The 56,056-nt window shown below is 69.2% G+C and carries 51 protein-coding genes (2 of these 51 cut by a window edge); 18 read left to right on the top strand and 33 right to left on the bottom strand.

The window, feature by feature from the left end; all coding sequences use genetic code 11:
• Together GGQ59_RS10345 and GGQ59_RS10340 are read right to left on the bottom strand one after the other, a co-directional pair.
• A protein-coding gene (locus GGQ59_RS10345; protein WP_183818259.1) for a S9 family peptidase crosses the window boundary here: on the bottom strand, window positions 1-83 show its 5' end (the start). It extends 2,155 nt beyond the left edge of the window; the window shows 83 of its 2,238 coding nt (coding positions 1-83); the start codon lies at window positions 81-83; its stop codon lies off the left edge, out of view.
• A 56-nt stretch (window positions 84-139) separates the two neighbouring features.
• Window positions 140-1,081: a LysM peptidoglycan-binding domain-containing protein gene (locus tag GGQ59_RS10340; RefSeq protein WP_183818257.1), complete on the bottom strand. Its 942-nt coding sequence runs from the start codon at window positions 1,079-1,081 to the stop codon at window positions 140-142.
• A gap of 77 nt (window positions 1,082-1,158) precedes the next feature.
• Between GGQ59_RS10340 and GGQ59_RS10335 the strand changes: the two genes are divergently transcribed.
• From GGQ59_RS10335 to GGQ59_RS10325, 3 genes are read left to right on the top strand one after another with little or no spacing between them, the layout of a single operon-like run.
• Entirely contained in the window at window positions 1,159-1,722 is a 564-nt protein-coding gene (locus GGQ59_RS10335) for an LOG family protein (protein WP_183818255.1), read from the top strand.
• A 38-nt stretch (window positions 1,723-1,760) separates the two neighbouring features.
• Complete coding sequence (locus GGQ59_RS10330; RefSeq protein WP_183818253.1) at window positions 1,761-2,612, top strand: uracil-DNA glycosylase family protein; 852 nt, start codon at window positions 1,761-1,763, stop codon at window positions 2,610-2,612.
• Between the two features lie 10 nt (window positions 2,613-2,622).
• Window positions 2,623-3,060, top strand: a complete 438-nt coding sequence (locus GGQ59_RS10325; RefSeq protein WP_183818524.1) for a GFA family protein — start codon at window positions 2,623-2,625, stop codon at window positions 3,058-3,060.
• Here the strand turns inward: GGQ59_RS10325 and GGQ59_RS10320 are convergent.
• A complete protein-coding gene (locus GGQ59_RS10320; RefSeq protein WP_183818251.1) occupies window positions 3,057-3,968 on the bottom strand; it encodes a divergent polysaccharide deacetylase family protein in 912 nt (303 codons plus the stop codon). The genes GGQ59_RS10325 and GGQ59_RS10320 overlap by 4 nt on opposite strands.
• Before the next feature lie 60 nt (window positions 3,969-4,028).
• Here GGQ59_RS10320 and GGQ59_RS10315 point away from each other — a divergent pair, with 60 nt between their 5' ends.
• The 5 genes from GGQ59_RS10315 (at window position 4,029) to GGQ59_RS10295 (ending at window position 7,691) form a co-directional block, all read left to right on the top strand.
• Complete coding sequence (locus tag GGQ59_RS10315; protein ID WP_183818248.1) at window positions 4,029-4,625, top strand: anthranilate synthase component II; 597 nt, start codon at window positions 4,029-4,031, stop codon at window positions 4,623-4,625.
• A complete protein-coding gene (gene trpD / locus GGQ59_RS10310) occupies window positions 4,622-5,644 on the top strand; it encodes an anthranilate phosphoribosyltransferase (RefSeq protein WP_183818246.1) in 1,023 nt (340 codons plus the stop codon). The genes GGQ59_RS10315 and trpD overlap by 4 nt, the downstream gene beginning before the upstream one ends.
• On the top strand, window positions 5,641-6,423 hold the full coding sequence (gene trpC, locus GGQ59_RS10305; protein WP_183818244.1) for an indole-3-glycerol phosphate synthase TrpC: 783 nt from the start codon (window positions 5,641-5,643) through the stop codon (window positions 6,421-6,423). The genes trpD and trpC overlap by 4 nt, the downstream gene beginning before the upstream one ends.
• A 76-nt stretch (window positions 6,424-6,499) precedes the next feature.
• The gene (locus GGQ59_RS10300) at window positions 6,500-7,297 is read left to right on the top strand and encodes an undecaprenyl-diphosphate phosphatase (protein WP_183818243.1); all 798 of its coding nucleotides are present in this window, start codon (window positions 6,500-6,502) and stop codon (window positions 7,295-7,297) included.
• 163 nt (window positions 7,298-7,460) lie between these two features.
• Window positions 7,461-7,691: a DUF1150 family protein gene (locus GGQ59_RS10295; protein WP_183818242.1), complete on the top strand. Its 231-nt coding sequence runs from the start codon at window positions 7,461-7,463 to the stop codon at window positions 7,689-7,691.
• Window positions 7,692-7,735: 44 nt separating this feature from the next.
• Here the strand turns inward: GGQ59_RS10295 and GGQ59_RS10290 are convergent, their stop codons facing one another.
• From GGQ59_RS10290 to GGQ59_RS10250, 9 genes are all read right to left on the bottom strand, one after another.
• A complete protein-coding gene (locus tag GGQ59_RS10290; RefSeq protein ID WP_183818240.1) occupies window positions 7,736-8,203 on the bottom strand; it encodes a PTS sugar transporter subunit IIA in 468 nt (155 codons plus the stop codon).
• 186 nt (window positions 8,204-8,389) lie between these two features.
• Window positions 8,390-8,983, bottom strand: coding sequence for a ribosome hibernation-promoting factor, HPF/YfiA family (gene hpf, locus GGQ59_RS10285; RefSeq protein WP_183818238.1), 594 nt, complete (start codon window positions 8,981-8,983; stop codon window positions 8,390-8,392).
• Window positions 8,984-9,068: 85 nt separating this feature from the next.
• Window positions 9,069-10,214 carry a rod shape-determining protein RodA gene (gene rodA, locus GGQ59_RS10280; RefSeq protein WP_183818236.1) on the bottom strand — a complete coding sequence of 382 codons (1,146 nt, stop codon included), beginning with the start codon at window positions 10,212-10,214 and terminating at the stop codon, window positions 9,069-9,071.
• On the bottom strand, window positions 10,214-12,184 hold the full coding sequence (mrdA, locus tag GGQ59_RS10275) for a penicillin-binding protein 2 (protein ID WP_183818234.1): 1,971 nt from the start codon (window positions 12,182-12,184) through the stop codon (window positions 10,214-10,216). The genes rodA and mrdA overlap by 1 nt, the downstream gene beginning before the upstream one ends.
• 7 nt (window positions 12,185-12,191) lie before the next feature.
• On the bottom strand, window positions 12,192-12,716 hold the full coding sequence (locus GGQ59_RS10270) for a hypothetical protein (RefSeq protein ID WP_183818232.1): 525 nt from the start codon (window positions 12,714-12,716) through the stop codon (window positions 12,192-12,194).
• The gene (gene mreC, locus GGQ59_RS10265) at window positions 12,709-13,614 is read right to left on the bottom strand and encodes a rod shape-determining protein MreC (protein WP_183818230.1); all 906 of its coding nucleotides are present in this window, start codon (window positions 13,612-13,614) and stop codon (window positions 12,709-12,711) included. Before mreC ends, GGQ59_RS10270 begins: the two co-directional genes overlap by 8 nt.
• A gap of 103 nt (window positions 13,615-13,717) precedes the next feature.
• Window positions 13,718-14,758 carry a rod shape-determining protein gene (locus tag GGQ59_RS10260; RefSeq protein WP_183818228.1) on the bottom strand — a complete coding sequence of 347 codons (1,041 nt, stop codon included), beginning with the start codon at window positions 14,756-14,758 and terminating at the stop codon, window positions 13,718-13,720.
• Between the two features lie 99 nt (window positions 14,759-14,857).
• Entirely contained in the window at window positions 14,858-15,613 is a 756-nt protein-coding gene (locus tag GGQ59_RS10255; RefSeq protein ID WP_183818226.1) for a TVP38/TMEM64 family protein, read from the bottom strand.
• Between the two features lie 61 nt (window positions 15,614-15,674).
• A complete protein-coding gene (locus GGQ59_RS10250; RefSeq protein ID WP_183818224.1) occupies window positions 15,675-19,118 on the bottom strand; it encodes a YhdP family protein in 3,444 nt (1,147 codons plus the stop codon).
• Window positions 19,119-19,237: 119 nt separating this feature from the next.
• Between GGQ59_RS10250 and bcp the strand changes: the two genes are divergently transcribed.
• The 3 genes from bcp (at window position 19,238) to GGQ59_RS10235 (ending at window position 21,746) form a co-directional block, all read left to right on the top strand.
• Complete coding sequence (gene bcp, locus GGQ59_RS10245) at window positions 19,238-19,705, top strand: thioredoxin-dependent thiol peroxidase (protein ID WP_183818222.1); 468 nt, start codon at window positions 19,238-19,240, stop codon at window positions 19,703-19,705.
• 189 nt (window positions 19,706-19,894) lie between these two features.
• The gene (locus GGQ59_RS10240; protein WP_281373818.1) at window positions 19,895-21,262 is read left to right on the top strand and encodes a peptidoglycan DD-metalloendopeptidase family protein; all 1,368 of its coding nucleotides are present in this window, start codon (window positions 19,895-19,897) and stop codon (window positions 21,260-21,262) included.
• Window positions 21,246-21,746: a bactofilin family protein gene (locus GGQ59_RS10235; protein ID WP_183818218.1), complete on the top strand. Its 501-nt coding sequence runs from the start codon at window positions 21,246-21,248 to the stop codon at window positions 21,744-21,746. Before GGQ59_RS10240 ends, GGQ59_RS10235 begins: the two co-directional genes overlap by 17 nt.
• 16 nt (window positions 21,747-21,762) lie before the next feature.
• On the opposite strand, the gene GGQ59_RS10230 is transcribed toward GGQ59_RS10235, so the two are convergent.
• The 3 genes from GGQ59_RS10230 to GGQ59_RS15230 are packed head-to-tail and all read right to left on the bottom strand — an operon-like array spanning window position 21,763 to window position 26,155.
• Window positions 21,763-22,170 carry a DUF1489 family protein gene (locus GGQ59_RS10230; protein ID WP_183818216.1) on the bottom strand — a complete coding sequence of 136 codons (408 nt, stop codon included), beginning with the start codon at window positions 22,168-22,170 and terminating at the stop codon, window positions 21,763-21,765.
• A gap of 47 nt (window positions 22,171-22,217) precedes the next feature.
• Window positions 22,218-24,452: a CHASE2 domain-containing protein gene (locus tag GGQ59_RS10225; RefSeq protein ID WP_183818214.1), complete on the bottom strand. Its 2,235-nt coding sequence runs from the start codon at window positions 24,450-24,452 to the stop codon at window positions 22,218-22,220.
• Entirely contained in the window at window positions 24,449-26,155 is a 1,707-nt protein-coding gene (locus tag GGQ59_RS15230; protein WP_183818212.1) for a FecR domain-containing protein, read from the bottom strand. The genes GGQ59_RS10225 and GGQ59_RS15230 overlap by 4 nt, the downstream gene beginning before the upstream one ends.
• A gap of 245 nt (window positions 26,156-26,400) precedes the next feature.
• Between GGQ59_RS15230 and GGQ59_RS10215 the strand changes: the two genes are divergently transcribed.
• On the top strand, window positions 26,401-28,029 hold the full coding sequence (locus GGQ59_RS10215) for a ShlB/FhaC/HecB family hemolysin secretion/activation protein (protein ID WP_183818210.1): 1,629 nt from the start codon (window positions 26,401-26,403) through the stop codon (window positions 28,027-28,029).
• Here the strand turns inward: GGQ59_RS10215 and glpD are convergent.
• Complete coding sequence (glpD, locus tag GGQ59_RS10210) at window positions 28,026-29,498, bottom strand: glycerol-3-phosphate dehydrogenase (protein WP_183818208.1); 1,473 nt, start codon at window positions 29,496-29,498, stop codon at window positions 28,026-28,028. The two genes, GGQ59_RS10215 and glpD, sit on opposite strands and share 4 nt — an antisense overlap.
• 78 nt (window positions 29,499-29,576) lie before the next feature.
• Here glpD and GGQ59_RS10205 point away from each other — a divergent pair, with 78 nt between their 5' ends.
• Window positions 29,577-31,154: an alpha-glucosidase gene (locus GGQ59_RS10205; protein ID WP_183818206.1), complete on the top strand. Its 1,578-nt coding sequence runs from the start codon at window positions 29,577-29,579 to the stop codon at window positions 31,152-31,154.
• Here the strand turns inward: GGQ59_RS10205 and mdoH are convergent.
• The 6 genes from mdoH to GGQ59_RS10175 form a co-directional block, all read right to left on the bottom strand.
• A complete protein-coding gene (mdoH, locus tag GGQ59_RS10200) occupies window positions 31,151-33,316 on the bottom strand; it encodes a glucans biosynthesis glucosyltransferase MdoH (RefSeq protein ID WP_343074320.1) in 2,166 nt (721 codons plus the stop codon). The two genes, GGQ59_RS10205 and mdoH, sit on opposite strands and share 4 nt — an antisense overlap.
• Window positions 33,304-34,977 (bottom strand): glucan biosynthesis protein, encoded by a 1,674-nt coding sequence (locus GGQ59_RS10195; RefSeq protein WP_183818204.1) that lies wholly within the window; start codon window positions 34,975-34,977, stop codon window positions 33,304-33,306. The genes mdoH and GGQ59_RS10195 overlap by 13 nt, the downstream gene beginning before the upstream one ends.
• A gap of 88 nt (window positions 34,978-35,065) precedes the next feature.
• A complete protein-coding gene (locus tag GGQ59_RS10190; RefSeq protein WP_183818202.1) occupies window positions 35,066-36,745 on the bottom strand; it encodes an alpha-amylase family protein in 1,680 nt (559 codons plus the stop codon).
• A complete protein-coding gene (locus GGQ59_RS10185) occupies window positions 36,742-38,319 on the bottom strand; it encodes an alpha-amylase family glycosyl hydrolase (protein WP_183818200.1) in 1,578 nt (525 codons plus the stop codon). Before GGQ59_RS10185 ends, GGQ59_RS10190 begins: the two co-directional genes overlap by 4 nt.
• Window positions 38,320-38,326: 7 nt before the next feature.
• Window positions 38,327-39,286 carry a TIGR03885 family FMN-dependent LLM class oxidoreductase gene (locus GGQ59_RS10180; protein ID WP_183818198.1) on the bottom strand — a complete coding sequence of 320 codons (960 nt, stop codon included), beginning with the start codon at window positions 39,284-39,286 and terminating at the stop codon, window positions 38,327-38,329.
• A gap of 68 nt (window positions 39,287-39,354) precedes the next feature.
• Window positions 39,355-39,978 carry a TetR/AcrR family transcriptional regulator gene (locus tag GGQ59_RS10175; RefSeq protein WP_183818196.1) on the bottom strand — a complete coding sequence of 208 codons (624 nt, stop codon included), beginning with the start codon at window positions 39,976-39,978 and terminating at the stop codon, window positions 39,355-39,357.
• 146 nt (window positions 39,979-40,124) lie between these two features.
• On the opposite strand from GGQ59_RS10175, the gene GGQ59_RS10170 reads away from it, so the two are divergent.
• From GGQ59_RS10170 to GGQ59_RS10155, 4 genes are all read left to right on the top strand, one after another.
• A complete protein-coding gene (locus GGQ59_RS10170; protein WP_183818194.1) occupies window positions 40,125-41,330 on the top strand; it encodes an efflux RND transporter periplasmic adaptor subunit in 1,206 nt (401 codons plus the stop codon).
• Window positions 41,331-41,369: 39 nt separating this feature from the next.
• Entirely contained in the window at window positions 41,370-44,552 is a 3,183-nt protein-coding gene (locus tag GGQ59_RS10165) for an efflux RND transporter permease subunit (RefSeq protein WP_183818192.1), read from the top strand.
• 5 nt (window positions 44,553-44,557) lie between these two features.
• Entirely contained in the window at window positions 44,558-46,036 is a 1,479-nt protein-coding gene (locus tag GGQ59_RS10160; RefSeq protein WP_183818190.1) for an efflux transporter outer membrane subunit, read from the top strand.
• Between the two features lie 87 nt (window positions 46,037-46,123).
• Complete coding sequence (locus tag GGQ59_RS10155; RefSeq protein WP_183818188.1) at window positions 46,124-47,332, top strand: permease; 1,209 nt, start codon at window positions 46,124-46,126, stop codon at window positions 47,330-47,332.
• A 10-nt stretch (window positions 47,333-47,342) separates the two neighbouring features.
• Here the strand turns inward: GGQ59_RS10155 and GGQ59_RS10150 are convergent, their stop codons facing one another.
• The 10 genes from GGQ59_RS10150 to GGQ59_RS10105 all read right to left on the bottom strand — a co-directional run bounded on the left by GGQ59_RS10150 (window position 47,343) and on the right by GGQ59_RS10105 (window position 55,323).
• Window positions 47,343-47,501 (bottom strand): hypothetical protein, encoded by a 159-nt coding sequence (locus tag GGQ59_RS10150; protein WP_183818186.1) that lies wholly within the window; start codon window positions 47,499-47,501, stop codon window positions 47,343-47,345.
• Window positions 47,502-47,510: 9 nt separating this feature from the next.
• The gene (locus tag GGQ59_RS15225) at window positions 47,511-47,939 is read right to left on the bottom strand and encodes a serine hydrolase domain-containing protein (protein ID WP_281373830.1); all 429 of its coding nucleotides are present in this window, start codon (window positions 47,937-47,939) and stop codon (window positions 47,511-47,513) included.
• Window positions 47,936-48,823 carry a serine hydrolase domain-containing protein gene (locus GGQ59_RS10140; protein WP_183818184.1) on the bottom strand — a complete coding sequence of 296 codons (888 nt, stop codon included), beginning with the start codon at window positions 48,821-48,823 and terminating at the stop codon, window positions 47,936-47,938. The genes GGQ59_RS15225 and GGQ59_RS10140 overlap by 4 nt, the downstream gene beginning before the upstream one ends.
• A gap of 174 nt (window positions 48,824-48,997) precedes the next feature.
• A complete protein-coding gene (locus GGQ59_RS10135) occupies window positions 48,998-49,294 on the bottom strand; it encodes a GNAT family N-acetyltransferase (RefSeq protein ID WP_183818182.1) in 297 nt (98 codons plus the stop codon).
• Window positions 49,245-49,655 carry an FtsB family cell division protein gene (locus GGQ59_RS10130; RefSeq protein ID WP_183818180.1) on the bottom strand — a complete coding sequence of 137 codons (411 nt, stop codon included), beginning with the start codon at window positions 49,653-49,655 and terminating at the stop codon, window positions 49,245-49,247. Before GGQ59_RS10130 ends, GGQ59_RS10135 begins: the two co-directional genes overlap by 50 nt.
• Before the next feature lie 205 nt (window positions 49,656-49,860).
• Window positions 49,861-51,135: a phosphopyruvate hydratase gene (gene eno / locus GGQ59_RS10125; protein WP_183818178.1), complete on the bottom strand. Its 1,275-nt coding sequence runs from the start codon at window positions 51,133-51,135 to the stop codon at window positions 49,861-49,863.
• 86 nt (window positions 51,136-51,221) lie between these two features.
• A complete protein-coding gene (locus GGQ59_RS10120; protein WP_183818175.1) occupies window positions 51,222-52,205 on the bottom strand; it encodes a hypothetical protein in 984 nt (327 codons plus the stop codon).
• Window positions 52,206-52,316: 111 nt separating this feature from the next.
• On the bottom strand, window positions 52,317-52,499 hold the full coding sequence (gene rpmF / locus GGQ59_RS10115; RefSeq protein WP_183818173.1) for a 50S ribosomal protein L32: 183 nt from the start codon (window positions 52,497-52,499) through the stop codon (window positions 52,317-52,319).
• Between the two features lie 81 nt (window positions 52,500-52,580).
• A complete protein-coding gene (locus tag GGQ59_RS10110) occupies window positions 52,581-54,260 on the bottom strand; it encodes a dipeptidyl-peptidase 3 family protein (protein ID WP_183818171.1) in 1,680 nt (559 codons plus the stop codon).
• A 73-nt stretch (window positions 54,261-54,333) separates the two neighbouring features.
• Window positions 54,334-55,323, bottom strand: coding sequence for a sensor histidine kinase (locus GGQ59_RS10105; protein ID WP_183818169.1), 990 nt, complete (start codon window positions 55,321-55,323; stop codon window positions 54,334-54,336).
• 255 nt (window positions 55,324-55,578) lie between these two features.
• Between GGQ59_RS10105 and GGQ59_RS10100 the strand changes: the two genes are divergently transcribed.
• Window positions 55,579-55,857: a hypothetical protein gene (locus GGQ59_RS10100; protein ID WP_183818167.1), complete on the top strand. Its 279-nt coding sequence runs from the start codon at window positions 55,579-55,581 to the stop codon at window positions 55,855-55,857.
• A 34-nt stretch (window positions 55,858-55,891) separates the two neighbouring features.
• Here the strand turns inward: GGQ59_RS10100 and GGQ59_RS10095 are convergent, their stop codons facing one another.
• Window positions 55,892-56,056 carry the 3' portion of a pyridoxamine 5'-phosphate oxidase family protein gene (locus GGQ59_RS10095; protein WP_183818165.1) on the bottom strand. Its footprint extends 270 nt past the window's final position, so the window shows 165 of its 435 coding nt (coding positions 271-435); the start codon falls outside the window, past its right edge; the stop codon is at window positions 55,892-55,894.

The following is a 56,056-nucleotide window of genomic DNA, read 5'->3' as shown; positions in this document are numbered from 1 at the left end:
TCGAGGTCGGCGGCGCTGTCTTGGGCGTGCGCGGCGGGCATGGCGGCTCCGAGGACGAGCGCGGCGAGGGGAATGAGTTTCATGCCCCGAGGCTTACAGCCCCGGCCCCGCCCGGCGCTAGCCCGTCCCGGCGTCGTCGTTAACGCTGGTCAGGCACGCGGAAGACCTGCCCTGGATAGATGAGGTCGGGGTCGCGGATCTGGCTGGCGTTCGCCTCGTAGATCACTGTGTACTGCCGCCCCTCGCCGTAGACGGTCCGCGAGATCAACCAGAGCGAGTTGCCCGGCTGCACGACGACGCCGCCATCGGTCATCTCGACGTCCTCGTAGCCGGCCCGCTCGAAGGGCACCTCGACGACGTAGGCGGCGCTGCCGTCCTCGCCGAACTGCACGACCCGCAGCGTGTAGCGGCCTGGCCGGACCTCGGCGGGCAGCTCCCAGCGGCCGTTCTCGTCGGCGGTCGTCGCCGAGGCGATGGGGCGGCCGTTCAGCAGTACCTGAACGGCGCTGCCGGCGCTCGCGCGGCCGGCGAAGATGACGTTGCCGCCCTCGTCGTAGTCGATCGTCTCGACCGCGAGCGGACCGAGGCCCGTCGCCGGGTCCGTCGCGCGCTGCAGCACCTCTGTCGCGCCGCCGGGCGTCGTGCGCAGGACGACGGGCGCGTCCTCAGGGGTCTCGGGCACGTAGATCACCACTGTCTCTTCGGACGTGATCGGCGCCGTGCCCGCCTCGCCCGACTGGCGCAGGGTGAGCTCGACGGGACCCGCGTCGAGCGGCGTGTCGACGTTGATCGCCCAGGCGCCGTCCGCGCCGATCGTCTCGGTCGCCAGGACCTCGCCGTTCGCGAGCAGCTCGACCGTTCCGCCCGGCGCGCCGGTGCCGGCGACCACGGCGAAGCCCCCGCGACTGACGCGTACGATGTCGAAGCGGGGCAAGGCCGTCGCGGGGGCCACGGACGTGACCTCCGGGCCTTGCGCGGTGGTCGCCTGTTCGACCGGCGCCTCTTCTCGCCCGCGCGGCCAGAAGAGGAAGCCGAGGGCCGCGGCTAAGATCAGAATAATAACAAGGATCGCGACACGCATGGGGAGACCTTTAGCATTCGAGCCCCTATGTGTTCGGGCCGCGCGGTTGGAACCGCCACCCTAACGAGGAGTCCTTGATGAGCAAACTGAGTTCCCTTTGCGTCTACTGCGGCTCGCGCAACGGAGACAGTCCGGTCTTCGCCGAGGCTGCCCGCACGCTTGGACGCGCCTGCGCCGAGAACGGCACCAAGCTGGTCTATGGCGGCGGCGCGCTCGGCCTGATGGGCGAGACTGCGGGCGCGGCCCGCGACGCAGGCGGCGAGGTCTTCGGCGTGATTCCCGGCTTCCTGGTCGAGCTCGAAGGCGTGCTCGAAGGCGTCGACCACGAGGTCGTCGACACGATGCACACCCGCAAGATGATGATGTTCGAGCAGGCGGACGCGTTCTGCACGCTGCCGGGCGGCATCGGCACCCTGGAAGAGGTCATCGAACTCCTCTCCTGGGCGCGGCTGGAGCTGCACAGAAAGCCGATCGTCATCTTGGACATCGAAGGGTTCTGGACGCCGCTCGTCGACCTCATCGACCACGTCATCGAGCGGGGCTTCGCCGCAGAGGAACTGCGTCAGGACATCATCGTCGTGAACCGTGCCGAGGACGTTCTTCCCGCCATCGAGGAGCGCCTCTTCGGCAACGTCGTCTGATGCTGGCGCCGGGGGAGGCGCGGGCCCATATTCGGGCTGTGTCCGACGCCCCCGCATACGACCCCGAGGCCGTGCTGCGCTTCTACGCGGAGAACGGCATCGACAGCGTCGAGGGCGAGATGCCCGGCGACTTCTTCGGCTGGCCGGAGGGGGCGCCGAAGCTCGTAAGGCCGAAGCCTGAGCCCGCGCCCCCGCCCGCCGCGAGGGCGTCCGCACCCAAGCCGAAGGGCCCCGCCCCGATCACCGCTGCCGACGCGCCCATGCCGACCGACGAGGCCATGGCGCTGGCCGAGCGCGTCGCGGCGGCCGCGACCGACATTCCGAGCCTCGCGGACGCCATCGACGCCTTCGAGGGCTGTCCCCTCAAGGCCGGAGCGCGTCAGGCCGTCGTGTATGACGGGATACCCGGCGCGCCGGTCCTGGTCATGGGCGAGGCGCCGGGACGGGACGAGGACCGGGAAGGCAAGCCCTTCGTCGGCCGGTCCGGTCAGCTCCTCGACCGGATGCTCGAAGCGATCGGCGTCAGCCGAAGCGAAGGTGACGGCCTTCTGGGCGCCTGCATCTCGAACGCGATCTACTGGCGTCCGCCCGGCAACCGGAACCCGACCAAGGCCGAGGTCGCCGTCTGCCTGCCCTTCATGCGCCGCTTCGTCGAACTCTCGCGGCCGAAGCTCGTCCTTCTGACCGGCAACACGCCGACCCAGGCGCTCTTCCCCGACGCCCCGGGCATCACGCGCAGCCGCGGCAAGTGGCGGACCATCGAGACCGAGGCCGGCCCCGTGCCCGCCCTGCCGATCTTCCATCCGGCCTTCCTTCTGCGCCAGCCGATCCAGAAGCGCCTCGCCTGGCGCGACCTCCTGGAAGCACAAGCGAAGCTGAAAGAGGGCTGACGTGACGGCGATGAGCGGCGGCTGCCAGTGCGGCCGGATCACCTACACGGCCGAAGTCGAGGCGATGGAAGGCTACCTATGTCACTGCCGCATGTGTCAGCGGGCGACCGGCGGCGTCTCGATCGCCTTCGTGAACCTGCCGAAGGACAGCGTCGTCTGGCATCGAGCGCCCGACTGGTACGCCTCCTCGCCGATCGCGAAGCGCCCCTTCTGCTCATCCTGCGGCACGCCGCTCGGCTTCATGTTCGACGACGGCGAGAACATCGACCTGACCGTCGGCAGCTTCGACGAACCGGACCGCTTCGTTCCAACGAGGAACTTCGGGATCGAGAGCAGGCACGCAGCGTGGGAGGACACCTCGCAGCTCCCCGGCGTGCGGGCGGATGAGTGGGAGCCCACACGAAGCCGCTGGATCGCCGCGACCGGACGAGTACCTGGCCGCGACTAGCGCAGGCTCGCGCTGACGATCCTCTCGCCCGCAAGGTCGCCCGCGGTGACCAGTTCGAAGCCTCGCGCCTGCGCCGTCACGAGCCATGGGCCGAGCGCCTCGAGGGTCGCAGCGTAGGGATGACCGATCGCCACCGCCTGGCCGTCCCTGATCGCGATGTCCTCGAGCGCAGCCAGCTGCGCCTTCACGCCAGTCGCCCCGGCGTCGTAGTTCGAATCCAAGAACACGTCCCGTTCGATGACCCGATAGCCTTTGCCCTGGGCAAGCCTGTGCGCGACGGGGTGACCCGTGGTGACGCTGTCGAGGAAGTAGAGCCCTCGCCGGTTCAGCGCCGCGAGCAGCGTGCTCATCGCGTCCGTGTCCGCAGTGAAGCGCGAGCCCGTGTGGTTGTTGACGCCCTTGAAACCGCTCAGCTTGGCGAGGTTCAACGCGAGCGTGGCCTCGATCGACGCCGGGTCGCCCGGCCGCAGCATGTCGGGGCCCGCATCCTCGGTCTTGGAGACGGGTTCGGTCGGCAGGTGCAGGATGACCTCGTGACCCGGCCTGACCGAGTCGAGCATCTCTTGCGCGTCGGGACCGTAGGGCAGGAAGGCGAGGGTCAATGGCCCCGGCAACGCGTTGACGCGGGCGAAAGCGTTGTGGCTGAGCCCGAGGTCGTCGATCACCACGGCGATGCGCGGCCGACCGGCGCGGGCGAGCGGCGGCGCGAAGCGGACGTCGCGCAGGCTCCGGCGCGGCTCGGCCTTGGCGGGGGGCGCGAAACGGGTTGCCCCTTCGCGCAAGGCCTTGGGAATGACGGGCACCGCGGCGTCCCCGGCCGACCGCAGACCGGACGCCGCGCCGAGGATTCCTCCGGCCGCGAGGCCGAGGACGAAGAGAAGCAGCCAGCGCACCCCGCCCCTCAGCATTGCAGCGCACGCCTCTCATGGTAGGGAACCGCGATCTTCGACCGGCCGGGCCCTGCGCGCATGAGCGTCCTTCTCCTCGACAACTACGACAGCTTCACCTGGAACCTCGCCCACCTGATCGGGGCCCAGGGGCACGAAGTGCGTGTAGAACGTAACGACTCCTTAACGCCAGAGGCCGCGATCGATTCGGGTGCGGACGCCATCGTGATTTCTCCCGGTCCCTGCTCGCCCAACGAGGCGGGGATCTCGCTCGCGCTCATTCCGTTGGCGGCGGCGGCGGGCATTCCGCTTCTTGGGGTCTGCCTCGGGCACCAGGCGATCTGCCAGGCTTATGGCGGCGAGGTGATACGCGCCGGCCGGCTCATGCACGGCAAGACGAGCCTCGTCCGGCACGAAGGGCGCGATCCGCTCCTGGCGGGGCTGCCCTCCCCCTTCACCGCGACGCGCTACCACTCGCTCAGCGTGCGCGAGAGCAGCATTCCCGACGCCGTCGAAGTTCTGGCCTGGGCCGAGGACGACGGAGAGATCATGGCCGCCCGCCTGCGCGGCGCCCCAGTCTGGGGGGTGCAGTTCCACCCCGAGAGCATCGCCAGCGAGGGCGGCGACGTGATCATGCGCAACTTCCTCGCCGTCGCCGGCGCGAAGAAGGCGGCATGAGCGAAAGCGGCGGTTTCGATACGGCCTTCGCACGGGTCCTGAAGAGCGAAGCCCTGACGGCGGAGGCGATGCGGGGCGCCGTCTCGGCGATGCTCGCGGGCGCGGTCGAGCCCGTCCGCATGGCGAGCTTCCTCACGGCCCTCCATCTGCGCGGCGAGACACCGGACGAGGTGGCGGGCGCAGCGCTCGCGATGCGCGCCGCCGCACGAAGGATTGAGGCGCCGGACCGCACGCTCGACACCTGCGGCACGGGGGGGACGGGCCTTCATACCCGCAACGTCTCGACCGCGGTCGCGCTCGTACTGGCCGGCCTCGGCGTGCCCGTCGCCAAGCACGGCAACCGGGCGGCCAGCAGCCTGACCGGCAGCTCCGACGTCCTAAGCCAGCTCGGCGTCCGCCTCGACGTCGGCCTCGAGCGGACGGAAACGATCCTGCGCGAGACGGGGCTCGTCTTCCTCTTCGCGCCGAACCACCACCCGGGCATGGCGCACGTCGCCCCGGTCCGGAAGGCGCTCGGCTTCCGCACGATCTTCAACCTCCTGGGCCCGCTCTCGAACCCTGCCGGGGCCCGCCGCCAACTCCTCGGCGTCTACGACGGCGCGCTGTGCCGTCCCGTCGCCGAAGCGCTCCGGACGAGCGGCGCGGAGGCGGCCTGGGTCGTTCATGGCGAGGACGGAATGGACGAACTCACCGTCTGCGGGGCGAGCCGCGTCTGTGCCCTGCGCGAGGGCGCGCTCTACGAGTTCAGCGTCACGCCCGAGGAGGCCGGGGTGGACCACCACCGCCCCGGCGCGCTCAGGGGCGGCGCGCCGGACGAGAACGCCGCCGCCCTGCGCGCGCTGCTGGCGGGCGCGCCCGGCGCCTATCGCGATGCCGTCCTCCTGAACGCCGCCGCCGGTCTCATCGTGGCGGACGAGACGGCGAGCCTCGCTCACGGCGCGAGCCTGGCGGCCGAAGCGATCGACGACGGCCGCGCGCAGGCCGCGCTCGACAGGCTCGTGGAGGCCACGCACGCATGACGATCCTCGACGACATCATCGCCTACAAGAGAGGCGAGGTCGCGGCCGCCAAGAAGGAGCGGCCCGAAGACTCCCTCCTGCGCGAAGCGACGGCCGCCCCGCCGGTGCGCGGCTTCGCAGCGGCGTTGGACCGCGCCGCGACGAACGGTTTCGGCCTCATCGCCGAGGTGAAGAAGGCGAGCCCTTCGAAGGGTCTCATCCGCGCGGACTTCGACCCGCCCAAGCTCGCCCGCGCCTACGAGGCGGGGGGCGCGGCCTGCCTCTCGGTCCTGACCGACGAGCCGAGCTTCCGCGGCCACCCCGACTTCCTGCGGACCGCCCGCGAAGCGACCGGCCTGCCCGCCCTTCGCAAGGACTTCATGATCGACCCCTACCAGGTGATCGAGGCGCGCGCCTGGCACGCCGACGCGATCCTCCTGATCATGGCATGCCTGAGCGACGAGCAGGCGGCGGAACTCTACGACGCTGCCGCAGCGCAGCGCCTCGACGTGCTGATCGAGGTCCACGACGAGGCGGAGCTGGACCGCGCGCTCGCCCTTCCGGGCGGCCTCCTCGGCGTCAACAACCGAGACCTCCGCACCTTCGAGACCGACCTTAGCGTCAGCGAGTGGCTCACCGGGCGCGCCGGTGACCGCGCCATCGTGTCGGAAAGCGGCATCACCGGGCACGATGACGTCTCGCGCCTCGCCCGGGCCGGGATCCGGCGCTTCCTCGTCGGGGAGAGCCTGATGCGGCGAGAGGACGTGACCGCGGCGACGAGAGCGCTCCTGAAAGGCTGAGCCCGCCATTTAGACTTCGTACACCAAGTACGCTCACAGCGTCGCTCGCGTCCCGGCGCGGCTTTCCGAGGGTCTGATGCTCCTTCTCCAGCTCGTCCTCCTCGCGATCGTGCAGGGACTGACCGAGTTCATTCCGGTCTCCTCCTCCGCGCACCTCATCCTTCCCGCCCAGCTCTTCGAAGGCTTCCAGGACCAGGGCACGGGCATCGACATCGCCGCCCACATCGGATCGCTCGGCGCGGTCATGCTCTACTTCCGCACGGAGGTCGCTGGCCTCTTCCGGGGCGGGGCCGATACTCTGCGCGGACGTGCCACCGACGACCAGCGCCTTTTGTGGCTGCTCATAGCCGGGACCGTGCCCTTCTTGATCGCCGGCGCGATCTTCGCCTTCAGCGGCCTCGCCGACGCCGTGCGGAGCCCCATCGTCATCGCCTGGGCCTCGATCGGCTGGGGCATCGTCTTGTGGCTGACCGACCGGCGGCCGGAGCGGATCGATCACATCCCGACCCGCTTCGGCCCTGCGACCCTGATCGGCGCGGCGCAGTGCCTCGCCCTCGTGCCCGGCACGTCGCGCTCCGGCATCACCATCACCGCCGCCCGCGCGCTAGGCTACGACCGGACCCAGGCCGCGCGCTTCTCCATGCTGCTCTCCATCCCGACCATCGCGGCGTCAGGCCTCTTCCTGCTCTTCGACCTCTTCGGCGAAGGCGCCGGCACGGCGCTCGGCCCCGCTCTCATCGTCGCGGGCCTCTCCTTCGGGACGGCCTACGCCTCGATCGCCGTCTTCCTGCGCATGACAGAATCGGTCAGCTTCACCCCCTTCGTCCTCTACCGGATCGCGCTGGGCGTCGTTCTTCTCGCAATCTTCACCTAACCGGCCCTTGCTCACGCGTCCGTGATCGGACAAGTTAACAGCGGGCCGGGCGGGCGGCGGACGGTTAGCTGTCGTTAACCTCTCCATGCGTAGCCTTTCCCTGCGGCGCGCCGCGCCGCCCCGGCGAGCGGCCCTTCGGGGTCTTGGGCAGAGGAGTGATGCTATGAACACCGAAGCGACGACGAAGAAGGTCTGCTACGTCCGTCCGGTCCGCGCGGGCGACGTCCGCGACGAGATCGAGCGCGAAGCCGACAAGGACATCACCTTCGCCGACGACGCCGTCCTCTACGCGCTTCACGCGGCCGACGGTGCCCGGATCGCCCTGATGAGCGACCGCGCCATCGCGTTCGCCGCCGCGAAGCAGCACGAGATGATGCCCGTCAGCGTTCACTGACCGGCCTCTCGTTCGAAGAGTAAGGCCGCGCCGGAACCTAGCGCCTAGGCGGCCTCTGCGGCGTCCGGTTGCGTGAAGAGGGCGTGCACCGCCTCGGCCGAGCGTGCCGACCTGATCCCGGCAGCAACCTCTTCCACGCGCAGGCGGCGCGCGACCCGGGACAACGCTTTGAGGTGCCCGGCGTCATCACCCTCCGGTGCGACCAGCAGGAACGCGATGTCCACCGGCGAATCGTCCACCGCGTCGAAGTCGATCGGCCGCTGAAGCGCGAAGAGGACGCCGCACACCCGGTCCACGTCCGCCTTGCCATGTGGCAACGCGATCCCGCGTCCGATACCCGTCGATCCCAGCTTCTCGCGCTCGGACAGCTTGTCGAGCAGCGTCGCCTCGTCGAGGTCGAAGGACCGCGCCGCGTGCGCCGCCAGCGCGGCCAACAGGTCGCGCCGACAGCGGGCGGGCACCGCGATGCGTACGTCCTCGGGCGCAAGAAGGCCCCGAATGTCGTTCATCATAACTCGCCGTTCGTACAGCCCCGAATCCCGCCCTGAGGGCGTTCGGCGCGTGTACGCCTTTGCTTGCGGTCCGTCCAGCAAGAGCCGGGCCGGTCGCGGGCTCGACGCCCGCTGCCGCAGCGATGCGAATATAAGGTGAACAGAAGCCCGAGTCAGCGCGGTCTCGGATTCGTGCTCAAAGGATCTTCACGCTCTGTTCTGCCCCTCGATCCAGCCGATATTGCCGTCTTCGCGGCGATAGACGACGGACAGGTCGCCTGAGACCGCGTTCCTGAACATCACCACCGGGTCCTTGCCGATGTCGAGTTGAACGACCGCGTCCGACACCGTCATCCGGCGCAGCGTGGCCGGCGCCTCGGCGATGACGAGCGGCGGATCGTCCGTTTCTTCCTCGTCGAGCTGCGGCGCTTGCAGGACGTAGGACGAGCCCGCCTCGGCGGGCAGCGGATCCTTCTGCGAGTTGTGGTGATCGGTGAGCCGGCGCTTGTAGCGGCGCACGCGCTTGTCGAGCTTCTCCATCGCCTCATCGAAGGCGGAGTGAGCGTCCGCGGCATGGCCCTCGGTGTTCAGGAACACGCCGGAGGCGAGGTGGAGGACGATCTCGCAGGTGAACTCTCGACCGCGCATGTCGGCCAGCTTGGCGTTCGTCTTCCCGAAGGTGACGGTCGCCTCGGCCGGTCGACCGATATACTTGGTGACGCCGGCTTCGACCGCTTCGCGCACGTGCTGCTGAAGCGCTTCGCCGAGATCCATCGCGCGGCCTGAGATCTGTATGTCCATCGAGGTCCTCCGTGTGCGGGCTCTCGATATGGCGCGCGCAGGGTGCGCCAGCAAACCTAGGGCGCAGTGATCGCTGCGGCTCGTCCTAGAACGCGCCCTGCGTCCGCAGCGTGTCTTGGTTTCGGTAGATCCAGGTCGACATCACCAGACCGAAGCCGCCCATCATCGCGATCATCACCGTTCCGCCGTAGGACACGAGCGGCAATGGCACGCCGACGACCGGGGCGAGGCCCATCACCATGCCGGTGTTGATGAGGACGTACATCACGAAGGTCAGCGCGATCCCCATGGTGAGGAGCCTGCCGAAGTGGGACTTCGCCCGCATGGCGATGTTCATCGCGACGAGGAAGGTGCCGAAGTACAGGCCCAGAAGCCCGAGCGCCCCGATCAGTCCGAACTCCTCGCCGTAGATGGTGAAGATGAAGTCGGTGTGCATCTCGGGCAGGAAGCCGAGCTGACTCTGCGTGCCCTCCATGAACCCCTTGCCGTCGATGCCGCCCGAGCCGATCGCGATCTTCGACTGGTTGGCGTGGTAGTTCGCGCCGAGAGGATCGACGGTGGGATCGAGGAAGGCGGTGATCCGCCCCCATTGATAAGCCTGAATGAGGCCTGTCTGGATGGCGGTGACGACGGCTGCGAACCCTGCGATCGCCCCGACGACGACCCAACGCCAGGAGAGGCCGGCGAGCAGCATGACGCTGAAGCCCGACAAGGCCACGAGGATCGCGGTGCCGAGGTCGGGTTGCAGAAAGACGAGGCCGGTCGGCGCACCGATCATGAGGAGCGGCGGGATGAGCCCGAAGGGATGGGAGACGCGCTTGAACTCCAGGCCGTGATAGTACCGCGCCAGAGCGAGGACGAGCGCGACCTTCATCAACTCCGAGGGTTGAAGCTGGAAGCTCCCCACCGCGATCCACCGCTCGGCGCCCATGTTGGTCTCCCCGATCAGGGGGACGAGAAGGAGGAGGGCGAGCGCGCCGAAATAGGCCGGGTAGGCGATCCAGAGCCAGAACCTCAGCGGCGTGATGCCGACCCCCACGAGCAGCACGAGCGCGGCGCAGAACCGAATGACGTGGCGTGAGGCGTAGGGCGACCAAGACCCGTCGGCGACGGAGTAGAGCGTGACCACGCCGATCGAGGCGATGACCGTCAGGAGGGCGATCAGCAGCCAGTTCAGCCGCATCAGCCGGCCCCTGATGCCGAGGCGGCGGTCGGGCAGAGCGAGCGCCATCAGAACGCGCCGAGCGAGGCGGTCTGAAGGCCGGGCCGCAGCGGCTTCATGCCCGGCCGCCAGAGGCGGTGCCGGTCCGTGTTGCCGGGGTCCTTCTCGAGGACGGCGCGCATGATGTCGCGCGCGCGCGGCCCCGCCGACTTGCTGCCCGAGCCGCCGTGTTCGACCACGACCGCGGCGGCGTAGCGCGGGCTGTCATAGGGCGCGAAGCAGACGAAGAGCGCATGGTCGCGGTGGCTCCAGGGCAGCTCGTCATTGGACAGCACCCGCCCCGTCACGGGGTCGCGCGTCAGGCTCCGCACCTGGCTGGTGCCGGTCTTTCCCGCCATCATCCAATCGGGCTGGAGCGAGGAGCGGGCGGCCGTGCCCCACTCGTTGACGACCGCGTTCATGCCCGCGCGGACGACGTCCAGGTCGTCCGTATCGCCGGACACCCTCGCGAAGCTGGGCGGCGCGATCACCTCCTCGCCCTCGGTCCGCACGAGGCGCGGCGTGACCGCGTTGCCCGTGGCGAGGCGGGCCGCCATCACCGCGAGCTGCAGCGGGGTCGCCGTCACCGCGCCCTGCCCGATCGCGACCGAAAGGGTCTCGCCGGCGAACCACTTCTGGTTGGCGGGGGTGGAGCGGTAGTAGGCGGCCTTCCACGCCCGATCCGGGATGGTGCCCTTCGCCTCGGCGCCGATCCCGAGGTCGTAGGTCTGGCCGAGGCCGTAGCGGCGGGCGACGTCCGCGATGTGGTCGATGTCGAGCTTGGTCGCGAGGTTGAAGTAGTAGACGTCGCAGGAATGCTTGAGCGAGTCCTCCATCGCCAGGCTGCCGTGCCCGCCTCGCTTCCAGCAACGGAACGGGTTGCCGGCGAAGTTGAAGACGCCCGAGCAGTGGAAGCGCGTCGAGGGCGCGATGCCCGCCTCCTGCGCCGCGATGGCCGTGATCGTCTTGAACGTCGAACCCGGCGGGTACGCGCCCGCGACCGGCTTGTTGAGGAGCGGCTTGAGCGGGCTCGCATTGAGGTCGCGCCAGAGCGACGCCGGTATGCCGGAGGTGAAGTCGTTCGGATCGTAGGCCGGCGCCGAGGCCATGACGACGACGTCTCCGGTCCACGCGTCGATCACCACGGCGGAGGCGCTCGTATGGTGCTCGACGTCTTCCGGATACTCGCCGTAATCGCGGCCCAGAACCTCGAGCGTGTGACGCTGAAGCTCCGTATCGATGGTGAGACCGAGGGACTCGCCCTGCGCCGGCGCGTGGCCCTTGTTCGCGATCTCCTCGATCACCCGGCCGTGGGCGTTGACCTGTACGGTCATCGAACCCTGCTCGCCGCGCAGGCCGTCGTCGAAGGTGTGCTCGAGCCCGGCCTTGCCGAGCTTGAAACCGGGCTGGCGGTAGAGGAGCTTCGTCTCCTCGTCCGGCGCCGCTTCGAGGTCGCGGTCCGTCGCGGAGCCGACATAGCCCGTGACGAAGGCGACCGCGCCGGCGTCGGGATAGCTGCGCGCCATGCCGACCTCGGGCTGAATGCCCGGCAGCTCGTCCGCGCGGTAGTTGATCGCCGCGAACTGATCCCAAGTCAGGCCCTGCGCCACCTGGATCGGCGTGAAGGCGGTCTGCCGCTGCACGTCCCGCAGGACGCGCGCGCGCTGCGCTTCGGTCAGGGGTACGATCTGCTCGAGCCTTGCGAGCGACTGCGCGACGCTGCCGGTGCGCTCGGGGATCAGAACGACGCGGAAGTCCTGCGCGTTGGTCGCGACGAGGTGGCCGTAGCGGTCGAGGATCTCGCCGCGCAGAGGCACGACGACCCGTTGGTTGAACTGGTTGTCGTCGGCGAGCGCGGCGTAGTCGTCATGCGCGCGCACTTGGAGGTGATAGAGGCGCGCGCCGACGCCGCCGAACAGGCCGAAGGCGCCGCCCGCCACGATCAGGGCGCGGCGGTTGAAGATCATCGCACGCTGCGTGTCGAAGGGTTCTACGCGCATCCGAGCCTCATACCTGCCACTCCTCCCGCACGCCCGCCCGCGCGCGCAGCGCGAAGAAGGCATAGGCGCAGAGCGGATAGAGAAGCCCCGTGACCGCGAACTGCCCCGCCGCCGGCAGGATCGGCAGCCAGGCACCGGTCAGCAGCGACATCTCTGCCCAAAGAACGATCATCGAGACCAGGAGCACGACCCAGAAGCCGGCCCAAACCACGTCCCTCACCCGCCCGGCGAAGTAGGTCCGCTGGCCTGAGATCAGCACGAGACCGAGCAGGTAGACCGACGCCCAGGGCCCGATGGGTCCGCCATAGAGCAGATCGTGCAGGAGCCCCCCCGCGAAGACCACGGGCGCAGGCAGGCTCCGCGGGTCGTAGAGACCGTAGAGAAAGACGACGGCGAGCGGCAGGATCGGCGTCGGCACGACGCCTTGGAACAGCCGAAGCGGCACGCTCAGGAGGAGGATCGCAGCCAACAGAACGAGCGCCGGCGCGATCAAAGCCCAGGGGCTCGCCTCCGACTGATTCAGCTCACCCACCGAGCGACGCGACCTCGGACGCCGATATTGTCGTCTCGGCGGCGGGCTCCTCGACCTCTTGCGGGAAGGCGTAGTCGACGACGCGGACGAGGTCCGCCTTGCCGAGGTCCGCATAGAGCGCCACGCCGAGCGTGCCGTCCGGCCGCGCCGCGACCGCGCCGACCGGGATGCCGCGCGGCAGGAGTCCGCCCGCGCCAGAGGTGACGACCCGCGTGCCGACCTCGATGGGATCGGCGGGGGGCTCGGCGAAGAACTGAAGCACCGGCAAGCCGCCGGCGCGTCCGGCGAGCAGCGCCTCGGCACCGACGCCCTCGACGAAGACCGGGGTGCGGCTCTCATAGTCGGTGAGGAGCAGGACCCGGCTCGCGCCCCGCCCGGCGGTGACGATGCGGCCAAGAAGCCCTTCGTCGTCCACCACGGCGCTGCCCTTGCGCACGCCGTCGTCCCGGCCCGCCGAAAGGATCAAAGCTTGCTGGTAGGGCCCGCCGTTCTCGCCGATCACGGCGGCGTCGACATAGGCTGCGGGCGCAGGAAGGTGCGTATCGAGGATGGTCTCGTAGTAGGCGAGCTGGCTGCGCAGGGTCAGCGCCTCGTGCATCCAGGTGCGAAGCTCGGCGTTCTCCTCGCGCAGGCGTTCGTTCTCGGCCTTGATCCGGAAGTAGTCCTGGACGTCGCCGACCCGCGCCTCGGTCCAGCGGACCGGCGCGCCGACCACGCTCAGCACGGGCGCGAAGGTGTCGAGCACGCTCTCGCGCGCCTTCTCGAAGACCGAGGCCTGCGCGCCGTACAGGCTGAACAGGACCATGAAGAAGGACAAGGCCGTCAGGAAGATGAGCCCGTAGCGCCGCTCCTCGCGCCGCCTCAGCCCATCGCGCTTCGCGTAGCCCAGACTCGTCATGGCATCCTGCCGATCACTGTCCCGTGATGGGACGGGCGTTATCCCGGCAGGGGGCCGCCCGGCAAGGCCGATGCTCCCCCCGCGAGGTTACAACTCTCTCAACCTACATCGCGGAGGAGAGCGCCGAGCGCATGGCCCGGTCGTTCTCGAGCGCCGCGCCCGTACCGAGGGCGACGCAGGACAGCGCGTCCTCCGCGATCGAGACGGGAAGGCCCGTCTCCTCGCGCAGGAGACGGTCGAGGTTCTTGAGGAGCGCCCCGCCCCCCGTGAGCATGATGCCCGTGTCGACGATATCCGCAGCGAGTTCCGGCGGCGTCGCTTCGAGCGCGACTTTCACGGCCTCCACGATCTGCGCGACGGGTTCGCGAAGCGCCTCGATGACCTGGGAGCCCGAGACGCGCACCTCTTTCGGCACGCCGTGCATCAGGTCGCGGCCCTTGATGTTGATGACGCGGTCCGCCTCGCCGTCCGCGAGCATGGCCGATCCGACTTCCTTCTTGATCCGCTCGGCAGAGCTCTCGCCGATCAGAAGGTTGTATTCGCGGCGGATGAAGCTGACGATCGCGTCGTCCATCATATCGCCGCCGACGCGCACGCTGCGCGAGTAGACGATGCCGCCGAGGCTCAGCACGGCGACCTCGGTGGTGCCGCCGCCGATGTCGACGACCATGGAGCCGGTCGGCTCGGAGACGGGCAGGTTCGCACCGTAAGCGGCCGCCATCGGCTCTTCGATCAGGTCGACGCGGCGGGCGCCGGCCGACAGCGCGCTTTCCTGGATCGCGCGGCGCTCGACGGCCGTCGCGCCCGACGGCACGCAGATGATGATGCGGGGCGAAGCGAAGCTGCGGCGGTTGTGGACCTTGCGGATGAAGTGCTTGATCATCGCTTCTGCGACTTCGAAGTCGGCGATGACGCCGTCGCGCATAGGCCTGATCGCGGTGATCGCGCCCGGCGTCCGGCCCAGCATCTCCTTGGCTTCGTTGCCTACCGCCCGGACGACCTTGCGCCCGCCCCGGTCCTCGATCGCGACGACCGAGGGCTCGTTCAGGACGATGCCGCGGCCCTTGACGTAAACGAGGGTGTTCGCGGTGCCGAGGTCGATGGCCATGTCGGCCGACATCATTCCGAACAGCGTGGACAGCATGTCTTTGGTTTCCTGTTGTGCGGGGCCGCGAGGACGCCGCGCCTTGCCCTTCGCAGTATAATGAACCGGCCGCCCTTATTTAAGGTTAAGGAACAAGGCTCACTCTGACAGACCCGACAAGGTTCCGCGCTTGAGGCGCATGTAAAGCCAGCGCGCGAGCAGAAGGAAGCCGATCCACCCCGCCGTGATGGCGAGGAGCAGCGCGACGTCGTGCCCCCGGCGCCCCGCGAGGAACCCCATCAGCTCGTCGATCTGCCCGGTGAACAGCGACAGGAACAAGATCTTCGGCAGGATGCCGATCCCGGTGCCGAGCGCGTACTTCCAGGTCGGAATGCGCGCCGCGCCGCAGGCCGCGTTGACCACGATGAAGGGCGCCGAGGGCATGACCCGCACGGCCGCCGAGGCGAGAAGGCCGTGCCGGCGCATGACCGCGATCATGCTCGCCGCCCGCCCCGCGGAGAGCCGCCCGAGCGCCCGCTCGCCGAACAGGCGGCCGAGTGCGAAGGTGATCCCGCCCGACACCATGGTCGCGATCCAAGAGTAGGCGATGCCCCGCTCGACACCGAACACCGCGACCGTGCCCGCGATCAGGATCGCCTGCGGGAAGCCCGTGAACGCGAGGACGCAGTAGACGACGACCACCCCCGGAAGCGCGAGGGGGCTCTCTGCGATCCGAGCGAACGCCGTCCGCACCTGCGCTTCGTCGAGGCCCAAGAGCTCGACCCCGAAGAAGGGCAGGACGGTGATCACGGTGAGGAGCCCGAGCGTCACCGCGGCGGAAGTCGCCGCCTTGCGGTCCATGTTGTTGACGAAGCGGCCGAGCCGTCCGGTCAGGCGGGCGGGGGGCAAGGTCATTCTCTTCGGGCGCTTCCCTCGGCAAAGGGGTCAGGTGGCGCAGGCAGCGCGCTCGCGTCAATCACCGCCCGCCCGGCCCGGTGCCGCTTCGGCCCGGCGGCCGGGCGTGCAGGCGGCGTTCCTCGCCCTCCGCTTCGGTCAGCGCCTCGGCGCTGGCCGCGGTCTCCCGGTCCTCGCGCAGCCGCGCCTCCTCCTGTGCGCGGGCGAGCAGCTGCTCGACCGAAGGTCGGTCCCGCACGGGCTCGAACAAGCGGCGGAAGATGCCGGGCGTCAGCGCGGACAGCGTGTTGACGGAGATGGTCGGGCTGCCGATTGGCCCCTCGACCCCATAGGCGAAGGCGACCACCCCCTCGCCCTCCCGGCTGACGAGGAGGTCGCCTAGGAGCGGAATGGCGCCCAAGAAGGAGTTGACGCCGTAGGCGGGGGCGACGGCGCCCGACAGGTCAAACTCCCGATCCGACAGATCCACCGCGCCGTTCGCCGAGAGCCCGAGCGCTGAGCCCGTCAGCCGGGCGTCCTGAAGGCCGAGCACGCCGTCCTCGAGGGTCACCGCGCCGCGCAGGCGGTCGAAGTAGAGCCCCTCCCCCGACAGCACGTTCGCGAGGCCGTCGAGCGACCCGATCGACAAGAGGCGGGCGACGACCGGCGCGTCGCGCAGCGTGAGCGCGTCCGCCGCGAAGGTGCCCGCGACGGGACCGCCCTCGATCACCGTCGCGTCGAGACGCCCGCTGCCGCCGGTGAGAGACGAGATACCGAAGAGGGCATCGACGAGGTCGCCCGTGCTGTCGGTCGTCAGAGAGAGCTTCTGGCCGACGCCGAGCGCGTCCGCGCCGAGCGAGAGCCGCAGCGCCCCGCCCCCGCCGTACTCGCTTTCGAAGTCGACGCGGCGCAGCCCCGCCTCGTCCTGCTCGACCGCCGCCCGCACGTCCTTCAAGCGGACCCCGCCCTTCGCCTTCACCTCGTCGATCGCCGCCGTCAGCGTCATCGGGACGGCTGCTCCGCCCTCGCCACTTCCGCCCGTGCCCCCGCCCGCGAAGAGACGGTCGATCAACGGCACTGCATCCGCGAAGCGACCCGTGACGTCGACGTCGAGGCTGCGGCCGTCCCGTGCGAGGCGCGCGGCGAGATCGGCGTGCCCCGCTACGAAGACCCGCGGCAGGTCGAGACGAACGAGCCCCCCGGCCTCATCGAGAAGGGCGCTGCCCTCCACGAGGACGTCCTCGGTGACGAGCTTCAGCATCTGGACACGCGGCGGAGCGTCCTTCGGCAGGTAGAGGTCGACCGCGGCACGCCCCCGGGCGCCCGCCGCCTTGGCGACGCCGAAGTCTGGCAGGCGCAGCGCCGCGGGCGTCAGGTCGACGCGGATCGACGCCTTCTCGAACCGGTCCTCGCCCGCCATGGCGAAGCGCAAAGGCGCGCTGCCGGCGACGTAGCGGCGGACCGGCAGACCGAGCGCGTCGCCGCTCGCGGGCGTCAGCGCCGCCGCCGCTTCGAGCGTCAGGCTCGGCGCCTCCGGACCGAAGCGCCGCTCGAGGCGTCCCGTCGCAGGTACCCCCCGCGCGAGCGCTTCTCCTTCCACGACCAGGGCCTCGTCCGACAACGTCACCGTCCCGTTCGCGGCCGTGAGGTCGAAGCCCCCGGGCAGCCCGTCCAGGCTTGCCCGTTCGAACGTGCCCTCGCCAGCGACGCTCATCTCGTCCCGCGTCACGCCGTCCCGCAAAGGCCGGGTCACGTTGAGCACGAAGCGGCCCTCGCCGCCGAAATCGTCCGGCGACAGCCCCGCCGCGCCGAGGAAACCGAAGGGCGCCGCGTCGGCGAGCGCGAGGAGGTCTTGGGCCGCGCCGCGCAGAGACACGGCGATCTCGGCCGGCGCGGCGGGAGAGCCGAAGCGGGGCAGCGCGAAGGACGCTCGCTCGACCGCCGCCCCGCCTGTCCGCCCGCTCGTCGCAGTGATCTCGAAGCTGCCCCCGGTCAGGTGCCCTTCGGCCGCCGCTTCCGTGACCGGCGGCATGCCGTCGAGGTAGGCAATGGTTCCGTCTCTCAGCGCGAAGCGCAGGTCGAGCATCTCCGGCGTCAGGCGACCGCCGGCGTTCAGGTGGCCGCGCGGGATGGCGACGTCGATGCCGAACGCTTCGATGCGACCGCCTTCGACATGGGTCTGCGTCCAGCGGCGGGCGCCGGGCGCGAGGCCGGTCGGCCAGAGCGCGAGAACGTCCTTCCGGCTCAGCGGTCCGGCCGCCGACAGCCCGCCGACGACCCCGATCCGGTCTCCCCCTTTCGGCAGATCGACCGCCAGCTGGCCGCCGAGCGCCGGCCCGTCGCGAAGGGCGAGGCGGGCCTCGTCCATGGCGAAGCGCCGGGACGCAGGCTCGAACCCGCCCGTCACCTCGACCGCCCCGAACGCCAAGGGCGCCTCGAAGCCGGGCAAGGCGAGGACGAGCTCCTCGCTGCGAAGCGAGACCGGCAGGCGCCCTCCGCGCAGGAGGCGGACCTCGCCGGAGAGCGCGCCGCGGCTGCGGCCCGCCTCGAAGGCGAAACCGTCGACCGCGAGGAGCGCGTCCGCCCCCTCGTAGCGGCCGCGAAGCTGCGCGGCCTCGACCTCGAGCTTGCGGGGGCCGAGCTCGACGACGCCGCCCGGCGTGCGAAGGTCGAACGCGCCGCTGACGGCGGAGGGGTGGAAGCCGCCGCCGAGGCGGAACTCGCCAGTGAGCGGCAAGGTCGCGGCCTTCCCGCCCTTCGCCGCGTAGGGAAGGAGCGCACCGAGCGGCGCGCTGTTCAGCGTCAGCACGCTCTCGAACGTCGCCGCCTCGAGGTCGAAGGCCGCTTGCGCCTCGATCCGTCCCTCGCCCATGCTGAGGGCGAGCCGGGCTTTGTAGCCAAGCCGCGTCGGCTCGATCAGGACGGACGCGCCTTCGGCCTGCAGCGAGAGGTCCGCGACCTCGTCCCGGAAACGAAGCGATACGCCCGTGGCCTCGACGCCCTCGAAGCCGCCCGCCTCGGCCCGCCGCAGGAGGGGGAGGAGGCCACCGCCCGCCCCGCCGCCCTTGATGGCGAAGCCGCGTTCGGTCCGCACGACCTCAAGCGAAGCGCCGCTCAGCGCCACGTGGCGCGGTACGGCCCGGCCCCGCATGACGTCGCCGGGCGCGAGGCGCAGGGCGAGGTCGGGCAGGTCCACGCCGCCGTCCGCACCTTCGGCGCTCACCTCGTTCGCGGAGAGGGTCAGCGCGTCGCCGTCCGGCGCCCGCGCAAGCTTCAGCCCGTCGAGCGTCATCTCCCTCAAGCCTGCGCGATCCGAGAGCAGCCGTGCCGCCGTCTGCTCGAAAGGCCCCAGCGAAACGCCCCCGAAGCAGATGGCGAGGTAGAGGAAGAGGGCAAGGCCCGAGGTCAGGCTCGTGGCCACGCAGGCGCAGCGGGCCGCAGCGCCGCGCACGCCCCGCCCCCGTCTTGCCTCTCCGCGCTCCGCGACCTCGCCCAAGCTCGCCCTGCCCTTCGCCGCTGCCCGCACCTAGGCATCGGCAGGTTAAGAGCGCGTACGCGGCGCGGGCAAGGAAGCGCCGGGTTACGATCTGGACCGGCGGGAGACCCTCTGGCTAAGCGAGGCGCCCACACCATCAGGAGGATCCCATGCTGCAACCCGGAGACGAGGCGCCGGACTTCACCCTGGACGGCGAGGACGGGCAGGTCCGCCTGGCGGACTTCAAGGGCAAGCAACTCGTCCTCTACTTCTATCCGAAGGACGATACCGCCGGTTGCACCAAGGAGGCGATCGCCTTCTCCGAACACCTCGCAGCGTTCGGCGCAGCGGGCACGGCCGTGCTCGGCATCTCCAAGGACAGCCCGCAGAAGCACGAGAAGTTCCGGCGGAAGCACGACCTCACCGTTCCCCTCGCGAGCGACGAGGACGGCGCCGCATGCGAGGCCTACGGCGTCTGGACCGAGAAGAGCATGTACGGCCGGACCTATATGGGGATCGAGCGTTCGACCTTCCTCATCGCCGCGGACGGCAGGATCGCCGAGGTTTGGCGCAAGGTCCGTGTGCCCGGCCACGCCGAAGCGGTTCTGAAGGCGGCACAATCTCGCCATACAGCTTGAAGGAAGCTGAACGGGCGGGACCGTCTCGAAGAGGACGGAGGAGCGCCCCGTTAATTACTTTCCGGTACGCACCTCCCGTCACGCTTGCAGAGCCGACGGGTCCTCGTGCACTCTCACGGCTCGGTGAGGCTTGATACGGCGGGAGGTCTCACGGGGCCTGCCCGGCGGCTATTGTCGGAAGGGCGAGTAATGGGAAGGCAGCAAAACCGGATGGCACGGGCCATGGGCCGCGCGTTCCGGGAGCGCCAGATCTACCACCGGAGCGACGGCGTCGTCCGCTTCGTCAAGCTGTCGAGCCAGACTCAGATGGCGATGGCGCTGATCCTCGGCGCCTTCCTGCTGTGGGTCGCCTTCGCCACCGTCAACTTCGTCTTCGAGCAGCAGATCAAGATCGCCGAGGCGCAGCAGCGGCGCGACGAGCGCGCCGCCTTCCAGCGCCGCCTGCAGTCGCAGGAGACGGCCTATGACGAGGTCAGCGCGCTGAACTACGTCTACGCCCGCGAGTTCGACGCGGCGATCTCGAACCTGCGGTCTCAGACCGACACGCTCCGCGGCCTGATGGACAACAAAGGGGCGATCGACGGTCGCCTTCAGGGCCTATCCGACACGCTGTCGGAGACCGGCGCGCCGGGTGGCCAGCCGATGAAGTCGGGCAACCGCGTCATGGTCGACCCCATCGGCCGCGAGCCGACGCCGCGCCAATCTCGCGTCTCGAGCCTGCGCCGCGACGCCCTCACCCGCTTCTCCCAGATGCGTGTCACCGGCGAGATCGACGACGCCGCCCTCTCGCGGATGCGTCTTCAGAGCGCCGACCTCTCCGCCCGCCAGCTCGCCATGATGGGTGCGCTCGAGGAAGACACGCGCATCCGCATCGAGGAGCTCGCCGAGGTTCTGCGTCATACCGGCGTCGACATGAGCGGTGTGGTCGATGCGCAGACCGAGACGCTGTCGGCGCCTCTGCTCGCGAGCCTGATTCGCGGTCCGAAAGACGAGGCCGCTGGGGAGGCCGAACCCTTCACGGGTCAGGGGGGCCCCCTCATTCCCGCCGACGACCTGCCCCGCGATCCCTACACTCGCACCGCGGCCCGTGTCGCCCGCACGCTCGGCGAGGCGGCCGTCCTGACCGAGGCGGTCAAGGTCATCCCGCTCTCCGCGCCGGTCAAGGACCGGCACCGCATGACCTCGCGCTTCGGCGTGCGCTGGGACCCGGTGAAGAAGAACCGGCGCGCGCAGCACAAGGGCCTCGACTTCGCCGCGCGGACGAACACGCCGATCCTCGCGACGGCACCCGGCCGCGTCACCTTCGCCGGGGTCCGTGGCGGCTATGGCCGCTGCGTCGAGATCGACCACGGAAACGGCTTCAAGACCCGCTACGGGCACATGAACGCCATTAAGGTGCGCACCGGCCAGAAGGTCGAGCTGCACGACGTCATCGGCCTAATGGGCAGCACGGGCCGATCGACGGGGACCCACGTGCACTACGAGGTCCACTATCGCGGCCGACAGGTCGATCCTTTGAAGTTCATCGAGGCGGGACGCTATGTTTTCGAAAGCTAAGACGACCGAGTTGGGACTGACGGAAACCTTCGAGGCGAGCGCCGAGCCCGCGAAGCGCGCGGCGCCGCGTCCGAAGACCGCGCGCGAGGGCGTGCCGTCCCTGATCTCGGCCGACGTGGTCATTCGCGGCACGATTGAGTCCGAAGGCGAGGTCCAGTTCGACGGCCTTCTCGAAGGCGACCTCCGCGCGAAGGGGCTCGTCGTCGGCGAGGGCGCACGGATCGAAGGACAGGTCGTCGCGATCAGCGTCCGCGTCTGCGGAACGGTCGAAGGCTCGATCAGGGCGCAGCGCGTCGAGTTGGCGGCAGGCTCGCTCGTCCGCGGCGAGATCGTTCACAACGCCATGTCGATCGAGGTCGGCGCCCGCTTCGAGGGCAACGTCCGTCATGCCGACGATCCGATCGGCGAGACCACGGTCCCAGCGGTCGAAGGACCGAAGCGCAAGGATGGCAAACCGGCGGTCCCTGCCGCCGCAGAGGCCTGACGGCTCGTCCCTGCTTCTACATGAGGCCGAGCTCCAAGAGCATGGCATCAAGCGCGGCCTCGTCCGCGCTTCGCCCCTTCGGCAGGTCCGGAGGGGCGTCGGACGTTTCGAGGTAGCGCCAGCCCTGAAACGGTCGGCGCGGCATCGCCCGAACGGGCACGAGGGCTGCGTCGAGCTTGATCCGGCACTTCGGCGTGCCGTCGACCGTCACCGCCTCCAGGCCTAGAATCTCCTGCCGCACGCAGAGCGACTTCGCGACGGCCCAGTAGAGCGAGCCGCCCGCCAGGATCTCCTCCGCCCGCTTCGGCCACATCCGCGTCGTGTGCGCGATACCGCCCCCGCTCTTGGCGAAGCGGCGCTGGCGCGACTGCAGCGTCTGCACGTCGGGGCACCCGACGGCGACCTTCATGAGATGGACGGTCATGCCGCCCTCTACCCTGCGCGGGCGGCGGCGCGAAGCGACCTTCGGTCTCAGGCGACCAAGCGGCCGGCGGCGCGGGGCGCGATCGCGCGGCCTGGCAGGATGACTTCCGCGGCGAAGCCGCGGCCGGGCGCGGAGAAGAGGCGCAGGCGGCCACCGTGAAGACGTGCGATGCCGTCGACGAGGAAGAGCCCGATGCCGCACCCGTCCTGCGTCCGCGCCAACGTGCCGTCGGCTTGTACGAAGAGCGAAGTGAGCTCCGCCCTCTCGAGGTCCACGCCCGGTCCGTCGTCCTCGACCCGGAGCCGAAGCTCGTCGCCCCGATTGTTCACTGAGACGCGGACGTCCGATCCGCCGCCGAACTTGAGCGCGTTGTCCACGAGGTGCCGCACCGCCGTGCCGACGAGCTTGGCGTCGATCCTCGCGCGGTGCGCTGCGATCGCGACCTCGACCTGCGCTGGGTCCCGGGACAAGCCGTCCAGCGCCTCGTTCAGGATTCCCTCCAAGGCTGCCTCGTCCTCGTAGATCGCGATCTCGTTCGACTGCAGCTGACCGGCCAGGAGCATGTCATTGACCACGCTCAGAAGCCGCTTGCCGCCGGTGCCGATATGGCCTGCATACTCGGTGTATTCGGGTGTGCCGACGGGACCCATCATCTCGCCGGCGATCAGCTCGGCGAAGCCTATGATGTGGTTGAGCGGCGTGCGGAGTTCGTGGCTCATGGTCGCGATCAGCAGCGACTTCGCTTCGGACGCGGCGGCGTGCTCTTCCTTCGCCAAACGCTCGGCCTCGGCCGCTCGCCGCGCCGGCGTCGCGTCGTAGAGCGAGACCAGCGTGACCTCTCGCGGCTCGCGGCGGCGTTCGAACCGGCTGGCAGAGAGTGGAATCTCGAGGCGACTGATCGAGACCTCGATCGTGCTCACCTCGTCCTCGCCTTCGGTCTCGACCTCGATCTCGGCCGTGCGCAGCGAGGTCGGTTCGACGGGCGTGCGGACGTGGGCTGCGAGGGCGGGCGCGACGATTCCGACCGGCTTGCCCACTGGGTTCGAAGCGATGCCGAGCATCTTCCGCGCCTGCGGGTTGCACAGCTCGACGTCGCCGAACCGGTTCAGCGTGATTATCCCGCCGTGGCTCTCGTGAACGAGGCGCTCGAAGAGGAGGCGCTGCGCCTGGTTGATCATCTGGTTACGGAACAGAGTGCCCGCCTGCTGCTCGGCTTCGCGCAAGAGGCAGAAGCCGCCCGAGAACACGAGCGCGAGCAGGGGAGCGCCGATGTCGAAGCGCAGCACCAGCGCCTCGTGCAGGACGAGGCTCAGACCGAAGAGACCGGCCCCGATGACCCCGAGCCCGAGCGCGTAGGGCAGAAGGTCCCGCCGCGTCCGGGGATGAACGCCGGTTGCGACGACGAGGCCGACGAGAAGAAGGGTCGTCCAGGGCGGCGCGGTTCGCAAAGCGCGCCCCTGGGCGAGCGTCTCGTAGCCGAGAGCGTTGAGGAACACGCCGGGCCAAAGACCTTTGGTCGGCAGAGAGAACTCGTCGCCAAGCTCGATCGCCGTGGCCCCGACCAACACCTTCTTCCCGGCAAAGGCGCCGGCGGGCACGCGGCGTGCGAGCACGTCCGAGAAGGAGTAGGTGACGATGCCGTCGAGATCGATGCCGAAGTCGAGCGCTACGGCCTCCGCCGGCGCGACGCCGGACAGCTGGGCACCGATGCTCGGCACGGGACCGAAGGAGAAGGGCTCGGCGGCGGGCAGCATTCTGACGAGGCCGTTGGCGCTGGTCGGATAGGCGACTGAGGCGAGGGTGACGTGCGAACGGATCTTCGTGTTGGGCAGCATCTCGACCATCATGCCCGGAACACCGTCCACGGGCTGGCGGAACACTGCGGTCATGACCTCTGCCCGTGCGCCCATCACCGCGTCCGCGAGCGCCTGGTCCGTACCGAAGGCCCCTGCGGCGCTGAAGTCGAGGTCGAAACCGATCGCGGCCGCCCCCTCTTCGTCCAGCACGTCGATGAGCCGAGCGTACTCCGCTCGGGGCCACGGCCAAACGGGGTTGGCCGCCAGCGACTTCGTATCGATCGCGACGACCACGAGCTCGCCAGTCGGCGGCCTTTGGGAGAGGGTGAAGCGGGCATCCGTCAGCGCGTTGTCCAGCCGCCCCAGCAGACCCGTCTGCAAGCCGAGAAGGAGCAGGCTCAGAACCAGAAGCGCGGTCACGGCGTCGCCGGGGCGGTATCCCGCGCCCGGCAACGCCTTCGAGAACCTGAGGAAGGTTGGCGTCACTTCGTCGCGTTCGGCCCGTCGCCGTAGACTATGCCGCCGTTCGCCCGGACCGGATTTCCGTTTCCGACGACCAGGTTGCGGTTGCCGTCGACCTCGTTGAGGTTGCCGAAGAGCGTGTTGTCGTCGCCGACGACCACGTTCCGGTCGCCGGTCACATCGTTCCCGCTTCCCTCGACGTCGTTGTAGTGGCCGTAGAGCGTGTTGTCGTCGCCGACGACCTTGTTGTAGTCGCCCTCGACGTGGTTCCCGTCTCCGCGGATGTTGTTCCAGACGCCGCGGACGAAGGCGTTCGCGCCCCTGACGAGGTTGTCGCTCCCCTCCACGTCGGCATGGTCGCCCTCGACGTCGTTCCGGTCTCCGTAGATCGTACCGTAAGAGCCGGTCAGCTTGTTCTCGCTGCCGCCGATGGTGTTGGCGCCCCCGCCACGGACGACGTTGAGGTCGCCTTCGATCAGGGTGGGGATCCGGAAGACGCCGAAGGTCGACTGGACGTCGTTGCGGTTGCCAGCCACGGTCACGCTCAGGCCACGGACCTTGTTGTCCTCGCCGGTCACGCGGATGTCGCGTCCCTCTACGTCGTTCTTCCGGCCGTCGATCTCGATCCAGGCGCCTTTGACCTTGTTCTTGTCGCCGGACACCTTCGTCCAGCTCGCGTCGACCTTGTTCTTGTCGCCGACGAGGGTGTTGCTGGTTCCGCGAACCTCGTTGTCGTCGCCCGTCACCTTGTTGGACGCGCCGTCGACCTTGTTCTTCTTGCCGTCGACGTCGTTGTCCGTGCCGCGGACGTCATTATGGTCGTGATCGTGCTCGTCGTCCTCCGCGGGAACGGCGTCGGGTTCGTCGCCGTCCTCCTCTTCGGGCTGCGCGGGCTCTTGCGGCGCGGGTTGAGGCTCTTCGTCCGCTTCGGGGGCCGGCTCGGGCGCAGGCTCAGCTTCAGGCCCGGGTTCAGGCGCGGGTTCGGGCTGCGGCGCGGGCGCCGGCTGTTCCTCCGGCTCCGCCGTATCCCCGGGTACCGGCTGCGGTTCCGGCTCGGGTTTCGGCGAAGGCGCCGGCGCTGGGGCGGCAGGTTCCTGCGTCGCTGGCGGCTCGTCCTTCTTCGGCGGCGCACCGGCTTCGCTTTCGGTCACCACGGTGTCGGCGAGCGCGCTCACCGCAGGCTCGGTCTCGGCGACCTGGGGCGCCTCGGCGTCGGGCGCGTCGCTCTCGGTGTCCTCGGTCTGATCCTCCTTCGTCGGCACAGCTCGCTTGCGGGCAGGCGCCGCGGCTTTCGGCGGCGGCGCCTTCTCGACCACGACGCCGCTACCGGGGCGCACGCTCGCCCGCAGGCCCGCACCGACCATGGCCGGTGCGCCGCCGCTCGCGGCGCTGACGGCGACGAGGCCCTCATGCGTGGAGACCGAGTGGCTCTCGCCCTCGGCCGTCACGGTGAACTGCGTGCCCTTCACGACGGCGGCGACCAGCGGGGTGCGCACTTCGAAGTGCGGTGCCCTGCGCTTGTCGACGGTGTAGCGCGCCTCGCCGCGGACCTGATCGACCCGGGTGTGCCCGACTTGCGTCTCTGCGGGCAAGGCGATGCGCGTGCCCGGTCCGAGCGCGATACGCTGCTCGCCGCGGTTGAGGACGGCGCGACCGTCCTCCCCTGTCTCGATCCAGGCGCCTTGAGGCAGGGTCGCCGGGCTCGTAGCCGGAGAACCGCTGATCATCACGCGCCCATCCGCCTCCACGAGAGTCCACGGCTCCGCCGCTCGCGCATTGGCGAAGCAGAACAGAGTGAAACTCATTAGGAGTGCGAGAATTACATAAGGGCGCATGCGGGTATCCTCTCCAATACGACCACTTCGCGCCAGCGCGTGAACGGAAGGACAAGAAACGAGGTAAACAAGCGTAAACCATAATTAGACAAGCTCTTGTAAGCTCGCCTTAACTCGGCCCGCGCTACCGGCTGGATATGGGTGGGCCATCTCTCTTAAAGTGGACGGTACCGGTCGCGCTTCTGGGCGTGGGCCTCGCCAACAGTGCGCCGACCTTCGCCGAGACGCCCCTAGAGAGCGGTATCCTCGTTGCCGCGCGCGTGACCGCGCCCGCCAACGCGCCTAGCCCGCCCCCTTCCCGCTTGGGCTCGCGCAGGCCTTCCGCCCTGTCGATCCGGTTCGAGCAGGCCGCCTTCGAAGGCAACACCGTCGTTCCGGCGACGGAACTGGCGGCGGTAACCGAAGCCTATGAGAAGCGCGATCTTGAGACCGGTGACCTCAAGGCGATGGCGGACGCCCTGTCCGCCGCCTACCAGACGCGCGGCTACTACCTCACCCGGGCCGCCCTGCCGCCGCAGACGATCGAGGGCGGCACGCTCCGCATCGCGCTGAGCGAAGGCCAGGTCGTCCGCATCGACGCCAAGGGCTCCGGCGCGGGCGCGGCGCAAGCCGCCTTCGCCCGGGTCGTCACCGGGGCCCCGGCCCAAGCCCGAGACCTGGAGGCCGCCAGCGAGCAGGCCCGCCGCCTGCCCGGCCTCGTCATCGACGCCGTCCGCCCCGCCCGCCTCGCGGAGGACCGGTACGCACTCGAGGTGGATGCCCGGCTGAAGCGCTTCGGTGGCCGCCTCTTCGCGACGAACAAGGGGACGCGCCGCGGCGAGGCGGTGAAGACCTATCTCGGCCTCGAGGCGAACAGCCTCTTCGCGCCCGGAGACGGGCTATCCTTGGGCTTCATGACCAAGCCCGCCGCGACCTCCGAACTCGGCTACGGCGTCGTCCGCTACGACGCTGCCCCGACCAAGGGCGGCGCACGGCCCTTCGTCGCCGTCACCGCGTCGACCACCGCACCCATCAGCGCCTTCCCCGACCGCGACCTCGATGGTTCGATGAACAAGATCGTCGGCGGTGTGCGACAGCCGCTCCGCCTTCGACGTGACAGCGCCCTTTACTGGAGCGCGAGTGTCGAGGCGTCGCGCGTGACGGAGGAAGAGGACGGCGAACGGCTCTACGAGGACGAGATGCGCGCGGTGCGTGGCGGCCTCGTCTACGAAGGCACGGGCGGAGGGCGCGCGCTTCGGGCGGACCTCACCCTGTCGGTCGGCGACACCGGCAGCGCCGAGCACTCCAGCCGTCCCGACGCGGAGGGCGGCTTCGTCACGCTGCGCGGGTCCAGCGTCCTGCGCCAACGGTTCGGCCGCGCGGCGATCGGACTCGGCGCGACCTTCCAAGTCGCCGACGATCCCGTCGTCTATCAAGAGGAGTTCGCGATCGGCGGCGGCGACTTCGGGCGCGGCTACGACTTCGGCGAGGTCCTGGGTGAGGACGGCCTCGCCGCCTACGCCGAGCTCGGGCTTCCCACGAAGCGCGACGACGGCCGGGTTCGGATCGAACCCTACGTCTACGCGGATGCGGGGGCGACCTGGAACGACGATCAGGACTTCAGAGCCGACGGCAAGACCCTGTTCTCGGCGGGCGGCGGTTTGCGGATCGGATTAGGCGAACATGTCGTCTTCGCTTACGAAGTGGCGCAGCCGCTGAGCGACGCGCCCTACACCGAAGATGACGGCCATGCCCGGCACCGCTTCGAGCTGACGTTCCTGCGCTAGCGGCGGTCGAACCAGGCTGCGACGCTCGCTCGTTCCGCCTCCGTCATGTGCAGACCGAGCTTGGAGCGGCGCCACAGGACGTCGTCCGGCCCCCGCGCGAACTCCGCCTCGACGAGGTAGCGCAGTTCAGCCTCCGTCAGCCTGGCGGCGAAGGCCTCGCCAAGGTCCGCAAGGCTCGTCGCTTCGCCGAGCACATGTTCGGCCCTCGTCCCGTAGGCTCGGCACAGACGACGGGCGAGCGCCGCGGGCAGCCAAGCATGCGCCGCGGCGAAGCGGGCGGCGAAGGCGTCGAACCCGCTGCCAAGATCCCCGCCGGGCAACGGCGCGTCCTGCGTCCACGCCTCGCCCATCTGCGGGAAGACGTCTGCCAGCTCGCGCAGAGCGTCCTCGGCGAGGTGCCGGAAGGTCGTGATCTTACCGCCATAGACAGACAGGATCGGTGCGCCTCCATCGTGATCGAGGACCAGTTCGTAGTCGCGTGTCACCTTGGACGCGTCCTCCTCGGCGTCGTCGAAGAGCGGCCGGACGCCGGCATAGGTCCAGACGATGTCCGCAGGCGTGACCGGGGTCGCGAAGTAGTCACTCGCCAGCTTGCAGAGGTAGGCGACCTCCTCGTCGGTCGCGGCCACCGCTTCGTTCGGGTCATTGAGCGGCACGTCGGTCGTCCCGATCAGGGTGAAGTCGTCCTCATAGGGGATCGCGAAGACGATCCGGTCGTCGGTGTTCTGGAAGATGTAGGCGTGCCCGCCCTCATAGAGTTTCGGCACGACGACGTGGCTGCCTTTGACCAGGCGCACCGAGGACTTCGACCGCCCGCGCAAGGCCAGCCCGGCGACCTCGCCGACCCAAGGCCCGGCGGCGTTCACGACCGCTTTGGCCTCGACGACCCTTGAACCCTCCGCGCTCGTGAGCGCCGCATCCCAGCGGTCCTCGTGCCGGGTCAGCCCGGTGCATGCCGTTCCGGTCAGGACCTCAGCCCCCCGCTCCTGCGCATCCACCGCGCTCAGGACGACGAGACGGGCGTCTTCGACCCAGCAGTCGGAGTACTCGAAACCCTTCTCGTAGGCCCGGCCGAGGATGCCCGCATGGGGCGGCGCCGTCAGGTCGACCGACCGGGTCCCCGGCAAGGCTTCCCGGCCGCCGAGGTGATCGTAGAGGAAGAGGCCGAGGCGAAGGAACCAAGCCGGCCGCAGGCCCTTGTGATGCGGCAGGACGAAGCGAAGCGGCCAGATGATGTGCGGCGCGAGGCCGAGGAGCCGCTCGCGTTCGACGAGCGACTCCCGGACCAGCTTGAACTCGTAATGTTCGAGGTAGCGCAGGCCGCCATGGATGAGCTTGGTCGAGGCCGACGAGGTGTGGCTCGCGAGGTCGTCCCTCTCGCAAAGGAGTACGCGAAGGCCCCGCCCGGCGGCGTCCCGGGCCACGCCGACACCGTTTATGCCGCCGCCGATGACGAGAAGGTCGTACAAGTGAGCGCTCCCTGTGCGACCAGCCTAGGCGTCGCCGGCCCCTCCGCGCTAGGCCGCTTCGAGCGAAGGAGTACGCCGATGTCCGAGTGGTGGAAGGACGCCGTCTTCTATCAGGTCTACCCGCGCAGCTTCCTCGACACGGACGGGGACGGCGTCGGCGACCTCGAAGGCATTCGGCGCAAGCTGCCCTACGTCGCCTCGCTCGGCGTGGGCGCGATCTGGCTCTCGCCGGTCTTCCCCTCGCCGATGGCCGACTTCGGCTACGACGTGTCGGACTACACCGGGATCGATCCCATGTTCGGCGACCTGGCCGGTTTCGACCGGTTGCTCGAAGAGGCGCATGGCCGCGGCCTCAAGCTCATCATCGACCAGGTCTACTCCCACAGCTCCGACAGGCACCCTTGGTTTCAGGAGAGCCGCAAGGACCGGACGAACCCCAAGGCCGACTGGTACGTCTGGGCGGACCCCGCCCCGGACGGCGGTCCGCCGAACAACTGGCTCTCCGTCTTCGGCGGCGCCGCCTGGAGTTGGGACAGCCGCAGGCGGCAGTACTACCTGCACAACTTCCTCGAAGAGCAGCCGGACCTCAACTTCCACGAACCCGCAGTGCGCGAAGCGATCTTGAACGTCGCGCGCTTCTGGCTCGACCGAGGCGTCGACGGTTTCCGCCTCGACGTCGCGAACTTCTACGTCCACGACGCGCAGCTTCGGGACAATCCGGTGGCGGAAGGCCATTCAGGCGACCGGCCCTACAACTTCCAGCGCCATCTCTACGACCGTTCCCGTCCCGAAACCTTGCAGTTCCTCGCGAAGCTTCGCGCGCTGACGGACGAGCACCAGGGCCGCATGATGGTCGCGGAGGTCTTCAGCGCTGACCCCATCGTGCGGATGACGCAGTACACGGAGGGGGCGGCACGGCTCCATACGGCCTACAGCTTCAGCTTCCTGCACGCGAACGCCCTGACGCCGAGCCTCATCCGCCGCTCGCTCGAGGCGTGGACGTCGCAGGACGCCTGGCCGTCCTGGTCGTTCTCGAACCACGACGTCGCGCGCGTCCTGACCCGCTGGGGCGGGCCTGAGACGCCGGCGCGCGCGAAGCTCCTTCTCGCCCTCCTTCTGTGTTTGCGCGGCACGCCCTTCCTCTATCAGGGCGAGGAGCTCGGCCTGCCGCAGGCGGAGGTTCCCTTCGAACGGCTCCGCGACCCCGAGGCGATTCGGTTCTGGCCCGAAGGCCTTGGTCGGGACGGCTGCCGCACGCCGATGCCGTGGAGGACGTCGGCGGATGCGGGCTTCTCGGCCGCGGAGCCCTGGTTGCCGATCGACCCGCGCCACCTGCCCTTATCCGTAGAGGCGCAGGAGGCCGATCCGGACAGCACTCTTGCCTTCACTCGCCGCTTCCTCGCGCTCCGCCAGGCGAACCGGGCGCTGCGCCGGGGCACGATCGCATTTCGCGACTCGGCGGAGCCTCTCTTGATCTTCGAGCGGTCGGAGGCGGGCGAACGCATCCTCTGCCTCTTCAACCTCGGCCAGACTGAAGGCACCTACACGGATCGGGCTCTTTGCGACGCCGAGACGCTGGCGATGGACCATGGTGGCTTGCTCGAGGACGGTAGCGCCCGGCTTCCGCCGGGCAGTGTGCTGATCGTACGCCTCTAGCCCTGAGCGCCCACGATCCGCAGCGCGGGCTTTTTCGTCCGCTCGGCGCGGGCGGCCCGCACGCGCCGCCGAGCGCGCGATAGCTCGGTCGGCGAGTCGAGGAGGGCCATTCGCTCCGCCTTCGTAAGAAAGCTCTCGAGGTCGGTCTCGCTCGCATGGCTGAGGACCTTCGCCGCCCCCGTCGCGAGGGCGGAGTGAACCTCGCCCCGGGCGAGGGGCCAATGCGGGTCCGGCAAGGCTTTGCGCCGCTTCTGCCAGGCGCCGTCGGTCAGCGCCTCGGTGAAGCTCGGCGCTGTGAGGCCTTCATAGGCGGACCGCACGGCACGTGAGTCCGTGTACGGCGCCGGCAGCGCGACTTCCGTCGGCGTCAGCATCAGGCCTGCCCGCTTCGCGCCCTGCCCCGCACCGAGCGAGCCCGTCCACCAGGACAGAGGACCGGCGAGGACCATGCCGATGCCCGCAGGGGAGAGCCAAACCGCGAAGACCGGCGAGATCAGAAGCGCGGCCGTCATCAGCGCAACGCCCAGGACCATGGCGCCCGCGTGCCGCCGCATCACGTCGCCGAAGCGGTAGCCTTCGTCGCCGCGCTGCTGCGGCGACCACCCCGTGTCCTTGCCGCGTAGGATCGAGACGACGGATCCGGTCTGCGCGGCCATGAGGATCGGCGCGATGAGGGCCGAGATAACGGTCTCGGCAAGGACACCGAGCACGGTGCGGATCGGGCCCACCTTGCGCCGCCAGTCCTTCGACAGAAGGCCGATCAGCAGTCCGTAGAGCTTCGGCGCGAAGAGGATCGCGATCGTCAGGAAGAAGAGGCGGAGGGCGCGGGCGGAGTCGATGACCGGCCAGTCCGGGAACAGCGCCCGGTCCGAACCGAAGTAGTCGGGCGCGAGGAACTTGCCCTGAAGCGACAACCCCATGCCGACGAGGATCAAGAGGAGCCACATCGGCGAGGCGAGGTAGGACATCACCCCGATCATGAGGTGCAGGCGGCTCGTCCAGGTCAGCTTCTTCGCCCGCAGGAGGACGCCCGCATGCTGGAGGTTCCCCTGGCACCAGCGCCGGTCCCTGATCGTAAGGTCGATGATCGTCGGCGGGCACTCCTCGAAGGAGCCGCCGACCTCGCTCGCGATCCGCACCCGCCAGCCCGCACGGCGCAACAGCGCGGCCTCGACGAAGTCGTGGCTGAGGATGGTGCCGCCGAAGGGCGCGCGGCCCGGCAGGGTGGGAAGCCCTGCGGCCTCGGCGAAGGCTCGGGTGCGGATGATCGCGTTGTGGCCCCAGAAATTGCCCTCGTCCTGCGCCCACCAGGCGACGCCCGTGCCGAGGAAAGGACCGTAAAGGGCGGCGGCGAATTGCTGCGTCCTCGCGAAGAGGGTCTTGCCGCCGATCAGCTGCGGGATCGTCTGGATCAGCCCCGTATCGGGCGAGGCCGACATGCGCCGCGTCAGCTCCAGAAGCGTCTCCGTCTCGATGTGGCTGTCCGCATCGTAGACGATCATGTGATCGTAACGGCCGCCCCATCGGGTGACGAAGTCCTCGACGTTGCCGGACTTCCGTGCCGTGTTGATCGGTCGGCGCCGGTACCAGACGCAGAAGCCCTCGCCGATCCGCTCGCGTAGGCGGAAGAACGCCTCCTCCTCGATGAGGGCCACCTCGGGGTCGGTCGTATCGGAGAGGATGAACGCCTCGAAGGCGTTCGGTGCCGTCTCGCGCAGGCCCTTCGCCGCCGCTTCGATCCCGGCGTAAACGCTCGCCACGTCCTCGTTGTAGATCGGGAAGAGGAGTGCCGTGCGCCCCGTCAACTCGTGCTCGCACCGCTTGGGCGGGCGCAGTTCGCGCCAGGCGGCGACCAGGAAGCCGACGGTCGCGCTGCCGAAGGCGAAGGCGATCCAGGCGAGGTTGAGGCAGAAGACGCAGAGCAGCACCCATTCGAGCGCCGTCATCCCGCCGACGTTCAGGACGAGGTACATCTCGCCCCAGGCGAAGGTCGTCACGCCCACGGACACCGCGCCGACGAAGCCCTTTCGCCACGCCTTGGACGTGGCTCGCGGTCGGGCCGTCTTCGGCGCCGCCCGCAAGGATTGGTGCGGCATGGCGAGTGGAGATTCAGGCGGCCGGGGCGGTTGGCTGACGTCCGCCTCCTCGCTCACGGCCGCCACCGGTACAGCCAGGTCTCGCTCGCCGTATCGCCATTGCCCGCGAGCAGCTGCGCCCGAAGCTCCGCGATCTGCGCGTCGCCAGGCGCGATCTCGAAGCTCAGCCGGTGCCCGCCCGTGTGCGGGTTCGCGACCAGGACGGGGTTCAGGATCTCGCCCTGGCTGCTCGTCACCGAGGCGCGCAGCGGTCCGACCGCGCCGAGGCCCTGCGTGTCGAAGTCGATCGCGAACATCTGGTTCCTCGAGTTCAGCGCGCGGCCCGTCCGGGTCGCCGTCACGTCGGCCACAGGCGCGACGACCGGCGCGGTCGCGCCCCAGGACATCCTGTAGGCGACCCGTACCTCCGACCCCGCCCTCCACGGCTCCGCCGGGCGCCAGAAGGTGACGATGTTGTCGTTGACCTCACTATCGGTGGGAATCTCGACCAGAACGAGGCGCCCTAGGCCGAAGCCTTCTCTCGGTTCGATCCAGACGCTCGGCCGCAGGTCGTAACGGGCCTCGATGTCCTCGTAGTCCTTGAAGTCGCGAGAGCGCTGCAGGAGGCCGAAGCCCCGCGGCGGCTGCTCGGCGAAGCTCGAGATCTCGAGCCGCTCGGGGTTGGTCAGCGGACGCCAGACCCACTCGCCGTTCGCTTGGACGATGCCGAGCCCACCCGCGTCGTGGACGCCGGGGCGGAAGTCGGCACGCTCGGGCGCGGGGTCCTGCGGACCGAAGTCGAACATGGAGGTGAGCGGTGCGATCCCGGCCTCGGCGATGTCGCGGCGGGGGAAGAAGACGGCCTCGACGTCCACGCCGGTCTGAAGGCCGGGCGTGACGACGAAGCGGAAGGCGCCGGCGACGCTGCGGCTGTCCATGAGGGCGTAGATCGTCATGGTCCGCGCGCCGGGGGCGGGGTGTTCGAGCCAGAAGGCGCGGAAGGCGGGGAATTCCTCGCCGGTGGGCGAGCCCGTACCGATCGCGAGGCCACGCGCCGAGGTGCCGTAGGTGTTCCCGACGCCCAGCGCGCGGAAGAAGCTCGCTCCTTGGAAGCTGATCACCTCGTCCCACTTGCCGGGCGCGTTGAGCGGCGTCGTGATCCTGAAGCCGGCGAAGCGCAGTGCCGCCTTGTCTTCGTCCGACAGCGGCAGGTCGAAGAACCGGAACTCCGACGGCTCGAGCGGACGCGGCTGCGCCGTGCCGTTCTCGACGAGCGAGAGCCGCACGGGCTCTTTATAGAGGAAGCCTTGCGGCACGTAGTGGACGCGGAAGGCGCTGCCCTCGTCTTGCGCCCATTCGGCCTCCTCGCGGATGAACTCGATGCGCCGGTACTGATCGTAGGTAAGGTCGCCGAAGGCGCGCGGCGCGCGTTCGGTCGGCTCGGCATAGGGTTCGGCCGCCAAGGCGCGGGCCTCGGCGATCACGGTGTCGAAGCTGAAGGGCGTGCTCTGCTGCGCAGGGGGCGGCGTGGCTTGCGCCTCGGACGTCGGTGCCTGCGCCTCGGCCTCCGACGGTGCGGCCTGAGGTGCCGCTCGGTTCTCGTCCTGCTGCGCCTCCGCCGCGTTCGCCGACGATACCAAGACGTCGCCGATCGCCGCGGCCTCCTCGCGGAATGAGCCTCTATCCCCGTCGAGCGCGGGCAGAAGGCAGAGCAACGAAACCAGGACGAGGAGCAGTAGTCGTTTCACGAAGCGCCGGAAGGTGAGTTGAGTAGAGAACGCCGAATCCGGCCTGAAGGAGATATTCCATTGCTGCATTGCGTCAATTGCGGACCGTTCACGCTCGCGAGACCGCGGTGAAGCCGTCATCGCCCGGGATCATGTCTTCCAGGCCGCCGACGCGGTACCAGCGGTAGCCGTAAGCCTCGAGCGTCAGGTCGTGGACGCCGTCCTTGCGCTCGGACCGGTCGTCGGTCTGAAGGCAGACGAGGGGGGCGCCCGCCTCGCTGACCGCGTCGCCGTCGAGGCGGACGGTCACGGCTTCGGCCGACAGGTTGTGCACGAAGACCGAGACGCGGCCCTGCCAGTCGTAGCGCAGTGCCAGGATGTGCGGCGGTGTCTTGAGAACGTCGAACGCGCCCCATCCGATCTCCGGCAGCTCCTTGCGCATCCGGATCGTGCGTTCGGTCCAGTTCAGGAACGAGGTCGGGTCGCGGCGCTGGTTCGCCACGTTCACCGCCCGGTAGGCGAAGGGCCCCTCGTCGACGACGGGGCGGACGGGCTCATCGGACGGAGTGAAGCCCGCATTCTTCTCCGCCGACCACTGCATCGGCGTGCGCGCGGCGAGGCGCTCCTTGAGCGAGAGGTCCTCCCCCATCCCGATCTCGTCGCCGTAGCGGATCACCGGCGTGCCCGGCAGCGTCATCATCAGGCTGTAGGCGAGTTCCATCCGCCGCCTGTCGCCGCCCAGCATCGGCGCGAGGCGCCTGCGAATGCCGCGGTCGTAGAGCTGCATCTTGGGCTCGGGCCCGAAGGCGTCGAAGACCGCTTGGCGTTGGTCGTCGGGCAAACGCCCGATGTCGAGTTCGTCGTGGTTGCGCAGGAAGTTCGCCCACTGGCCCGTGTCGGGGATGCCGCGCGACGCCTCCAGCTTCTCGCGCAGGGGCCGACTGTCCCCGGCGGCGAGCGCGTAGAACATCGTCTGGTTGACGGGGAAGTTGAACATCATGTGCAGGCGGTCGCCCGCCCCGCCGAAGTACTCGATGCAGTCCTGCGGCGGGATGTTGGCCTCCGCGAGGAGCACCGCGTCGCCGGTCCGCCACTGGGCGAAGGCGCGGATCTCGCGCAGGAACTCGTAGGCGGGCTCGGGGTCCTTCACGTTCACCCCGTCCGCCGCGATCAGGAACGGCACCGCGTCCATGCGGAAGCCCGAGACCCCGAGCGCCAGCCAGAAGCCAATGACCTTTCGCAGCTCGTCCCGCACCTCGGGGTTGGCGATGTTGAGGTCGGGCTGGAACGCGTAGAACTTGTGGAAGTAGTACTCGCCGACCTTGTCGGACTTGGTCCAGGTCGTCTCCTGCACGCCCGGAAAGACGACGCCGTCATCCGCGTCCTTGGGCTTCTTCTTCGCCCAGATGTAGTAGTCCTTGTACTTCGACGAGGGGTCCTTCAGCGCCGCCTGGAACCACGGATGCTTGTCCGAGGTGTGGTTGATGACGAGGTCCATCATCACCCTGATACCCCGCTGCCGGCAGGCCTCGGTGAACGCCACGAAGTCGCCCAAGCTGCCGTAGCGCGGATCGACCCCGTAGTAGTCGGCGACGTCGTAACCGTGGTCGCGCCGGGGCGAGGGGTGGAACGGCATCAGCCAGACGGCGGTGACGCCGAGGCCCTGCAGGTAGTCGAGGCGCCGCATCAGGCCACGGAAGTCGCCGACCCCGTCGCCGTTCCCGTCGAGGAAGCTGTCGACCGACAAGGAGTAGATGACCGCGTTCTTGTACCACAGGTCCGGGATCATCCGCGCCTCCGGATGACGACGCCCTCGTTCGCCCGCAGGGCGAGCGTGGGACCGTCGGAGACGGCCGCGCCGCCGACCGTCGAGAGGAGGAGCGCCCCGCCCCGGTAGGCCTCCGGCAGCGGCGTCTCGCAAGCCTCGTCCGACAGGTTCAAGAACACCCCGAGCGAGCCGTGGCCGCGCGCATAGGCGAGGACCGGCCCTTCCGCCGGCAGCCGCTGATAGTCGCCGGTGCGAAGGCAGCCTTCGTCGCGACGCAGGGCCAACAGCGCCTTCGTCATGCTCAGCATAGAGCCTCGCTCCTCCCTCTGGACCGCGACGTTGCGCGTAGCGGCGTCGTCCGTCTGGGGCAGCCAAGGCTCGGCCTTCGTGAAGCCGGCGTGCGGTCCCTCGTCCCACTGCATCGGCGTCCTCGCCTTGTCGCGGTTGAAGCTCGCGTCGGGCTCCTGCTTCGCCCAAGGGTCCTGGATCCGGTCCGTCGGGATCGAGACCCGGCCGATGCCGATCTCGTCGCCGTAGTAGAGGGTCGGCGTGCCCCGCAGCGTGAGCAGCAGCATCGCCGCCACCCGTGCCTGCGCCTCTCCTATCCTGGCCGCGATGCGCGGCTGGTCGTGGTTCGACAGCACCCAATTGGGCCATCCCCCGTCGGGCAGCGCCGCCTCGTACTCGTCGATCAGCTTCGAGAGGCTCTCCGCGCGCCAGGGCGCCGAGATGAGCTGGAAGTTGAAGGGTAGGTGCACGCCCCGCCCGTCCTGCCCGTAATAGGCCATCAGCCGTTCGAGCGGCAGGTAGATCTCGCCGATCAGAAGCCTGTCCTCGTACTCGTCGATGACGGCGCGCATCTCGGCGATGACGTCGTGGACCTCGGGCTGGTCGGCGGAGTGGACCTGCAATAGCCGGTCGATCTCCGGCGCGCCGTCCCGGACGAAGGGGTTCTCGGGGTTGTCGCGGAACTGATCGTCCTTGATCAGGTGCCAGATCACGTCGACCCGGAAGCCGTCGACGCCCTTGCCCAACCAGAACCGCAGCGCATCGAACATCGCGGCGCGCAGCTCGGGGTTGCGCCAGTTGAGATCGGGCTGCGAGCTCAGGAAGGCGTGGTGGTAGTACTGCCCCGTCGCTTCATCCAGCGTCCAGGCCGGCCCGCCGAAGTTCGAGACCCAGTTGTTGGGCGGCCCGCCGCCCTCGCCCGGATCGCGCCAGATGTACCAGTCCCGCTTCGGGTTGTCCTTGTCCTTGCGCGCCTCCTGGAACCATGGGTGCTGGTCGGAGCTGTGGTTCGGCACGAAGTCGAGGAGGAGCTTCAAGCCGTGCTCGTGCGCTTCGGTCAGCAACCGGTCGAACGCCGCCATGTCGCCGAAGAGCGGATCGATGCCGGTGTAGTCGGCCACGTCGTAGCCGAAGTCCTTCATCGGCGAGGGAAAGATCGGCGAGAGCCAGATCGCGCCCACCCCTAGGTCCTTGAGGTAGGGCAGCCGCTCGCGGATGCCTTCGAGATCGCCGACCCCGTCCTTGGTCGTGTCCTGAAACGACCGCGGATAGATCTGATAGATCGCCTCGTCGTGCCACCAGCTCATGCCCGCCTCACTTCAGCTGCGGCAGCACGTGCTGCCCGAAGGCGTCCACGAACTGGCGCTGATTGGTGGCGACGTTGTGCAGGATCAGCTCGTCGACGCCGCACTCGGCGTACTCGGCGATCCAGGCCGCATGCTGGCCGAGGTCGGTCGAGACCCTGACCGTGCGGTCGAGGTCTTCGGTCGTCAAGTAGGCGGTGGCCTCCTCGAACTGCTTCGGCGTCGGGATCTCCCACACGACCTGCCCCTGAAGCAGGTTCGTGCCCCAGCTGCGAAGCGCGTCCTCGCGAAGGGCTCCCTCCTCCTCGCCCCAGGCGAGCTTCACCTGGCAGGTGATGGGCTTTCCCTCGCCGCCGCCTTCGCGGAACGCGTCGACGACGCGGCGCAGGTCCTCGGGCGGGCCACCCGCCAGCGTGACGAGGCCGTCGGCGAACCCGCCGAGCCAGCGCGCCGTCTGGGGCGTCACCGCGGCACCGAAGGCCGGGATCGGCTCTTCCGGCCGCGTGTAGAGCTTGACCTCCTCGACGATGACCCGGCCCCTGTGGGTCACGGTCTCGCCGGCCCAGAGGCGCTTCATCACCCCTATGCACTCTTGCAGCTTCGCGTTGCGCTCGGACTTCACGGGCCAGGCGATGCCGGTGGTCGCCTCGTTCAGGCGCTCTCCGCTGCCCAGGCACATCGCGATGCGCCCCGGATGCATGAAGCCGAGCGTCGCGCCGGCCTGCGCGAGGATCGCTGGGTGGTAGCGGTAGCCGGGACAGGAGACCGTTCGGAAGTCGAGCTTGGTCGTCTGCATCGCGGCGCCGAGCCAGGACCAGACGAAGGCCGCATGACCGGGCCGCTCGTTCCAGGGATGAAGATGGTCCGACGCGGTGACGACTTCGAAGCCCGCCGCCTCCGCTTCCTGCACGCAGGTCAGTAGCGTCGTCGGGTCGAACTGCTCGTGGCTGGCATGAATGCCGTAGCGCATCGTGAAGGGCCCTTGGAGCTTGCGGGCCGAACAGGTGCAGGCCCGGGACGTTCCGGGCGGCGCTGCGCTCAGTCTTGCGGTCTGCGCCGGAACAGGTGCTCGACCATGTCGCGTAGCAGCTTCACGACGGCTTCGCGCTCCATGTCGGGGTTTCGGATCGCCCGGATGCCGAGGCCTTGGATCAGGGCGACGAACATCTCGATCCGGGCGTCCATGTCCGGCGCATCGTTCTCGCGCTTGAGCGCCGCGCGCAGCCTGTCGCGCATCTCGCCGTCGGAGCAGCAGAGGAGCTTGGCGATGTCGTCGTTTCGCGTCGCTTCCGCCGTGACCTCGAGCGTCATCGCGGACCAGAACGGATCGAGGCTCGACTGAAGCCCCTCTTCGAGGCTCGCCAAGAAGGCGTCGAGGACCGAGCCGTCGGTCTCTTCGATCCGGGCCAGCATCGCCTTCTTCTCGTTGAAGTGGCGCTGGATCAGCTCGGCGATGATCTGCTCCTTGCTGTCGAAGTAGTGGTAGATCAGTCCAGGGCTTACACTGGCGGCCTTTGCGATCTGCGCCATGCGCGCACCGTGAAAGCCGCTGTCGATGAAACATCGCTCAGCGGCGCAGAGCAGCCGATCCTTGCGCTCGTCGGCCCGAAAACTGGCCGGCGGCGCCTCGGACGCATCCTCTTGATTTGCCTCATCGGTCATCGGCTCTCCTGCCTTCGTGATGCTGCGATGCACGAAATGTTGTTGTTACGGGCTTACGCAAACGGTAACGGTCCCTAGGTAGATCGAACGTTCATTCAACTCAATGCGGAGCACCGGCTCCGGCCGCCATCCACGGTGTCGTGATCATGAGAACCAAACCCGCCCTCGCCGCCCTCGCGCTGTTGCCTCTCCTCTTGGCCTGCGGCGGTGAGGCGCCGCAAGCCGGGCCCACCGACGGCGCCACGGGCGGACCGCCCGGCGCGGCTCAGCCGCCTGCCGTTTCGGTGCAGGAAGTCGTCTCCAAGCCCGTCGACTACTCGGTCACGCTGCCCGGCCGCGTGGCCGCGTCGCGCGTGTCCGAGGTCCGGCCTCAGGTGAACGGCATCGTGACGGAGCGCCTCTTCGAAGAAGGGGAGAAGGTCGAGGCGGGCGCGCCGCTCTATCAGATCGACGCCGCGCCCTATCAGGCCGCCTTCGACAGCGCCCAGGCGCAGCTTCAGCGCGCTCAGGCCGCGGTCTCCGCGGCGCAAGGCCGGCGCGATCGTTTCGAAGGCCTCGTCGAGGGCGGCGGTGTCAGCCGCCAGGACTATGACGACGCCGTCGCAGCGGCAGAGCAAGCAGCCGCGGAGGTCGCGCTTGCCCGCGCCGCTCGCGACAGCGCGCGAATCGACCTCGAGCGTACGACCATCAGCGCGCCCATCGCCGGGCATGTCGGCCGCGCCCTCGTCACCGAAGGCGCGCTCGTCACCGCAGGCCAGGGCAGCCCGCTCGCCGTGGTCACCGCGCTCGACCCCGTCTACGTCGACGTCACGCAGTCCTCTGCGGAGCTTCTTCGCTGGAAGCGCGCCATGGCCGATGGTCAGCTCGCCGCTGCCGACGGCAACCGCCTGCCCGTGACCCTCACCCTCGAGGACGGCAGCACCTACGACCAGCAAGGCACGCTCGCCCTGACGGAGGTGTCCGTGGACCCCTCCTCGAGTTCGGTCACCCTGCGCGCCTCCTTCCCGAACCCGAACGAGATCTTGCTGCCGGGCATGTTCGTGCGTGCCCACATCGTCGAAGGCACGGCGCGTGACGCCGTCCTCGTGCCGCAGGCGGCGGTCAGCCGCGCGCCCGACGGCACGGGCATGGTCTTCGTCCTCGGCGACGACAACACGGCGCAGGCCCAGCCGGTCCAAACCCAGCGCGCGGTCGGCGACCACTGGGTCGTCTCCGGCCTTACCCCCGGCACGCGCATCATCACCGACGGCTTCGGCACCTTCCAGCCGGGCCAGCCCGTGACGCCGCAGCAGCAGATGGCGTCCAATCCCTCTTCGGCCTCCGCCGCCCCCGTCGGCGGCGGCGAGCTCTAACCTTCAGCCGGGGCGGACCGCCGCCCCCGGAGTCCGCTCGTGGCAAACTTCTTCATCGGCAGGCCCATCTTCGCCGGGGTCATCGCCATCCTCACCATGCTCGCCGGCCTGATCGCCCTGCGCGGCCTGCCGGTCGAGCAGTACCCCGAGATCGCGCCGCCGCAGATCACCATCAGTGCGACCTATCCGGGCGCCTCTGCCAAGGCGGTCGAGGACGCGGTCACGCAGATCGTCGAGCAGCAGATGACCGGCCTCGACGGGCTGCGCTACATCTCGGCCGACAGCTCGGCCAACGGCCAGATGAGCATGACCGTGACCTTCGATGCGGGCACCGACCCCGACATCGCGCAGGTCCAAGTCCAGAACCAGCTTGCCCGCGCGACCGCGCTCCTGCCCGAGCCCGTGCAGCGTCAGGGCCTGACGGTCGCCAAGGCGCGCCAGGGCTTCCTTCTGATCATGGGCCTCGTCTCGGATGACCCGGAGACCACGCAGGTCGACCTCGCCGACTACCTTCGGTCCAACATCATCGACCCGATCAGCCGGGTCGAGGGCGTGGGCACCGTCACCCAGTTCGGCGCCGGCTACGGCATGCGGATTTGGCTCGACCCCTACAAGCTCGCGAGCTTCGGCCTCTCCCCGCAGGACGTCGTCACCGCCGTTCGCTCTCAGAACGTGCAGATCACGGGCGGCCAGATCGGCGCGGGTCCGAGCCTGCCCGGTCAGGCGATCAACGCCACCGTCACCGTCCAGTCGCTGATGGAGACGCCGGAAGAGTTCGCGGCCATCCCGCTGCGCACCAATGCGGACGGCAGTCAGGTCACCGTCGGCGACGTCGCCCGCGTCGAGATCGGCGCGGACAACTACGCGATCCAAGTGAAGTTCGACGGACAACCCGTCGGCGGCATGGGGATCCAGCTCGCCTCGGGCGCCAACGCGCTCGAGACGGCGGAGCGCGTGCGCGCCCGCGCCGACGAGCTGACGGAGTCCCTGCCCGAGGGCTGGCACGTCATCATCCCTGTCGACACGACGCCCTTCATCGACGAGTCGATCCATGAGGTCGTGAAGACGCTGTTCGAGGCGGGCTTCTTCGTCTTCATCATCATGTTCCTGTTCCTGCAGAAGATCCGCGCCACGCTGATCGTCATGATCACCGTTCCGGTCGTCCTGTTGGGCACGCTCGCGATCCTCCTGTTCCTCGGATACTCGATCAACACGCTGACCATGCTCGCCATGGTCCTCGCCATCGGCCTCCTCGTCGACGACGCCATCGTGGTCATCGAGAACGTGGACCGCGTGATGGAGGAGGAAGGGCTCGACCCCGTCCCCGCCACGCGCAAGGCGATGGGGCAGATCACCTCGGCGCTCGTCGGCATCGGTACCGTCCTCTCGGCGGTCTTCGTGCCGATGGCCTTCTTCCCCGGCACGGCGGGCGTCATCTACCGCCAGTTCGCGGTGACCATCGTCACCGTCATGGGTCTTTCGGTCTTCTTCGCGCTCGTGCTCACGCCTGCGCTCTGCGCGACGCTGCTCAAGCCGCGCCGCCAGGCGCAAGAGGCCGAGCCCGGCACGTGGCGCTACCGGCTCGCCGCGCCGCTCCACTGGTTCGACCGCGCCTTCAACGCGACGGCGCGCGGTCACGCCCGCGGCGTCCAGGCCGTGCTCGCGCGCTCCGGCCGCTTCTTCGCGATCTTCGTCGCGCTGACCGCCGTCAGCCTCTTCGCCTTCAGCCGGATTGAGCAGTCCTTCCTGCCCGACGAGGACCAGGGCTCCATGTTCGCCCTCGTTCAGCTGCCCCCCGGCGCGACCTTCGAGCGGACCGAGGCCGTGCTCGAGCAGGTGCGCGACTACTTCCTCAACGAAGAGTCCGAAGCCGTCGAACACGTCTTCACGGCGGCGGGCTTCAGCTTCTCGGGTCAGGGCCAGAACGCGGGCACCGCCTTCGTCCGGCTTCGCGACTGGGACGAGCGTCCCGGCGCGCAGAACTCCGCCTCTGCCGTCGCGGGCCGCGCCATGGGCCGCTTCTCCCAGATCAGGGAAGCCCGCGTCTTCGCCTTCACCCCGCCCTCCGTCCCGGGCCTCGGCCAGTCCTCCGGCTTCGACGTCTACGTCCAGGACCGGGGCGGCGCCGGGCACGAAGGCCTCCTACAGGCGCGCAACCAGATGCTCGGCATGGCCGCGCAGAACCCGAACCTTGTCGGCGTCCGCCCGAACGGTCTCGAGGACGTCCCCCAGATCTCGGTCGACATCGACTACGACCGGGCGCTCTCGGCGGGCCTCGACACGACCGCCGTCAACACGACCCTCGCGACGGCGCTTGGCGGGGTCTACGTCAACGACTTTCTCGACAGGGGCCGGATCAAGCGCGTCTACGTCTCCGCCGACGCGCCCTACCGGGGCACGCCGGAGGACATCCTCCTGTGGCGGGTTCCGAACAGGAACGGCGACCTCGTGCCCTTCTCCGCCTTCGCCGACACGGCCTGGGTGACGGGCTCGCCGAGGCTCGAGCGCTACAACGGCGTGCCTGCCATGGCCCTCACCGGCTCCGCCGCGCCGGGCGTCAGCTCGGGCGTCGCGATCGAGGAGATCGAGCAGATGGCGAGCCAGCTGCCCCCGGGCTTCGACATCGAATGGACGGGCTTGTCGGCCGAGGAGATCGAGGTCTCCGGTCAGACGACGACCCTCTACATCCTGTCGGTCCTCGTGGTCTTCTTGTGCCTCGCCGCCCTCTACGAGAGTTGGACCGTGCCGATCTCGGTCCTGATGATCGTTCCCTTGGGCGTCATGGGCGCGGTCGCGGCGGTCCTGCTGACGGGGCTGTCCAACGACATCTTCCTGCAGGTCGGGCTCCTCGCCGTGATCGGCCTGTCGGCGAAGAACGCGATCCTCATCGTCGAGTTCGCCAAGGAGGCCGAGGAAGCAGGCGCGAGCCCGCGGGAAGCCGCGATCGAGGCGGCGCACCTTCGCCTGCGTCCGATCCTGATGACCTCCTTCGCCTTCGGCCTCGGCGTCGTCCCCCTCGCGCTTGCCAGCGGCGCCGGCGCGGCCGGACGCTCGGCCATCGGCATCAGCGTGCTCGGCGGGACCATCGCGGCCTCCGCCCTCGGCATCTTCTTCACCCCTCTCGCCTACGTCCTCGTCCGCCGGGTCTTCTCCAGGCGGCCGCTGCGTCGCGGCGTCGAAGCGGAGAACGCCGAGGTCCCCTCGGCCCTCGCCGCGGAGTGACCTTCATGCGCAAGACGATCCTTCTCCTCGCCGCGACGGCGCTCGCAGGCTGCGTCAGCCTCGATCCCTCCTACGACCGCCCGGACGCGCCGGTGCCCGAAGCCGCGAGCTACGGCCTCGAAGGCCCAACGGTGACGGACGCCGGCCTCGGCTGGCGCGAGGTCTTCCAGGAGCCCGAGCTCGCCGCGCTGATCGAGGCTGCCCTCGAGAACAACAGGACCCTCCGCCAGGCCGCGCTCGACGTCGAGCGGGCCCGTGCCCTCTACCGCATCCAGCGCGCGGACAGCTTGCCGAACATCGCGGCGAGCGGCGCCTACTCGCGTGACCACTACGGGTCGAACGCCTCCGCGGGGGCCTTCGGCACGCCGGTCGTGACGGGCGACGGCGAGACCGACGGCGGCGGCGAGGCCACCGGCGGCCAGTCCTTCACGATCGAGCGCTACTCGGCCACCGCAGGCATCTCCGCCTTCGAGCTCGATCTCTTCGGCAGGCTTCGGAGCCTCAACCGCCAGGCGCTCGAAGCCTACTTCGCGACCGACGCCGCGCGCCGCTCGACCGAGGTCGCGCTCGTCTCGGCGGTCGCTGAGTCCTACCTGCAGCTCGCGGCGGACCGGGAACTGCTCGCCATCGCGCGTAGCACGGTCGACAACCAAGCCGAGGCGCTCGACCTCACCACCCGCCGGTTCGAAGGCGGCGTCGGTACCGAGGTCGACCGCCAGCGCGTCCTCCTGTCGATCGAGCGCGCGCGCATTGATGCAGCCGCCCTCGCCGCGCAGGTGCGCATCGACGAGAATGCGCTCCGCCTCCTCGTCGGGCTGCCGCAGCTCCCCACGGTCGACGACTCCGCTACGATCGGCGACGTCGCGCTGCGGCGGGAGCTTCCGGCGGCCGTGCCCTCGAGCGTGCTCCTCGGCCGCCCCGACGTGCTTGCGGCGGAGCACCGCCTCCTCGCCTCGAACGCGGACATCGGTGCGGCGCGGGCGTCCTTCTTTCCCCGCCTCTCGCTGACCGCGACGGGCGGCACGTCGAGCACGGAGCTCGACGCCCTCTTCGGCTCGGGCACCGGCTTCTGGAGCTTCTCGCCGCAAGTGACGCTCCCGATCTTCGCGGGCGGCGGGCTGCGCGGGAACCTCGGCCGGGCGAAGGCCGAGCGCGCACAGGCGCAAGCCGCCTACGAGTACGCGATCCAGACGGCCTTCCGCGAGGTCGCCGACGCCCTGGCGACGCGGGCGACCATCGCCGACCGGATCGAGGCCACGGACCGCTTGGCGGACGCGGCCGCCCTGACGCTGAACCTGGCCGAGCGGCGCTACGAGGCGGGGGTCGAGGACTACCTCTCCGTCCTCGACGCGCAGCGGGAAGACTACACCGCCCGCCGCGAACGCGTCGCCGCGCGCCTCATCGAGGCGGGCAACGTCGTCGCCCTCTACCGGGCGCTCGGCGGTCTCGCCCCCGAAGAAGAGATGCGCCTCGCCGAACGCTGAGCTCTCGGCGGATCGCACCGGTCCGCCGAGAGCTCTCTCCTCCCCTTCGTGTTGGCGCGGATAAGGACACCGACGCGTAGAGGGTGAATGCACGACTTCCTGCAAAGCTGGCACGCGAGCGCCGTCACCGCGCTCGGCCTCTTCTGGACCGCCTTCTGGGCCTTCGGCTTCGGCTACTTGATCTCGTCCATGATTCAGGTCCTCGTCACCGAGGCGCGGATGCAGAAGAGCATGGGCGAGGAGGGCGCAAAGCCCATAGCCCTCGGCACGCTCTTCGGCTTCATCTCCTCCTCCTGCAGCTTCGCCGCGCTCTCCGGCACCCGCGCCCTCTTCGCCAAGGGCGCGGGGCTGATCCCTTCCCTCGCCTTCCTTCTCGCATCGACCAACCTCGTCATCGAGCTCGGCATCATCATCGCCATCTTCCTCGGCTGGCAGTTCGTCGTCGGCGAGTATGTCGGCGGCATCCTCCTGATCCTCCTCATGTGGCTCGTCGTCCGCCTGACGCGGAAGCTGGCGCCGGTGGACGCCGCGCGAAAACGCGCGCGGGAGCGGGAAGGCGACGAGGACGAAGAGGACGCGCCGGACTGGAAGCAGAAGATCCGCTCCAAGGACGGCTGGCGGCAGATCGCCATGCGCTACTTCATGGAGTGGGGCATGGTGTGGAAGGACGTGACGGTCGGCTTCACCATCGCCGGTATCATCGCCGTCTTCGTACCCAAGAGCTTCTTCGACGCCCTCTTCATCGGCGGCGAGGACCCGGGCTTCCTGGCGCTCCTGGCCCAGGCCGTCGTCGGGCCGGTCGCCGCCTTCTTCACCTTCATCGGCTCGATGGGGAACATCCCCCTCGCCGCCGTCCTCTACGGCAACGGCGTCGCCTTCGCCGGCATCATGGCCTTCATCTTCTCGGACCTCGTCGTGATCCCGGTCCTGCGCGTGAACGCCAAGTACTACGGCTGGAGAATGGCGCTCTACATCCTCGGCGTCTTCCTGGTCGTCCTCGTCGCCGCCGCCCTCCTCCTCCACTTCGGCTTCGCGGCGCTCGGCCTCCTGCCGGAGGCGGAGAACGTTCGGAGCGTGGCGGATCGGGAGTTCTTCTCCCTCGACTACACCTTCTGGCTCAACATGGCGTTCCTCGGCATGTCGGCCGTCTTCTTCGCCTGGAAGATCAAGGCCATGGGCCTGAACCTGACGACCGGCGAGGGCATCACCGAGAAGGTCCTCTTCTGGCTCGCCCTCCTCGCCTACGCCTGGCTCGCGGTCGGGCTGTTCGTAGGAGGCGGCGGCGGGGGTGGCTGACCGGTGCGCCTCACCGGTTGCGCCGGACGATCTCCGCCCCGGCGTCCCCGAACTCTTCCTCCAGGATGAGACCCCAGCTCGGCACCGCTTTGTCGGAGTTCGACAGGATCACGATCCCCCCGCCCGCCTCGGGGTAGCCGATGGCGAGTGAGCGGACGCCCGCGTCCAAGCTGGAGTGCTAGATGGCGTCCTCGTTCCCTCGGACGTCCTCCAGGATCTCCCATCCGAGCCCGAACGCCTTGTTCGAGCCCGTGACGATTTGAGGAGACAGCATGTCCGCCGCCAAGTCTTCCGCGAGCCCCCCGCCCCCCATCACGAAGATCAAGAAGCGGGCGTAGTCGCCGGCCGTCGTCATCAGGTTCGCAGCCGCGTTCGCCTCGCCGTGAGGTTCGGCAGTGACCGGCTCGCCTGTCGCGTCGTAACGGGCAGCGACCCGATCTTGCGAAGCGGACGGATAGAGGAAGGAGGTTGAGGTCATCCGGGCCGGCACGAACACGTAGTCCCGTGCGAGGTCCTCCCAGGTCCGGCCGCTCTTGATCTCGACCGCCCGGCGGAGCCACTCGAAGCCTTCGCCCGAGTAGCCGTAGGCTGTTCCCGGCTCGGTCAGGAACCGCAGTCGCCCCCCCCGCCGCCCTCGTCGAGGTAGCGCCAGTTCGGCAAGCCGCTCGTGTGGCTGAGGACGTGGCGGGCCGTGACCTCCTTCGCGAAAGGCGAGCCTTCGAGGTCGGGATCGGTCCAATAGGGCGCGAGCGGCTCGTCGAGCCCGAGCAGTCCGGTGTCCACGAGGCGCAGCGCCAGCAGGGCCGAGACCGGCTTGGCGAGCGAGGCGACGTTGTAGATCGTGTCGGTGGCGGCCGGGCGCCCCGGCGCCGCCAAGCCCATGGCGCGCTCTTCGGTCAGGGCGCCGCCCCGCACGGTCGCGACGTTCTCCGCCATGATATCGTGGGCCAAGAGCAGCCTGCTGAACTCGTCTTCGCCGTCGAACCCGGCGGTGAGCACGTCCGCATCAAGCGGACCGTTCTCGATAGGGTTGAGGTGGTCCCAAGAGAGCGCCGTCTTCAGCTTCCAGCCGTTATCCGTCAGCAGCCAGACGGTGGAGTAGCGCGCCCGGTTCGTCAGCAGCAGCGGCTGCCCCTCTTCTCGAAGGAAGAACTCGTGCTGGCCGCGTTGGATCGCGCCGTAGAGCTGCCCGTCCTGATAGAGCGGGTAGATCTCCGTGCTCTCGTAGATGCGTCGGCGGATGGGTTTCTTCGGTCCGCCGTTGCAGATGTTCTCACGGACCGGACGCATGAACGCCTCGCGCCCCCGGTTCATGCCGGACTGGTCGTGGATCATCTCCGCATCGGGCAGCAGGATGTCGTGCAGCGCTTCGAGGTCGCACGCGTTGAAGGCCCGCTCGAAGAGAACGTTGTCGGCGGTAAGGATCTGATCGCGGAGATCAGCCTCCGAAAGGGTCTGCAGAAGCGCCGCTGCGGCGAGTAGGATCAGCATCGTCGGTCTTCTCGCGTCGTGACGGCGCAAAGCCGCCATTCGGCTCGGCATCGCCCCCCCAATACCGCCGTTTTACCGTTATTCGATATAACGCTACAGATCAAGGGCGACGCCGCACGGCGGTCCGAGACCGCCTTGGCGCCCGCAACCGGCCTTCTCCCCAGGGGGGCGCGGCTACGCCGCGAGCACCGCCCGCCACTCGGGCCGTCGTCCCATCTTCACGCGCACGAAGGAGCAGGCGGGCACGACCTTCAGGCCGCGCTCCGTGACGAGCTCGTAGAGGCGCTCGATCAGCGCCGTGCCGACGCCCCTGCCCTCCATCGACGGTGGCACGCCGGTATGGGTCGCGATCAGGCGGTCGCCTTCGATCCTGTAGGTGAGTTCGGCTACGCCGGCCTCGCCGATGGCGAGGAGGCGCCCCCTACCGTCCGCTTCCTCCCGCTCGAAGCGCAGCGTACTGGACGGGGTCATCAAGCGTCTCCAGGCCGGCCAGGCGATCGACGTCGCCCATGCGGACCATGTATTCGTCCTGCGCCACGAGACCAAGGCGCGCCCGCAGGCGCTCCTCGAGGAGGTCCTGGTCCAAGGAGGCCGTCAGCAGCCTGTCGGCGTGATCGGACAGCGCCGCCGTACGCGCGCGGGCCTCGTCGAGGCGCGCCGTCTGCTCGGCCACTTCCTCACGCAGAAGGTGCGCCGCCTTGCGCCCTTCCTCGCCGTTCACCGTGACGAGCGCGTTGTAGGCGATGCCGACGATCAGGGCGGCGGGGAGCACCGTCTGGACGAGGACCGTCCGCACCAGGAAGGTCTGTATCGCTTCGGTCTTCTTCGTCATGGCCGCGCGCCGCATCCTTAATCGTGGATGAGCGTTCTTGCCCCTCGTGGTGAACGCGAAGTGAATCGAAGCGGCGGGTTTTACACAGAGATACTAATAGCGCTTAAGTATAGTGAAGAGAGGTATAACGTCGTCCCAGTACGGAACAGGTCGAATGGGCGAACGATAACTAGGCCGTTACCGTCCGCCCGTGGAGGTTGCGGCCTCAGCCGCGCAGTATCCCCTTGCCCGCATAGGTCGCGACCGGGCCGAGCTGCTCTTCGATCCGAAGAAGCTGGTTGTACTTCGCCGTGCGGTCGGACCGCGCGAGGCTGCCGGTCTTGATCTGGCCGCCCTTGGTCGCGACCGAGAGGTCCGCGATCGTCGTGTCCTCGGTCTCGCCGGACCGGTGCGACATCACCGAGGCGAAGCCCGCACGGTGGGCCATCTCGACCGCCTCGAAGGTCTCGGTCAGAGAGCCGATCTGGTTCACCTTGACGAGGATCGCGTTGGCGGAGGCCTCCTCGATGCCGCGCTCCAGGCGCTTCGTGTTGGTCACGAAGAGGTCGTCGCCGACGAGCTGGCACTTGTTTCCGATCGCGGCAGTCAGCGCCTTCCAGCCCTCCCAGTCGTCCTCGGCCATGCCGTCCTCGATCGAGACGATCGGATAGCGCGAGACGAAGTCCTCGAGGTAGCGGACCATCTCGTCCGAACCGAAGGTCTTGCCTTCGCCCTTGAGCGCGTACTTGCCGTTCTCGAAGAACTCGGTCGAGGCGACGTCGAGCGCCAGGAAGACGTCGTCGCCGAGCTTGTAGCCCGCCGCCTCGACGGCCTTGGCGACGAAGCCGAGCGCCTCTTCGGTCGACTTGAGGTTCGGCGCGAAGCCGCCCTCGTCCCCGACGTTGGTGTTGAGGCCCGCCGCCGCGAACGACTTCTTGAGCGCGTGGAAGATCTCCGCCCCCATGCGCAGGGCCTCGGCGAAGCTCGCAGCCCCGAGCGGCATGATCATGAACTCCTGCACGTCGATCGCGTTGTCGGCGTGCTCGCCGCCATTGACGATGTTCATCATCGGCGCGGGCAGGATGTTCGCACCGGGACCGCCCAAGTAGCGGTAGAGCGGCAGGCCAGAGGCGAGCGCGCCTGCCTTCGCCGTCGCGAGCGAGGCCCCGAGGACCGCGTTGGCGCCGAGGCGCGACTTGTTCGGCGTGCCGTCGAGCTCGATCATCGTGCGGTCGATGAAGGTCTGCTCCTCGGCGTCGAGGCCGATCAGCGCTTGGGCGAGTTCGGTGTTCACCGCGTCGACGGCGCCGCGCACGCCCTTGCCGCCGTAGCGCTCGCCGCCGTCACGGCGCTCATGCGCCTCGTGCATGCCGGTCGAGGCGCCCGAGGGCACGGCGGCCCGGCCGAGGCTGCCGTCCTCAAGCACGATGTCGACCTCGACGGTGGGGTTGCCGCGGCTGTCCAGCACCTCGCGGGCGAGGACGTCGATGATGGCGGTCATGGGCAGGCTCCGGAAAAGCGAGTGAGTGTGACTGCACCGCCTATAGGGGTCTGCGGGCACGCCCGCCAACCGCTCTTGCGCGCTGCTTACTGTAGCTGCGGCCTCGCCTGGCCCGACTGGCGCGGCGAGCGTTCGGTACGAACCTGAGGCTTACTCGACTGAACGGCCCTCGGATTCGGCCTCGCCGTCGGCTTGGCCGCTGGCGCCGAGCGTGGCGCGGCAGCGGGCACGCTGCTTCGCGGCGCCGGGCGCGGGACCTCTGCGACGACCGGTGCTGTTTGGGCCGGCCGCGTCATGTGCGGCGCGCGCGGGGGGCTCGGCGCCGGTGAGGAGGCTGCGGGCGGCAAGGTGCTGCGCGAGCCCGGACGCGTCCTCACCGCCGTGGCCGCCGCACGGTCCTCCTCGACGGCGCGCGTGGCAGGCTTACCGCCATAGCGCAGCCTCGTGCCGTCGGCCGCGAAGACGCCGCCGTTCGGCCCGACATAGCCGCCTTCCCCGGGCCGCGCCGGCGGGCGGTCGTCGGTGACCTCGGGCGCGGGCTCGCCGCGAACCCCGCCCTCGCAGCCCGCCGCCCTGTCGCGGCCGCGACAGTCATAGGGGTTGTCGTATTCGGGCGGTCGCGAGGGATGCCGGTTCCAATTGCCGTCGCCATAGCCATAGGCCCAGCCGCGGTGCCGCCAGCGGTCACCCCATGGATCGTAGCTATAGGGACGACCGTGCCAGCCCCGGCGCCAGCCATAGCTCGGCGACCACCAGCCGAAGCGGCCGTAGAACGCGACGTTGCTCGCGCTCGCGCTACGCCAGGCCGAGTCGATCTCCGATTGGCGGGAGACGCTGCCGAAGCACTGATCGGCCCGGCGACTGCACTGCTCCTGGCAGAAACGCCGCTCGCCGGCCTCGTCCTCGTAGCGGCAGAGGTCGTAGCACGCCCCGACCTCGCGGTCGCAGGCATCGTAGGCACGGGCGTATCGGTCGGGCACGCTCGTGCAGGCCGAGGCGCCGAGCGTCAGCAAACCGCCGAGAAGTAGGAGGCGCCAGCGCGCCAGCAGGACCATCGCAGAGGCACGCATCGCACCCTCCCGTCGGCCGGGCACGCGAAAAGGCCCGGTCCGGGCCCATTCAACCCGATCCAGGCCAGTTCGTAAACGCTAGGCCGCACGCAGGGTTAGCGTGCGTCGCGGTCAGTCTTCCTGCGGCGCCAGAACCTGGCGGCCACCATAGGTGCCGGCCTTCAGGTCGATGTGGTGGTTGCGGCGCAGATTGCCGGACTGCTTGTCTTCGACGAAGGACGCCGCGTCCAGGCGATCGTGCGACCGGCGCATGCCACGGCGGGATTTCGTGACCTTACTCTTGGGGACTGCCATCGGAGCCTCGGTAATCGTGTTCGGAACGGGGCCGATACAGGACGAAGGCGCCGGCGGCAAGGCCGCAGGCGCCCTGTCCGGCTAGATCGCCTCGGGGTAGACCGGCTGGATGTCGACCGGAATGTCCGTCATCCGCTCGATCGCCGCCTGCGCCTCCGCATCGAGCGATGAGCCGCCTTCGAGGAAGGCGCGCGCGCCCTCGTAGTCGCCGTCGCCCTGGATCGTCACGACCTGCGCCGTCAGGTCCCGGATCGCCGTCTCGAGCCTTTCGAAGTCGATACGGTAAAGCCCCGTTCCCGGCTCCGGGGTCAGCGCCCCCGCCTCGCGGAACGCGTCGTACTGGAACGCCGCGCCCCGGCCGTGCGCCTCGCCGATCCCGAAGCGCATCGCGCGGAAGAGGCCGGTGACGTAGGTGGCGAGGAAGTTCTCGCGCTCCTCGGCGGGCATCTCGCCCCGGTCCATCATGTAGAGGATGTTCCAGGCCCCCATGACGTCGGCCTTGCCCTCTTCGGTCGCGGAGTAGAGTTCCCTCAGCGCCGCGTTCACGGTCGTCTGGCGGCCGTCCACGACGATCGAGCCCGGCCCGAGGCTGTGGCTCAGCTCGTGGAACAAGGTCTCGGCGCCCATGTACTCCTGCATCAGGAGGGCGGCCTGCTCAGGGACCAGCACGCGCTCGGCCATCGGGGCCAGGATGCGGTCGAACTTCGCGCCCATGACGTTGTCCAGGAGCACCTTCTTCGCGCCCTTCGCCTCTCGCACCCGCTCGTCATTGGGCAGGTTGAAGGCGATGGTCTGGACGCCTGGCACGTTGTCCCCGCCGCCATGGACCTGGTCCACGACCGCGATCGGACTCTCGAAGCCGCGCGAGAAGTTCTTGTAGCCCTCCGCGACCGGCAGGTTCGCCTCCATGTCGCGCAGCAGGCTCTTATACTTGTCGAGGGCGGCGCTCCGCTCCGGGTTCCGCACCGTGATGAACGCCTCGAAGGCGGTCTTCTGGCCCATCAGCTGGTCGGTATAGACCTCGTAGGGTCCGATCGCGACCTCGATGGGCCCTTCCAGGTCCATCCACGCCATCTCGCTCTCGTAGTAGTCGTCGGAGAGGAAGCTCTCGGCACGAAGCGTCAGGAACCGCTTCAGGCTGTCATTCGTCGTCACCTCGGCCGCTTGGCGAAGCTTCTCGGCTGCAGGTTCGAGGAACTCGGCATAGGCTTTCGAGTAAGGGGTCGCGACGAGGCGATCGCCCTCGCGCCGGACCACGGTGTAGGGATCGAGGATCGCCTCGCGCTCGCCTGGATGCGCTTCGAGATAGGCGTCCAGTTCCTCGCGCGTCAGGTCGACCGGGTAGAACCCGGCCCCCAAGGGCCGTGCCTCGTCGCCCCAAAACGGCTCGTCCTCCTCGAAGGGGTCCCAAGGGCCGAAGTAGCGGTCGAAGAGCGCGAGCTGCGCGGCGGCGTCCGCGCCGCCCGCCGCCTCGATCTCCTCGCGCCAGCCAGGGTTCCGCGCGTCCGACTGGCGCAGGTAGATCTCGCTCATCAGGTTCGCAGCGTCGATCAGCAGGTTCACGACCTGCCGCTCCTCCGCGCTCAGGAAGGCGGTGTCGGGGTGCATCTCGATGACCGCGACCTCGTCCCGGATCGTCGCCAACCGCTCGTTCCCGGCCTCAACGGTCGAAGCGTCGCTCGACGGCAGCGTTTGATCCGTTCCGCAGGCGACGAGGCCAAGGACGAGGAGGGAGGAGGCGAAGAGACGAGGCTTGATCATGAAGACGCGATCCTGAAGCGAGGCGCCCTCTTAGCGCCTGCCAAGCCGACAACCCAAGCGCGGACCTCGCGGTCTAGGACCCAAGGCGCTCCGTCGGCAGCGAGACGTCGATGCGCAGTCCCTTCTCGTCCCAGCTCGGCGCGAACTGCCCGCCGAGCTGCGTGCAGACGGCGGTCCGGACCAGCATGAGACCGAAGCCCGTCTTCTCGGGCGGCCCCGCGAGCGCGGGACCATCCGCCTCGATCCAGCTTAGGAAGAGGCGTTCCCCCTCCTGCCGCCACCTTACCTTCACCTTCCCGGCGGGAACGGAAAGGGCACCGTACTTCACGGCGTTGGTCGCGAGTTCGTGGAAGACGAGGGTGAGCGAGGTCGTCGCGTCGGCGCCCGCGATGACTTTGGGACCGGACACCTCGATCCGGTCCTTGGGATCGGCCGCCATTGCATGCGGGGCGAGGCACGCCTCGACGATCGCACGAAGGCTCGCCTTCGACGGCACGACCTCCCCGCCGGTCACCGCCGGCGAGATCAGCTCATGGGCCCGCGCGAGCGACGCCACCCGCCCCCGCAGGCGCTCGGCCATCTCCGTCGGCGTCGCGCTGCCGCGGGCGGACATGCTGATCATGCCCGAGACCATGCTGAAGAGGTTCTTCATCCGGTGGTTCATCTCGCGCAGCAGGAGGTCGCGCGCCTCCGCGTCGCGAGGGGGCCGCGTATCGGCCACGTCGACGAAGCTGATGGTCCAACCGTCGCCCGACCGGACGACGTGCGCCCGAAGAAGGTTCGCCTCGACTTCGAAGCTACCGTCGGCCTCGCCGCCTTCGTCGGTCAGCAGCCTCAAGATCGCCTGCGCCAAGTCGGACGGCTCGGACGCCCAGGCCTCGGTGAGCTTTCCGCCCGCCAGCTTGTCGCCCTGCGGCAACCAAGCGCGCGCCTGCGCGTTGGCGAACACGACGCAGCTCGTCTCGTCCAGCACGACCAGCGCCTCGGTCGCGCTTTCGAGCACTTCCTCGAGGCTTGCGTCGCATTGACCCGAGGCCTTCGCCGCCGACGACGTAACACTCATGAAACCCTACCCCGAGGTCGAAACAGAACCGACGGCCCCCGCGTCGCCCTATGGATCGCTGAAGATCAGCCCCGGCGCGTCGGCACGCCCGAGCGTATCACGCGGGCGGGAGGTTGGATACCGCCTCCTGGGGGCGGGACCGGACGCCACCCTGCGCAGCACGCCGCGCGTCGAGTGCGATTGCGGAAGCGGTCGCAAGGCCCGCCGCCTGGCCGGCCTGCGGCGACGATGTTACTGGACGCGAAGGAGTAGTTGATGACGACCGGACCGGGCGCCTTCCTCGAACGCTTCGCCCGCCTGCCGCGCGGCTACACCGAAGGGCTGTACGCCGGCCGCCGCTACGGCGTCATCGTCACGACGTCGGCGGGCGGCCGGCAGCATTGGCTCTACGCAGAGGAACTGGGCGGCAGCGATCGGATCAGCTTCAACCTCTACGACCTGCGCAGCGGTCCGAAGCTGAAGCCTTGCGAGATGCCCGCCGAGAAGGTCGTCCGCTTCGTGCTCGACTACGCGCCTGACGAACGGACGTCCTAGCGTCCGGTACGGATCCGAAACGGAGGTTTCGGCTTCATACCGTCAGCTCCCCTTCCTCCTCCCCGTCCCAATAGTGGATACGCGAAGCGTGGACCTTGAGGAGGACGAGGCCGGGGGTGTCGGTGCCCTGTTCGAACCACCGGTCGAGATCCTTCGTGTAGTGCGCCTCGAACTGCGCCTTCTCGCGGATCGCCTCGGC

Source organism: Parvularcula dongshanensis (assembly GCF_014199615.1).
In the GTDB taxonomy this organism is placed as follows: Bacteria; Pseudomonadota; Alphaproteobacteria; order Caulobacterales; family Parvularculaceae; genus Parvularcula; species Parvularcula dongshanensis.
This window is presented reverse-complemented; position numbering and strand designations above follow the sequence as displayed.

What these genes read in the sequence shown, in the direction of transcription:
- GGQ59_RS10340 (WP_183818257.1), bottom strand. Translation starts at nt 1,081, where the DNA reads ATGCGTGTCGCGATCCTTGTTATTATTCTGATCTTAGCCGCGGCCCTC.
- GGQ59_RS10335 (WP_183818255.1), top strand. Translation starts at nt 1,159, where the DNA reads ATGAGCAAACTGAGTTCCCTTTGCGTCTACTGCGGCTCGCGCAACGGA.
- GGQ59_RS10325 (WP_183818524.1), top strand. Translation starts at nt 2,623, where the DNA reads ATGAGCGGCGGCTGCCAGTGCGGCCGGATCACCTACACGGCCGAAGTC.
- GGQ59_RS10320 (WP_183818251.1), bottom strand. Translation starts at nt 3,968, where the DNA reads ATGCTGAGGGGCGGGGTGCGCTGGCTGCTTCTCTTCGTCCTCGGCCTC.
- GGQ59_RS10315 (WP_183818248.1), top strand. Translation starts at nt 4,029, where the DNA reads ATGAGCGTCCTTCTCCTCGACAACTACGACAGCTTCACCTGGAACCTC.
- trpD (WP_183818246.1), top strand. Translation starts at nt 4,622, where the DNA reads ATGAGCGAAAGCGGCGGTTTCGATACGGCCTTCGCACGGGTCCTGAAG.
- trpC (WP_183818244.1), top strand. Translation starts at nt 5,641, where the DNA reads ATGACGATCCTCGACGACATCATCGCCTACAAGAGAGGCGAGGTCGCG.
- GGQ59_RS10300 (WP_183818243.1), top strand. Translation starts at nt 6,500, where the DNA reads ATGCTCCTTCTCCAGCTCGTCCTCCTCGCGATCGTGCAGGGACTGACC.
- GGQ59_RS10295 (WP_183818242.1), top strand. Translation starts at nt 7,461, where the DNA reads ATGAACACCGAAGCGACGACGAAGAAGGTCTGCTACGTCCGTCCGGTC.
- GGQ59_RS10290 (WP_183818240.1), bottom strand. Translation starts at nt 8,203, where the DNA reads ATGATGAACGACATTCGGGGCCTTCTTGCGCCCGAGGACGTACGCATC.
- hpf (WP_183818238.1), bottom strand. Translation starts at nt 8,983, where the DNA reads ATGGACATACAGATCTCAGGCCGCGCGATGGATCTCGGCGAAGCGCTT.
- rodA (WP_183818236.1), bottom strand. Translation starts at nt 10,214, where the DNA reads ATGGCGCTCGCTCTGCCCGACCGCCGCCTCGGCATCAGGGGCCGGCTG.
- mrdA (WP_183818234.1), bottom strand. Translation starts at nt 12,184, where the DNA reads ATGCGCGTAGAACCCTTCGACACGCAGCGTGCGATGATCTTCAACCGC.
- mreC (WP_183818230.1), bottom strand. Translation starts at nt 13,614, where the DNA reads ATGACGAGTCTGGGCTACGCGAAGCGCGATGGGCTGAGGCGGCGCGAG.
- GGQ59_RS10260 (WP_183818228.1), bottom strand. Translation starts at nt 14,758, where the DNA reads ATGCTGTCCACGCTGTTCGGAATGATGTCGGCCGACATGGCCATCGAC.
- GGQ59_RS10255 (WP_183818226.1), bottom strand. Translation starts at nt 15,613, where the DNA reads ATGACCTTGCCCCCCGCCCGCCTGACCGGACGGCTCGGCCGCTTCGTC.
- bcp (WP_183818222.1), top strand. Translation starts at nt 19,238, where the DNA reads ATGCTGCAACCCGGAGACGAGGCGCCGGACTTCACCCTGGACGGCGAG.
- GGQ59_RS10240 (WP_281373818.1), top strand. Translation starts at nt 19,895, where the DNA reads ATGGGAAGGCAGCAAAACCGGATGGCACGGGCCATGGGCCGCGCGTTC.
- GGQ59_RS10235 (WP_183818218.1), top strand. Translation starts at nt 21,246, where the DNA reads ATGTTTTCGAAAGCTAAGACGACCGAGTTGGGACTGACGGAAACCTTC.
- GGQ59_RS10230 (WP_183818216.1), bottom strand. Translation starts at nt 22,170, where the DNA reads ATGACCGTCCATCTCATGAAGGTCGCCGTCGGGTGCCCCGACGTGCAG.
- GGQ59_RS15230 (WP_183818212.1), bottom strand. Translation starts at nt 26,155, where the DNA reads ATGATCAGCGGTTCTCCGGCTACGAGCCCGGCGACCCTGCCTCAAGGC.
- GGQ59_RS10215 (WP_183818210.1), top strand. Translation starts at nt 26,401, where the DNA reads ATGGGTGGGCCATCTCTCTTAAAGTGGACGGTACCGGTCGCGCTTCTG.
- GGQ59_RS10205 (WP_183818206.1), top strand. Translation starts at nt 29,577, where the DNA reads ATGTCCGAGTGGTGGAAGGACGCCGTCTTCTATCAGGTCTACCCGCGC.
- GGQ59_RS10190 (WP_183818202.1), bottom strand. Translation starts at nt 36,745, where the DNA reads ATGATCCCGGACCTGTGGTACAAGAACGCGGTCATCTACTCCTTGTCG.
- GGQ59_RS10185 (WP_183818200.1), bottom strand. Translation starts at nt 38,319, where the DNA reads ATGAGCTGGTGGCACGACGAGGCGATCTATCAGATCTATCCGCGGTCG.
- GGQ59_RS10180 (WP_183818198.1), bottom strand. Translation starts at nt 39,286, where the DNA reads ATGCGCTACGGCATTCATGCCAGCCACGAGCAGTTCGACCCGACGACG.
- GGQ59_RS10175 (WP_183818196.1), bottom strand. Translation starts at nt 39,978, where the DNA reads ATGACCGATGAGGCAAATCAAGAGGATGCGTCCGAGGCGCCGCCGGCC.
- GGQ59_RS10170 (WP_183818194.1), top strand. Translation starts at nt 40,125, where the DNA reads ATGAGAACCAAACCCGCCCTCGCCGCCCTCGCGCTGTTGCCTCTCCTC.
- GGQ59_RS10160 (WP_183818190.1), top strand. Translation starts at nt 44,558, where the DNA reads ATGCGCAAGACGATCCTTCTCCTCGCCGCGACGGCGCTCGCAGGCTGC.
- GGQ59_RS10155 (WP_183818188.1), top strand. Translation starts at nt 46,124, where the DNA reads ATGCACGACTTCCTGCAAAGCTGGCACGCGAGCGCCGTCACCGCGCTC.
- GGQ59_RS10140 (WP_183818184.1), bottom strand. Translation starts at nt 48,823, where the DNA reads ATGCTGATCCTACTCGCCGCAGCGGCGCTTCTGCAGACCCTTTCGGAG.
- GGQ59_RS10135 (WP_183818182.1), bottom strand. Translation starts at nt 49,294, where the DNA reads ATGACCCCGTCCAGTACGCTGCGCTTCGAGCGGGAGGAAGCGGACGGT.
- GGQ59_RS10130 (WP_183818180.1), bottom strand. Translation starts at nt 49,655, where the DNA reads ATGACGAAGAAGACCGAAGCGATACAGACCTTCCTGGTGCGGACGGTC.
- eno (WP_183818178.1), bottom strand. Translation starts at nt 51,135, where the DNA reads ATGACCGCCATCATCGACGTCCTCGCCCGCGAGGTGCTGGACAGCCGC.
- GGQ59_RS10120 (WP_183818175.1), bottom strand. Translation starts at nt 52,205, where the DNA reads ATGCGTGCCTCTGCGATGGTCCTGCTGGCGCGCTGGCGCCTCCTACTT.
- rpmF (WP_183818173.1), bottom strand. Translation starts at nt 52,499, where the DNA reads ATGGCAGTCCCCAAGAGTAAGGTCACGAAATCCCGCCGTGGCATGCGC.
- GGQ59_RS10110 (WP_183818171.1), bottom strand. Translation starts at nt 54,260, where the DNA reads ATGATCAAGCCTCGTCTCTTCGCCTCCTCCCTCCTCGTCCTTGGCCTC.
- GGQ59_RS10105 (WP_183818169.1), bottom strand. Translation starts at nt 55,323, where the DNA reads ATGAGTGTTACGTCGTCGGCGGCGAAGGCCTCGGGTCAATGCGACGCA.
- GGQ59_RS10100 (WP_183818167.1), top strand. Translation starts at nt 55,579, where the DNA reads ATGACGACCGGACCGGGCGCCTTCCTCGAACGCTTCGCCCGCCTGCCG.